The following is a 41,987-nucleotide window of genomic DNA, read 5'->3' on the forward strand; positions in this document are numbered from 1 at the left end:
GGAAACCGTTATGTCGGTCGAGAAAATTCGTATGCTCCCTGAAAGCAATGAGCCGAACTATTTGATCGTATCTGCAATCGATGTAAGCAATGTGAAGTCGAATGCATGGAAAACAGAGAGCTTCCTAGGCAACAGCGGTCAACTGTATATGTCTGAAAATGCAATCTATATTGCGTCGATGAATCATTACGGGTTCTGGGCGGGAATCGAGCGCACATCTCTTGATGACACGGTTTCTAGTACAATGCCGGCGAGACAAAATAATGAAACGACAATTTACAAAATTTCAATTGATAAAACAGCGGTAAAGATGACGGCGCAAGGTAAAGTGCCTGGGTCAGTATTGAATCAATTTTCAATGGATGAGCATGATGGGCATGTACGGATAGCTACAACAGAAGGCAGTGCATGGGGAACAACGGCCAATTCGAAAAACCATCTATTCATTTTGGATGAAAATTTAAAACAAGTTGGTGCGGTCAATGATTTAGCGAAAGGAGAACGCATATACTCAGCTCGCTTTATGGGAGATAAAGCGTATTTAGTGACATTTAAAGAAACAGACCCGCTTTTTGTCATTGATACGAAAAATCCAACTGCGCCGAAAGTGTTAGGGGAGCTTAAAATTCCGGGCTTCAGCAATTACTTGCATCCAATTGGCGAAAATCACCTCCTTGGTATTGGCTATGATACGGAAGTGAAGATGGAGGAAGGTTCAAAAGAGCCGGTTGTCTATACAAATGGCATGAAATTGAGCCTGTTTGATGTAACTGATTTCAATAACCCGAAAGAACAGCAGGCGGTTGTAATTGGTGGTCGCGGAACCAACTCTCCTGTGCAATATGACCATAAAGCTCTATTCATAGATCCACGCCAAAATTATTATGGCTTCCCTGTTACAATTTACTCGCCAACAGATGAGGAAGAGCAGCTAAAATATGAAGGAACAGGTGCTCATATTTACAAGGTAACACCAAAAGGGATTGAGCTTGTAGCCGACATGATCGAAAAGGCGCGTCCTGGTGAACAATATGAAGATTCGTATAATGTCGTACAGCGTCTACTCTATATTGATGATGAGCTGTTTACTGTATCTCGTTCCAAAGTGACGAGCTACAACGGAAAAACATTTGAAAAGCAACAGATGGCAGGTTTCTAATTTAGACTCAACCACAAGCACAGGTGGAATTGTGCTTGTGGTTTTTTCATGTCCGGAAAAAAAGTTAAAGGGGTATTCATGATTTCTTAAGAATTTCTTCATATTTAGCCTTTCTTAATATTAAGATTTGCCCTTTACACTAAAGTTAAGTGAAAAGGAGTGAGCGATGATGATTAAAGTAAAGAACTTACAACATACATTTTCTATCGGTAAACGCGGAAAGGAAAGACAGGTTCCGGTACTTAAAGATGTATCATTTGATGTGGAAAAGGGGGAAATCGTAGCGGTCGTCGGGAAAAGCGGATCAGGTAAATCTACACTGCTTCAGATTTTGGCGGGTTTTATGAAACCCGAACACGGTTCAATTGTAGTAAATGCACAGGAAATTGCAGGATTTAATGAGATTCAGAGTGCAAAATTTCGTTTGGAAAACTTCGGCTTCATCTTTCAAAACTTTCAGCTGATGCCGAGTTTGACGGCATTTGAGAACATTGAATTGCCACTAAAGCTGCAAGGGATGAACGTTTCAGAACGCAGAAAACGAGTTGAAGTAATTATGAAAAAGGTTGGTTTAACTGAAGTGACCGACCATTACCCGAACGAGCTATCGGGCGGGCAGCAACAGCGGGTAAGTATTGCCCGTGCTCTTGTGACGAACGCGCCGATTTTGTTGGCGGATGAACCGACAGGAAGCCTTGATTCAGAGACAGAGCAAGATATTTTAATGCTCATCCAGCAGCTGAACCGCGAATTGGATTTGACATTTATTATTATTACACATGATGAGGAAGTGGCAATGATTGCGGACAAGCGCTTTCGTATGCATGACGGTCAATTGGTGAAAGAAGGTGAACACAATGTTATTTAAAGATCAGGTGGATTTTGTGATGCAGCATATTAGAAAAAATAAGCTGCGTGTTTTTATGACGGTATTGGCCGCAACAATGGGCTGTGCGTTTTTAATTGTGCTAGCCTCGATTGGATTTGGATTACAAGATTCGATTGAAGATGAAATTCTATCAAGTGAGACGGTGACACAAATAGAAGTGCTCGGTAGTCAAGCGCTGTTTACAGCAGAGGAAGTAGCGGATATACAAGCAGTGGAAAATGTGCAGACAGTGTTAAAAACTACGAGTGTGGATGCTAATGTAGAGGGCTATATGGGAGACCGCGATACATTTACATCATTGCGTCTAGTGGACTTTACTGATTATGCATCGATAGCAAAACCGTTAGCGGAAGGGAAATATCCGGAAAACGAGAATGAGATTGTTGTTGGATATCATTTTGGACAAACTTTATTAAATGAAGCAGACCGCAAATTAATTGAGGAAAAATCAAAGGCAGCAGAAGCAGAAGGTACTTATTACGACGGTGCTGATGAAGGGTACAAGGAATCGCTGATCGGTAAGGAAGTGGAAATTGCTTTAAGTACAAATGAACAACCGGATGTACTGTCGGAACGTATGACGTATAAAATTGTCGGTGTTATGCCAAAGCCGGCATATGAATGGGCAGTCGAAAACCGAATTTATATGATGGACGAGCAACGTGAAGCGATTGAAAACACTTATAACCAAGTAGTTGCAGAAGAAGAGGGAGCAAGCGATTTTCAACTGTTTTCAGAGCGTTTTGATATTTATGCGGAAAGCTTGGAGTATGTGAAGCCGATTTTAGAAGAGTTACTTGAAAAAGGCTACGGCGTATATTCAGTTACAGAACAGCTAGACGAGTTGAATGTCTTTTTCCTAGTATTAAAAGCAGGGCTCGTTTTCGTTGGAACAATTGCTGTGCTGATCGCATCGATCGGTATCTTTAATACGATGACAATGGCGGTTACGGAACGTACACGTGAGATTGGGGTATTAAAAGCAATTGGTGCAAGTCCGAAACTGATTCAACGACTATTTCTAATGGAGAGTACCTTTATTGGAGTCATTGGAACAGTTCTGGCCATTGCAATTTCTTATGTTGTAAGCTTTGCAGCGAATGCACTATTGCCGCTCATTTTAAAAGCAGCAACAGGTGAAGATGGCTTCAATAATGTACAGTTTTCAGCTATTCCATGGCAGCTTGTAGTCATTGCTGGAGCGATTAGTATCGGAGTAGCGATGATTTCCGGATTACGCCCGGCACGTAAAGCAACGAAAATTGAAGTAATGCAGGCGTTAAGACAGGAATTGTAAAATGGAAATGCATGTTATTGGAAATAATTTTATGTGGATTAAATTAGAAAATAATTAAATGAAGTTAAGGACCAAACATATTTTTATATGGTTTGGTCCTTTTTAACCTTCAATGAGAAGTTGGATATTTATATTATTTACCTTCATTTTTAGATATTACAGGAAATTTTATCTTTAAAACTCTTCAAATTTCTTCTTTGCTTTCTGTTTTAATTTAAAACCAAACCGACCTGTATGCTCATCGTTTTTAACCAATAACTGATATGCGGAAAGAATTGTAAGACCACGAACCGATATATATAGACCAACAGCTATTAAAAACACAAAAACCGGATAATAAGGAACCAAAATTCCCATCTCTAATTTGTTCTCTAACGCAAAAGCTAAGAATCCCACCGCCAGTAAACAAGCACCAATCACCATTATTCCGGAATTTTTCCTTTTAAAGCCCTCGTATCTCCCTGATAGCTCTTTGAAATAATTGGAATCAAATAATAAAACTTCTTTTTTGAGAATCGAATATTGCCCTTGATCAAAACCTAATGTCGCAAAAGAAATGATCCCTAAAGCCGCAATGGCAATAATTAAAAGAACCCCAAGCATTGAATTTGTCCCCATAATTAAGTACGGCTCAAACGCCAATGCAAAAAGTCCAAAACCCAACGCAATATGTTTAGCGGTTTTTTGAGTGCTTAACAAAAAACCTTCTGCCATCTCTTTGCTTACATAATAACCTGCTTCATTTCCTTCATTGTTCTCAACAGAATCTTTCAATAAGTAATCAATCGATACTTCAAAGATATTTCCAATCATTAAGATCTTTTCTGTCTCGGGAAATCCTTGGCCATTTTCCCATTTGCTAATTGCCTGTCTTGAAGTGTTTAGTTTTTCAGCTAAAGCTTCTTGAGAATATCCTTTTTCTTTTCTTAGCTTAAATAGTTTTTCACCAAATTCCATTTATTTCAACTCCATTCATTTTGTTAGTTATAATGTATAAAAACATGGTCGCTCTTTCTATCACGTGGTGAATGCAAATTGTCAACTTGAGGTTGCATTGTTGTTATAACGGGCTTTTAAAGCCTTTTCTCTACATATCTTTAGAAAGCGTTTTACAACAAAAGATGATTAATTAATGATCCTTTCATTTTTCATAACAGGGCATATTGAGGAATGAATTTAAAGTAAAATGGATATTTTTGTTATAAATAATTTGAACAAATTAATGATTTCTCTTTGAATTAACAGAGCAGAGCATTTATACACTTTTTAGCAAGACCGCAAATTAATGTTTTTAATTAAGTGCTAAATCAGGTGCAAATAAATTAACCAGTCATGATAATAAAACCTCTAATAGTGACAATTAATAAACTTAGTATTAAGAGTGAAGATAAAAGTACTGTAATTGTTTTTAAACGACCCTTAACACTAAATATTGCAGTGAAAAATGAAACGATTAACATTGATATTAGTATCAATATATCCCAAGAATCAGGTAATGGATGTAAGGCTTGTGGGATAATAAAACCAAAAACAATAAATGCGATGATCATCAACAATGAAATCATACTTAAATATTTTCTCAACTATTCATCACCCCTTCGTAATGTATAATTCTACCATATTGTTTAGGTGCTATTTCTACAAATATTCATAAAACCTTTTAAAGGTTTTTATCTCCATCAACAGAACTAAGAGTTGTAGTAAAAGGATTCCATTTTACTGGGGATAGGATGGAATTATTCCGTTAAGTAAAAAGAGATTACAACCTGAAATCTTTTTATTTTCACAGACCAAAATAATTATCCATTGCTCAAAAATTAAAATCAGGAGGTTAAAGGATTGAAAATAGATTGACTACTAATATAAATTAAAGGGGAATTATAACTTCAACAATCGGGCTGGAGTGTTAAATAGTATTCTATTTAAACTATGGTAAATTAACTATAGAGCAGGTGACATTAAATTTAACAGGACTACATAAGAGGAGATAGTTATGATTGTTTATACTGTACAAAAACTAACAACCTATAAATTAATGCGAGAACAGGGATACTTAACAGGAAATTTTAAATACGCTATGTTCCCAGAAGCCTATAAGTGGATGATGGATCAAATAGAAAAGCGGCTTCCTAATTATAAAAGTGAGGTACCGCCAATCTGGGTATGGGAACGAAGGGTTAATCGCAATGAACAGGGACTTTTTAAAAAGGGAACAAAAGGAGTCATTTTAAAGTTAGATATTCCGAAAGAGAACATTCTTTGGTCTCCGTTTGAAGAGTGGCATTCTATATTAAATGAAGGTCCAATTACTTTTGATGAATTAGAATATAATGAGTTTGATAAACGTGGATACTTATTACATGAGATAAAAGAAACATGGGAGAGGTTATTTGATATGGATTGGCTTGAGAGTCGTCCTAAAGAATGGGCAGGCAATTTTGATGATGAGTGGATGCAGGGTGTTACACCAAAAATTACAATGAATCAGATTGTCAAAGTGGAACGATTTATAGCTAAGTAATAGGTTCTTTATATTGATGCGTTAATAAGTATCAACAATCGGGTGCAATTGTTGAATAGAACGATCTATACTAATTGATTTCACGGATTGGGGGGATTGTTAAGTAAAGTAAGAACAAAGTAAAAGCGGCCCTCCCCAAATTGAGGAGGGCCGCTTTAATGCTTACATCTAATTCACTTAATCGTATAAAGATAAATTAAAAGATGTATGAAGCTTACGAAGCTCTACGCATTGATTTCATAATAAAGCTTACAACGAACACAAGTATAATGGCACCTATGATAGCAGGGAAGATATAGAAATCAGAAACTTTAGGTCCCCAACTTCCTAGAAGCATACCGCCAATCCATGCACCAATAATACCTGCAATAATATTACCAATAATTCCACCTGGGATATCTTTACCCAAAATGACTCCTGCAAGCCAACCGATAACTCCACCAATTATTAAAAACCAAAGAAAACTCATACTGTCCATCTCCTATTTCTTATTTTAATTATTTCGCGATAGTGGTTTATAACCTTTATTAGCTTTCTTCAAACATTTCAGAGGAAAAAATTTTCGGAAATTTTAAAGGAGCTAGCGTTTGTACCAATGAACAGTTGAGAAATGTCTAGTTTTGCAAAAGGGTTTCCAACAAGCGCAGCTGCTGCTCCAGCTGAAAATAGCCTGCTCCGCCTGGATTTACTTTTATATGGTTTGGCATCAAGTAAATTAACTACTGCCGGTGAAAAAATTGGGCTTACTTACAGTACATGAAGTGTTTGCGGACCGTACATATCAGGCGGATGGTACATTAACAACCCGCACTATGCTAAATGCACCATTACTGATGAATCAAAAGCGATTATATAAATTATCGAAATGGTGAAAGAGGGGACAGTGACTTCTGTCCAGCAAACGAAAGTAGCGCTCCAGGCACATAGTATTTGTGTGCATGGAGACGGAGCGCATGCAGTGCAATTCGCAAAACACGCACGTCAGGAATTTTAACAGCAGGGGGTAACGGTTCAGGCATTTCGTTCATTTAAGTGAGGACTTGCTTGTTCAAATGTTGGATTGAGGAATATTAGGTGAAATGTGAGGATTATCTTGATGGAAATGAGGGTTAGTTGCCCTCAAGTGAGGATTAAATGCGGGCATCTGAGGATTTTCCCGAAATAGTGAGGATTAACGCAAAAAAGAGTGGCGAATATAAACCACCACTCTTCTTAAAATTCACTTTCAATTAATGATATGGCAAAATTTCAGAAACCGATAAAAACTCATAACCTTCTTTTTGCAAGTAGGCAAGGACTGGCTCCAGTCCATCTGCTGTCGATTGGTGGATATCATGCATTAACACAATCGCGTTATTATGCAATGCTTCTTTTACCATCGGGAACAACTTTTCAGAATCTCGATATTTCCAGTCAAGAGTATCAATCGTCCAGTTGACAGATTTACATGGGATTGCATTACGAACATCATCGTTAATGGCACCGTAAGGAGGACGGAATACTGTAGAATTTTCACCGATCGCATGAATAATTGCTTCCTCTGTGGAATTGTACTCCTTTTCAATATCAGTAATAGACATTTTCGTTAAAACGGGATGTGTCCACGTATGATTGCCGATTTCATGACCGCTATCACGCACTTGCCGTACTAAGCCAGGATAATATTGTGCTCGGCTGCCAAGCATAAAGAATGTTGCTTTTGCATTGTACTTTTCCAGAAGCGCTAAAATCTGTTTTGTTACTTCCGGGTGTGGACCATCATCAAATGTAAGGGCGATCCGTTTCTTAGATGAGCCCTTATCACTTTTAGGAATAATCGTATTTTCGGATTGCATTGCTATTTGGAAATCAGATGCTAAAAGCGGGTTGATGAATGATAAAGGAATTTCAACTACTGGTATACCTGCTTCCGGTTTTGTCACTTCCCCTTCATTAAAATAAATGATTAGAGAGTCATTTTTCAATGCAAAATGTTTAAATAAACGCCATTTCGGCTCTGTCGCGAATGCAAGCTCTTTTTCTAATACATACTCTTTGTAAGCCGGATTTTTAAGCATTTCCGATTGGATGTGTGCTGCAAATGTTTTTAGACTTTCTAAATCCTTATTTAATAGAGCGCGAATATCAATCAGCCCACCTGTTTCATAATCAATTAAAAATGTTTCAACCGTTGTTTGCTTCTCGTCGGCATTTAAAATCATATTATTCGTTAAAACAAAGGAGTAATAATGATCGTGCTCGAATGTTTCAACAGTAATCGTCAGATCGCCTGTTAACTTCTTAGTTTCTTGCTGCAGGCGCATCATGTTTATGTAGTATTGTTTTGATCGTTCTATATAAGTCGTAATCTCTTTATTAAAAGCTTCATATTCCGTTAATGGATATTGAACGGTATAAGGCATTTTTTTGTTGTCTGAACGATCTGTGACAATTTTTATTCCCGGGAATTTTGATGCTTCCTCCGTAATGGTATGCTCTTTAGCGGATGTTTTGTCACTGTGCGGAAAAATCGGATCATCGCTTAAAAAAGTTAAAAAAACGATAATGGCACCTAAAAAACCGATAGCACCAATAAGAGTTAAATCAATCCAAGGACCACGCCGTTTTCTGTAAGGGTTTGTCATGATGCATCGGGTTCCTTTCTAAATGGGGTAATCTATATCATATTGACCAAAACGATGGACATTGTAAATATTAAGGAAATACGCTGTTCTGTCAGCATAAATTGCATGAAAAAAGACTGTTATTTTCCGAGTGCTTCAAGTAATATGAGCTAAGAAGTGGAAGGGGGTCCCTTAAATGAATGCTGAAAATACTGAACTGGCGCTTGACTGCTTTTTGCTTGCAGGTCGTATTATGATTGAAAGCGGTGCTGAAACATATCGAGTGGAAGACACGATGCTACGAATGGCCCGTTCTCAAAATATGATGAATGCACAAAGCTATGTTACGCCAACAGGTATTATTTTCTCTCTAGGTAAAACACAGCCAACTCAAATTACATCGATTCCAACACGAATTACGGATTTACATCGAATTGTGCTTGTAAACAATGTTTCACGTAAGCTTACATCTCAAATGATAACACTAGAGCAGGCGTATGACGAGTTAAAGAAGATCGAAAAAACAAATTATTTCCTCCCTATTTCCATTCAAGTTTTGGCTGCATGTTTAGCAAGCAGTGCTTTTTTATTGCTCTTTAAAGGAACATTATCGGATATCCCAGCTGCCTTTGTTGCAGGGGGCGTCGGTTTATATATTGTGACGATTCTTCATAATATGACCCGTGTGAAATTTTTCTCCGAGTTTTTAGCATCGGTAGGGGTAGGTGTTATTGCATCCCTCGCAGTGCATTTTAATGTCGGTACGGAAATCGACAAGATTATAATCGGATCGGTCATGCCTCTTGTGCCTGGTCTGCTCATTACGAATGCAGTCCGTGATTTAATGGCAGGACATTTCACTGCAGGAATGGCAAAGGGTGCCGAAGCCTTTTTAACAGCTTTTGCGATTGGTTCAGGTGTTGCACTTGTGCTTTCTCTCTAGTTAGTGAATCAATTTCGGAGTGCGATCATTCCAAGGTATGATCGAATGGAAGGAGCGTTCGTTGGTGGAGCATGTTTTAGCTCAAATCGTTATCAGTTTTATAGCGACCGCCTGTTTTGGTGTCATTTTTAATGCCCCGATCAAAACGATCCCGGCATGTGGCTTCGTTGGTGCTGTAGGCTGGGCAGTATATTATGTTCTGTTTGAAGGCGGACTGGATGATGTTCGAGCATCCTTTGTTGGGGCATTTGTCGTCTCATTAGTAGCATATTTCTTTGCACGCAAGTTTAGGATGCCGATGATCATATTTAGTGTGTCTGGTATTATTCCGCTTGTCCCTGGTGGCATTGCATACAGCACGATGCGAAATGTGATGGAGCTCGACTATATTGCAGGTTTGGAAAATGGAATGCGTGCATTTATGATTTCCGGAGCGATTGCGATGGGACTTGTATTTGCTGAGGTAATAATGCAGATCATTTTGCGTTTAATGAGAAAAGGAAGGACTTCGATTCAATCCTTTACTAAAATAAAAAAGAAAAGCTCGTAAAGCACTGATCGTCAGTTGCCTTACGAGCTTTTTGATTACAGTAATAACGAAGAAATTTCTTCTGTAGAGCTTGGTTTGCTTACAAAGTAACCTTGGATGAAATCACAGCCGATGCTTGTCAGGAATTGCATTTGCTCTTCTGTTTCCACACCTTCAGCAACGACCGTCAGATTCATTGATTTTCCTAGTTGTACCATACCGTTTACGAGCTGCTGGTTTTTTTTCGATTTCAGCGAGTGGATAAATGTCTGGTCGATTTTTAAAATGGAAATAGGTAAAAGCTGCATGTAACGGAATGAGCCATAACCTGTTCCAAAGTCATCAAGCACAAAGACGATGCCTTCTTTTTCAAGTGCACGCATTTGCTTAATAATTCCTGTTTCGGCTTCAGCTTCCAATGCAAACTTTTCGGTAATTTCGATTTGCAGTAAATTTGCCGGACAGCCAGTACGGTCAAGTGTTTCCAAAATTGACTTGGCCATATTTTTATCACGGAATTCGCGTACAGAAGAGTTGATGCTCACTTTAATTGCATGGCCCGCATTCTTCCATAGGACCGCCTGTTCACATGCTTTTTCCAGCATAAACGAACCGATATTATTTATTAGACCTGTCTCTTCCGCGATAGGGATCAGTTCATCAGGTGATACTGCGCCGATTTCCTCATCATCCCAACGCACTAATGCCTCAACAGCTGTAATATTACCACTTTTTAAATCAACTTGAGGCTGGTATAGAACATGAAGATTTTTCTGATCTAATGCAAGCAGTAATCGCTTTTCAACAATCGATCTGCGGTTTAATGCAGCATGTGAAGATTTTGATAAAGAGACGATGCTGTCACCGCCCGCACTGCGTACAGAAGCTATCGTAGCCAATGATGCCTTCATTAATTGAGAGAAAGTCATTTGATCTTCCGGGAAGCGTGTAATCCCGCCGCTTAATGATAGGGGAACTGCCACATTTCCGCTGTAGATTGGATTTTGCTGTAAATAATTCAGGAAACCTTGTGTAAACCATTCTGGCAATGGTGTAATTACGACAAATTCACTTTCATTAATACGAGCCATCGTACTATCTTGGAAATACATTTTCATGCGTTTCGTAAAATCTACGATAAGGGAATTTCCGGCTACACCATCATGCAAATCCTTAATTGTGTAAAACTTATCAATACTTAAGTAAACAAATGAAAAATGCCGGTCTTCTTCAATCATTTCCCCGATAATTTGTTCCAGACGATGAACATTCATCATTCCTGTTTCTGTATCAATATATGCGATTTTCTCCAGCTGAAACTGAATTTTTTTCTCTTTTGTAATATTTCGCTCAATCAGCATATACTCGTTCTTTTCAGATGTTTGACCCATCATTGGAATGGCCGTTAAATGTACCCAGTAAAGTTGCTCATCTTTTGTCAATTGCTCGACTTCACCTTGCCAAACTTGTCCGTTTTGCAATGTTTTCCAAATTTCTAAAACAACTTTTTCTGATTCGGGATTTTGCGGGAACAATTGCCACAATGTTTTACCGATGACCCGTTTTGGTGTCCAGTGGCTTGCTGTTAAAAATTGCTGATTTGTTTGAGTGATAAAGCCGTCCTGGTCAAGTGTAACAGTCATGAATGATTGGTGGATCCCATTTTTAAGGTCCACTAAATGTTGCTGTTCTTCATCCATTAAACGAACTTCTTCATTTGGAATACAAAGAACAGAAATCGCTTGTTCATTTAAGAAAACTGTCGGCTTCGTATAAAGGGTACATATTTTGGAAGATTGTCCTTTTAATGAAAGAGGGATGTTGTGCAAACATAACGCTACCGAACCGGTTAAAATGGTTTCAATGACATCGTCACCTACTTCTGAAAAAAGCGTGTCGTGTATGGACTTACCTATTAGTCCTTTTGTCTCTTTTGATATATAGTCAAAATGACTGATATTTTCATGGACGAGTGTGCCATTAGGTGATAATACAAAAGAAGGGAAAGGGGTATCTAGTAGTGGCTCAGTACTAGTAGAATAGATTTGTTCTTTTGTCATAAGTTAAGTCTCCTTAATTAATTAATTCATATTGCAATTATAATTAAATAACATAGTTTAGTCATTTAAGATGAATTTTTATTTGTAAAAAATTAATTATGTATAGGATTATTATACCTTATTATTGGGTAATAAGTAGTTAAATTTATGCGTCTTTACTAGAATAATTGTATCATGAAGTTTTTTTGTTTTTAATGAAAAGAATATTTGTGAAAAGATAAATTTGAAGGGATTCATACGTGAGTATTGCGTTACTTCGATAGCTTTACTAAAATAAAGAAATTATAGTAGTTAGAATTGGAGTAGAAAGAATGAATTTGTCGGCAATAACAGTGTCGTTTCCGTTAGATGAAGAAACATATGAAGAATTACAGAAATTATGTAAAACAGCGGCCGTCTGTGATGGCGTAGTATTAAATCAAGTAATGAATTTACCGATAGCGAAAAACTATGAAATACGGGGATTTTATGTTCTTGTATATGATGATGAAAAGAATTTATTGGTCGGAGCAGGTACTGCTGTCGATATGATGGGATTAAATACGTATGAATGGTCAATGCTCGTTGCACCAATGTACCGTCACCTTGGAATTGGAACGGCAATTTTGAATGTGCTGAAAGATGGCATGGCGATGCGTGAAAGTGAAGGAGAACTTGCATTAATCATGGAAGGTTCTCATTACGGGAAAGAATTTCTTCAAAAGAATGGGTATTTATACAGCTTTTCTGAAGCGACATTGGAAGCCCGTGCAGAAGTTCTTCAAAAAGAGGGAGCTGTTACCTTACGCCCATTTATGCAAAAGGATACCGAAGCACTTGTCACGATTTTCAGTGATGCGTTTGGCGACATGCGTGAGGAGTCATTGGAATTAATCGAGTTTAATACAACGACTGAAGGCCTAGTCATGTGGACAGCCGAAATTGATGGTGAAGTTGTGGGAACAGTGACGACTCGTAAAGAAGGCGAAGTACAATGGATTACGGCATTTGCTGTCTCCCCTAAAAGACAGCGCCAAGGAATCGGTACACAAATTTTAAACTTCGTGAAAGATTATGCGCTTCGGTCAGGTGACAAGACAATTTTACTCGATGTGGAAGTCGAAAACATGGCAGCCCTTCATGTATATGAAAAAGCCGGTTTTATGAAGTCATCCCAGCTTGATTACTATATTTATATTGGATTGTAAGCCAGTAGATTTAAGTGCTTACGAAGCAAACGTTCATGATTATATGAACGTTTTTTTTATGCGAAAAAAGAACGGTAATGATTGGTTTCTTGGTTTTGAAGATCCTTTAAACATTAATCAGACAAACAAAATTATAGTGAAATCAGGCAATTACCAAAGGGGGGATATTTTGAAAGTATTGATTGTTTCAATGTCTACGTTGTTTATCGAAGCATTACAAATAGCGATTCGTGATAAGCGCCCGGCTTGGCAAGTAGATACTTATGCCATTCAAGCTCCTCTTTTTAATCAGACATTACGGAAAAAGATTAAAGAACAGTGTATTGATGTAGTGGTAATTGAAACAACAAACCAGCATTTTGCGCTGATTATTGAAAGTTTAAAAAAAGTGAAGGGCCCCGAAGTAGACATTATGCTTCTTGTAGATTCAAGAATGGGGGAGGTTTACCATCTATTAAAAGATGAAGAACGCTGGGCAAGTGTGACAAAAAATACAAGGTTGGACGAATTTGTACTACTAATGGAATCGTTTAAGAGTAATATATCAAATTTACTTGAGGTTTCATTAAAAGAGTTGGATAAAAAAATCCTAAGAGATTTAGCGGTTGGTCATACATTTGAGTTCATCCAGCATAAACGGGGGATGTCAGCAGAAGAAATTGATCAGTCACTTTATCGGATTAATACCTATTTTAAAGTACCGAATTATATCGAGTCGATCAGTAAGGCATTTGAACAGAAAATCATTACGTAGTTAAACATAAAAGGAGGCAATAAAATGAAAAATATTTTAAGAACTGTAGTTGGAGTTGGTATTGGAGTCGTCGTTATTTCTATTATTAAAATGTTCAGCTAAGGGAGTAACCGTGCAAATGACCTTTCAAATTAAAAATTTAAATAAAAGCTTTGGCAATAAAAAAGCAGTGAACAATATTTCCATTCAATTAGAAGAAGGACAAATCCTTGGTATGCTAGGCAGAAATGGTGCAGGAAAAACAACAACCATACGTATGATGCTAGAGCTGATTCCTAAGGATAGTGGTCAAATCTTATGGAAAGGAAAGCCTTTCTCAAAGAAAAACTTGAAAATAGGTTATTTACCTGAGGAACGTGGACTTTACGCTAAAATGAATGTTTTAGATCAAATTATTTACTTTGGTATGTTGGAAGGTATGAGCAAAAAAGAGGCGAAAAGCGAGGCACTAAAGTGGTTGGAAAAGCTTGAAATCTCTTATGCGGCGAAAAAGCGTACCGAACAATTGTCGAAAGGGAACCAGCAAAAAGTACAATTAATTACTGCGATAATACATGACCCGAATTTTATCATTTTAGATGAGCCGTTTAGCGGGTTAGATCCCGTTAATGCAGATATGTTAAAAAGAGTCGTAAAAGAATTAATCGCTAAAAAGAAAACAATCATTTTTTGCAGCCACCAAATGGAACAAGTTGAATCATTCTGCAGCCAAATCTGTATTTTAAAGGATGGGAATATGATTGTTTCTGACAAGTTGGCAAATGTAAAGAGCTCCTATGACTACCGCTACTTGGAGCTGGAAACTTCAGCTGCCGACTTGAAGGACTATCTTACGCTTAAACAATATGATTTCACCGAGGAAAACAACCGTTATAAGTTACGAATTCCAAGAAGTGAAAAAATATATCAGCTCATTCAGGAGTTTGGCGAGAAATTCGAACTTCAGGGGATTTCGTTAAAAGATCCAAGCTTGCATGAAATCTTTATTGAACGGACGGGAGGCGATGTCATTGCGTAATTTCAATATTGTATTCAGCACCGTTTTCAAAGAAGCTGTGAAGACAAAAGCATATATATATATTACGCTCGGCATGCTCGTATTAAGTGTATTGCTATTTGCCTCCCCGTCGATTCTTAAAAGCTTCACGAAGGACGGTTCAGAAGAAACATATAAACTTGTGAATCGAACATCTTTAAATTTATCCGAACAAGAGCTATCTGGGGTGGTTGGGAACTGGCAGATTGTAAACGATGGAAGGGTAGAGAGCCTAAAAGAAGAGATTAAAACAGAAGAACTCGCCGGCTTTTTTGTATTGGAAGATCGATTGGACTTAATGCAGCTAAATATTTTTATGCCAAAAGTGAACAATGAACTACTGCTCGCGTTAGAATCTTATATTGAACAAAAGAGAGTGGCGTCTATTGTGGAAGCTCAATCCATTCATCCGACAGTTGTTCAGGCATTAAACGCACCATTGCAGACTAACTTTGAATCATTATATGAAACAGAGCCAAATGCCTTACTTATTGTCTATGGATTGATTGCGATTATGTTTTTAGCCATTTCCACATACGGGAATAATGTCGCAACAGCAATTGCCTCTGAAAAATCTTCCCGAGTGATGGAGGTCATGATTACAAAGGTAGCGCCAGTACCGATGATGTACGGCAAAATTTTAGGTATTGGACTAGCAAGCTTAGCTCAATTATTTATCTTTATCGGAGGCCTTCTGTTATGGGCAAACTTAGGGGTTTTTAATATTCCTGAAGGTTCATTTGTCCAGGCTGTAATAGAGACAATTACTTGGGAAACAGCAGCATATATTCTCATTTTCTTCATCATTGGATATTTCATCTATGCGACTTTGTTTGCAATTGTAGGATCGATGGTAAGCCGTCCGGATGATTTATCGAGTGCAACAATGCCAATCGTGATTTTATTAATGGCCAGTTTGACAGTAGAAATATTGTTTGTCATGGATTATCCGGAAGGGACGTTGACAAAAGTAACCTCGTACATTCCATTTACAGCACCAATGAGCGTATTGATTCGTATTGTCTATAATACAATTGCTCCGGTTGAAATTATCGTTTCATTGATGATCATGATTTTATTTATTGCCTTATTTGCCGGTGTAGCTGCAAAAATTTATCCAAAAGGCGTTCTGAAATCCGATAGTTTAACAATAAAACAATTATTTTAATTTAAATAATAGGTATTCGGTTTTCCTTTATCACAGAAGGTTATAAGAGTTTTTTCAAGAGCTAAAGCAGCTTTTGGAAAAACTTTTTAATTTTTTTAATTAGTATATAATGGATATAAAGTGAAATTATAACGGAGTGGTAATGAGTGGATGGACTTACAATTGAATTCATTTTATTGTTCATTATTCAATATATAATGTTACTATTTTTTAGCACATATGTATTGGACCTGTCATGGTCAAAAAAACAATTACTAACGATTTTACTAATTATATTTTTACCAACTTTTATATTGTTTCAATTTTTTGATGCAATCTCGATTTTATATTATTTAGCTATATTGGCAATAATGATTTATCGCAAAACCCGTGTCGTTATTCATATTTTCCATGTATTTATGGCCCTTATTTTTTTAGTTATTTCGGATAATATTTCAAGTATAGTGATTTTCTATTTGCTTGGTGGAATCAACAATGAACAACTAACATTTTTCAGCTTTACGATATTGTTCATTTTATTGGGCTTACTTTTTGCTTTTTGTTATAAACGCATTGCTAAATATTTGATTAATCGATGGGTATTACATCATTACGTATCCTATATACTAGTGTTTCTCAGTGTAATTACAGTAGTGTTTATGTATATCAACATCATGAATATTGACCATGAAAATTTTAATGAGAGCGTCCAGAATAATTTGGCAATGTTTTTGATTTATCTAGCGTTACTGACAATCAGTATTTTTGTCATTGTCTTTTTAGCAATTAAACAATTTAAAATGGAACAACGGGAACAAGAAATAAATAACTTCGAATCCTATGTTGCCTCACTTGAACAAATTAATCAGGATATGCGTAAGTTTAAACATGATTACGTTAATATCTTATCTTCTTTACGTACATTTATTGATGATAAAAATTATGAGGGTCTCCATACATACTTTTATGACCATATATTAGAAACGAATCATCAGGAACAATTAAATCAGCAATCGATGATGGTGTTGAATAATCTAAAAATAAATAGTTTGAAAGGGTTATTAACGACAAAAATCTTACAGGCACAATCCCATCACGTTCCCTTTCATATTGAAATTGTGGAAGAAATCAATGATATACCGGTAGATCCGATTATTTTAAATCGTATGGTAGGTATTGTGCTGGACAATGCAATTGAAGCAGCACGGGAAATCGAGAATGGCCAAGTACGCGTTGCCTTTATTCAAATAAATGAAGCCATTTTATTAGTCGTAACTAACAAATTTGATGAATCTACAAATATAAAAGTACATGAAATTTACCAAGAGGGTTTTTCAACTAAGGGAGAGAGTCGAGGTATAGGCTTAGCTAATTTACGTCAAATGAAAAATAAATTACAAAATGTTAGTTTAAATACAAAAATTAGCCCTCCTTATTTTATTCAGGAAATGGAGTTTAAAAAGGGGTAGATTATATGAATATTGTTATTTGTGAAGATGATCGAGTTCAATTGGAGAAAACGAAAGAAATAATCGAGAACTACGCTATGATGGAAGATAACGGAATAAAAGTAGTACTTGCTACAGCTAACCCTCATGATGTTTTATCATTTTTACAAGAAGACAAGGCGGACTGTTATTTTTTAGATATCGATTTAAAAGACGAAATTACAGGTATTACATTAGGAAGCAAAATTCGGGAAGAGGATCCTATTGCCAGCTTAGTGTATATTACAACACATGCAGAAATGAGCTTTCTTACGTTTATTTATAAATTGGCTGCACTAGATTTTATTATTAAAGATAATCCAGATTCGTTAAAGGAAAAGTTATTGTCAACTTTAAAAGAAGCTCACCGACGTTATTTAAAGTTGGGTGAACAAGACAATATTCAAAAACTGCAAATCAAAACAACGGGACGTACGCATAATATCGATTTTCAAAACATTTATTTTTTTGAAGCTTCACCAGACTCCCATAAAATTATCTTACATTTGGAAAATGAACATATTGAATTTTACGGACGGTTAAAAAATTATGAAGGGTTACATCCTGATTTTTACCGCTGTCATAAATCTTTTATAGTGAATAAAAGTAAGATAAAAAACATTGATTCAAAAGAAAGATCTATTAATTTAGATAATGGTGAACTTTGCTATGCATCAGCAAGGCTTATTAAAGGTTTGTTAAAGGAAACTACTTTTACATGAAGGGTGAAGGGGATTGGATACAGCGCTTTCCACTGTAAGCCCGCCTCTATAGCGTAACGGTATAAAGGCGGGCACAAAGAACAGCGGAATTAACTAAAGAGCTATATGAGAACACTCTATAACTTGTTAGGTTAATAAACGCATACCTGCGTTCACTTCATTAAAAAAGCCTCTTTCGAAGGGCCAATCAAATAAAGCTCGTGCATGGCGCGGGTTAAGGCTACATACAGCAGTTTCCGGTCAAGAGGGTTGTCATCATATGGTGTGTCAAATGACGTGAGAATGACCGCATCAAACTCTAACCCTTTTGCCAAGTGACTTGGGATGACGAGAAGTTTTTGCTGATCAATTGCTGAATTCTCATCAAGTAACTGAGCAGGGACAGCGGAGTTTTCAAGCTGTCCGATTAACTGAACGGCTTCATGTGTCGTCTTGCAAATAAGCGCAATGGATTGATGCTGATTGTCGCGGATTTTTACAAGCACGTCTTGAATAATAGCGGGATCAAACCCTTCCGCAACGATAAATTCAGGTTCTTTTCCATGACGGACAACAGGTTCAACTAGAGGTAAATCCTCATCCATCTGCATCAGGATTTCATTGGCAACATCCATAATTTCAATTGTTGTTCGGTAGCTTTTTTGAAGTGTTGCATACGTTGCGCGCGGGAAAAGAGAAAGTACAGGCTGCCACTCTGTCAGGGACCGGTAGCTATGGATTCCTTGCGCGAGATCGCCAACCATTGTAAACATATCCGTTTCAAGGCCTGCCTTTAAGGCAGCAAGCTGAAAATAGCTGTAATCCTGTACTTCATCGATAAACACGACGCGCATTTTCCACTTATCATCAATACCTTTGATCTTTGCCTGCAAAAAGTAAAGGGCAGCCAAATCTTCCAGCACCCACCGTTCTTTCTGGTGAGCCTTTATAAAATGAGCAACATCTTCCAAGGGCCATTCTGGAGCCACTTCACCCAATAATTCACGGTTCGTCAAAAGCTCTCGGTATAGCTGCTTCACTTTCACTTTTTGGAACTTCTTCATATAAACTGTTGCAACGGATTTTGCTTCCTGTTTAATTTTTGGAACGCGGGCATCCCGTTCATCAATCAGTTTTGTTACTGTACGACGGCGTTTCTCTGCGTCTCGCATGCCATTTAGCGCACGGCCGATTGCATCTTCATAGCGCGTATTCAATGTCGCGAGCACTGCTGCGGTTTTCCGCTTTACCTCTGTTTGAATAACCTTTTTAATACGTTCAAGCCGTTTTTCCACAGGCATATAATGAAATTCTACCAAAAACAGCTTTCGTAAATGTTCGCCTTTCATAATGCGGTATTTTTCAATGAATACATCTTCAAACAATGCTGCAAGCTGTTGTTCATAGTGCTCGATATAGCGGTTCATCATGAGCTCGTAAAATGGACTGCCTTTTGTTTTCGAAATCATGGCATACTCTTGCTGTACGGATGGGTTTGCGATGAGCTGCTCGAGTTGTTCATTCGGATTTTGAAGTTTTAATTTTAGGTTCAGTGCATCAAGCACATATTGCGCATATGTTGTCTGGCAAATTTTATCGACGCCAAGCTCCGGTAATACATCGGCAATATAATCGATAAATAACCGGTTCGGTGCGAGAATCATTAACTGTTCGGGATTGAAATACTCGCCCATCGTATAAAGGAAATACGAAATCCGGTGGAGGGCAATTGTTGTTTTACCTGAACCTGCCGCACCTTGTACAAGAATCGGCTGGCGTAGATGTGCACGAATAATTTCATTTTGTTCTTTTTGGATAGTGGAGACGATTTCCGTTAACCGGACATCGGCTTTTCCTTCGAGCGCTTCCTGGAGGAGCTCATCATTTGTTGTTAAATCGACATCACGGTAATTGATCAGCTCGCCATTTTCAATTTTATATTGGCGCTTGGCAAACAAATGACCGGAATGTGTTTCATCCCGGACATCGTATGTAATATCGCCAAGCCGGCCATCGTAGTAGACGTTTGCGACAGGGGAGCGCCAATCAACAATGATTGGTTCATGTGTTTCGCTGTGGAAAAGCGAGGTTTTTCCGATATAAAGAAATTCCTCATCTTCGTTTTCACGCTGAAAATGGATTCGTGCAAAATACGGTTTTTGACGTATCGCTTCCAACCCTTCTTTTTGATTACGGGCAAGCTCGAAAAAGCGGGTATTCATTAAAATGTTCAGGAAGCTGTCACTGGAATCCAAATATTCCACATTGGCCATCGCAGTACGAATATTTTCCTGTGCCGTCTCAATATCTCTTTTTGAGCTATTTAATATCCGGTCCATATAATGGATCGTTTCGTGCAGGCGCTGTTGTTCCTGTTTAAAATCTTGAGCTGTCATTAAATTTCCCCCTCACGCGTTACCACTTTGCAACATGTTCTTCAATGCAGCCAAGCATTTGCTGGATATGCAGTGTTTTGCCATCATCAAGCTGAATAAATCCATCATAATAACCGACCATTTGGTGGACAGAGGAAACGATGAGTTTAGCATTCGTTTCTGCTACACGTTCAAAAAATGGTGTGAAAGTTAAGTTGACGCGTCCGCTGAATTTCGTTTTGATCGTCCACGGATGCATGAAATTGGTACGATCATAGTGAAACAGAACATCTTCATGAATTTTCGTCATATGCCCGTCGATAAAAATGGCATTTTCGGTCATGCCTGTTCCATCCGTCCATTTACCGCCAAAGTTCAAACCAATCCGCTGACCACGAACTCTCTGTGATGCCATGCCCCAATTCCATGTTGCTTCACGAGGCCAAACACCGCGGCCATAATCGAGTACAGCAAAGCTTTCTTCCGGTGTAAACGTAAAGGTGCGGTTCCCGATTTTTACAGAACCCGAAGTTGGTAACGTGTGATGTTTCGCCGTAAATTGGAATGTACGGCGATTCCATGGAATGACCACATTGAGGGAGTCATCGCCTTTCGGATGTGCAATTGTGAGCTCTGCATGCAAAGGGTCACCATCAAAATCAGGCGCGGTCACTGTTAAATGGGTCTCGCGATTGAAGTATGTAAGTTGGATGGACATTTCCGTATTTTTATATTGAATTGTTTCCAGCACTTGCGTCGGCATTTTTACTTTTGCCCCAAGTGGAATTAAGATTGTTTTTTCAAAGTAACGTTGTGTCTCGTATTCGAGGAAATAAACAAAGCATACAGCCGCATAATCCATATGACTGATTGTCGCGGAAAATAAAATTTCCTCACCATATACACACCAGTAATTCCATTTTTTCTTGCGCATAAAATGCCCTGACAAATTACTGTCGATAATAGGTCTACGTGCAAAACCGATTGCTTCCGGATTTAAATTCCCTTTTTTATCGCAAAGGGTTATAGGAAGAAAAATTTCCCTTTCTGCATGTTGTGTCATCATAATTCCCCCTAACCGTTTCATAATTTCGATAAAATAATTGTATCAAAGATTTACAAAAACAGGGGATTTTTGCTCTACATTCACAACACTTTCATAATTAGAAAGTACTCGACATACGCTGTGAAAAAAGGAGAAGATTGTTGCCTACTTATAATCGGATGGCTGCTGTGGCTTATGCAAATAGATGGTGGGACAGCTTTAATCCTGAATATCCGGTATTTCGGGATGACTGTACGAACTTTATCTCTCAATGTTTACGTGCTGGAGGGGCTCCAATGCGGGGGGCACCGAATCGTGGGCAAGGCTGGTGGATGATCGGACAACCGGAGCGCTGGAGTTATAGCTGGTCTGTTGCACACTCCCTTCGCTGGTATTTGGAAACGTCGACGCAAGGCTTACGCGAGACAAGGGTAAGCTCTGCAAGTGAACTGCAGCTTGGGGATGTCATTTTTTATGATTTTACGGGGGATGGTCGGATAGATCATAGTACAATTGTGACGCGAATTGAGCAGGGGGTTCCGTATGTAAATGCCCATACATCCAACAGCAGCGACCGCATCTATACGTATGAAGATTCATCTGCCTATACTCCAAACATGCAGTACTACTATTACCACATTGAAGATGAGTTTTGAAGGGCTATAGGGAGGGGAAAGGAATAAGCGGAATTTCCCCGCCTGTTTAATACGTTCGAATTGTGGAAACCTGCCTTATAATGAACCTTTTTAATAGAATTCCCTCAATGTAATATGTTAAATAGAGATCATTCATGCTAATGTAAGAGTAGTAATTGAAGGAGGATTTGGCGATGACTTTATCAGTAAGAGACGCAGTATTACAACGCCGTTCGATTAAACTGTTTAACGGACAGCAAGTTGACAAAAAGGCAGTAATGGAAATTTTGGATGATGCAAAATGGGCACCGAATCACGGCAACCGTCAGCCATGGCGCATTGTAGTAGGTGCAGAGGAGCAGTTACCAAAAGTACATGAACTGCTTCGAGACCTTGCAGTTCCGAAATGGCAGGAGCTTTCAGAAGATGCGCTTGCTATTCAAATGAAGAAATTCACATTGGCCGGTGCGTACGCTTTTGTGCTAGTAACAGAAGATGTTCGTCAAAAAGAACGGTTGGAAGACTATGCGGCAGCCGCTTGCTATTTACAAAATGTGCAACTGCTGGCGTGGGAAAAAGGCATCGGCACATGCTGGAAAACTCCGGGCTTTTTAGACAATCCGAAATTCCGTGAAGCATTAAATGCACAGCCACATGAGCGTGTCATTTCGATGTTCCAGTTCGGATATTACGATAATGTGCCAAATGTAAGAACACGAAAAGACCTTTCTGAATTCGTAACGGAGTTTGGCCAATAATGGATTGAATGCATGAGGAAGCGGTGACTTCCTTATGCTTTTTTTATGGAACCTACTCAAATACTTAAATATTATATTTATGCAACAATATTTACTTATACTTAATTGGGAATCGAGATACTTACATTATAAAATTGAATGTTGTATATAAAAATAATAGATGAGAAATTCATTCGGGGATACGGAGAGATTTCACCAAAGGAGTTACTATGCAATTTAAAAGTTTAAAGACCCGGCTAATGATAATCTTGTTGTTAGTTGGAATTATTCCTGTGTTTACAACGGTTACGTACAATTATTTTGCAACATCAAACAGCTTCGAAGACATTCAATTTGATAAGCAAAATGAAATAGAACAAGGTGTTTCACATTATTTTGAGAAAACCGCAGCCGACTTGCAATATTTAGCAGAGCTGTATGCCAAAGATCCGGAAATTCAGCAATTGCTCATGAATACTGATCGTGCTGCTGTTCAATCTGCTGGTGAAACACTATTTAATAAATTAAATGCGCAACATAAACTGGCCGTCATGGAAATTGGCGATGAAAAAGGGAAGGTATATTTAAGAGGTCATAATCCTACCAAATTCGGTGATGACAAGTCAGATATTCCCGCAATTCAAGGCGCACTTGAAGGAAATGCTTATAGCGGATTTGAATATGGTTCAAGCGGATTGGCTGTACGAGCATTTGCCCCGATTGAGGTGAATGAGCAAATTGTCGGGACATTGCAAATAGGCCTTGGCAATGAGTTTATTGCAGAAGTACAAAATTTATTCCCGGGTATGTCACTTCAACTTCTTAATGGAGAGGGCGAAATTGTTGAATCATCCGAACAAGCAAATATTGGCACCAAGCTAAACGGTCAGGCAGTTTCGGATGTTCTTGCCGGAAAATCAAGTCAATATAAAGATGATGGCGACCATATAATCGAAAGCTTTTTACCAATGGAAGACCCGGCTGCAGTTTCGGTAATCGGCGGCATTCATCTCATACAAAATATAGAAGAAACGCAATCCGCAATGGCCAGCATGATCAACATGAGTGCTGCGATTTTAATCATCACAATCATTCTTGCTGTCCTTGTTGCATTTTTCTTTAGTCGCTCAATAACAAAGCCAATCATTCATACCTCACAACTGATGCATGTACTAAGTAGAGGCGAATTGACACAGCATATGGATGATCATAATCGTCACGATGAAATTGGCCGGTTAATGACGGATATGAAAGTGATGCAAGAACAGTTGCATGGGACAATTTCGGAAGTTTCTTTTGCATCAAGTAGTGTCAAAGCGCAAAGTACAATGCTTGCTCAATCGACAAATGAAGTATCTACTGGTGCACTGGCGATTGCCGAAACGATGGAAGCACTGTCGCGCGGGATTGAGACTCAAACGAATGAAATCACCGAAGTATATGAAGCGGTAACAGATTTTTCTCAAACATTGAAGGAAACTACCGAGCAAGGAACAAAGCTTGAAACGCTATCGCATAACGTTCTTTCCCTTTCATCGGAAGGTACAAAAATGATGGAAACTTCAAATGGACAGATGGAACAAATTCATGAAATAATGCAGACGGCCATTGAAAAAATGGGGGATTTAAGACAACGTGTTGGACAGATTTCATCATTTGTGAAAATTATTGAAGATGTCGCAAACCAGACGAATCTGCTTGCATTAAATGCGTCAATCGAGGCAGCTCGTGCCGGTGAATATGGTAAAGGGTTTGCCGTTGTTGCCGAAGAAGTGCGCAAACTTGCCGAGCAGGTAGCCAAATCGGTAACGGAAATTACAACGATTGTCGGTACAGTTCAGTACGGAACGAAAGAATTGAGCAATTCATTACAGCAAGGCTTTATGACAGTTGAAGCAGGTTCATCGCAGCTTGCAGATACGGCCGAAACTTTCAGGGAAATCGAACACTCTGTACTTCAAATGGATCAGTTTATGAAGCAAGTGCTTGTTCAGCTACAAGCGATGAACAAGGAAGGGCAGAATATCAATGATTCCATGCAGGAAATTTCAGCGATTACAGAAGAAACTACAGCTAGCGTAGAAGAAACAACGGCTACAATTGTTCAAACAAGTGCCACGATGGGAAATGTTGCGTCAACGACAGAGCAACTCGCTGAACTGGCCGAGAAGTTGGATGCTATCTTGAAAGAATATAAAGTGTAAATTCTAAAAAGCAAAAGGAGTTGCCGTTTCGTGCTGGCAGCTCCTTTAATTATTCTCTTCCGAATAATTTGGAAGATTTGATGGTAACGTAGTATACAATTCTTTTAAGAAAGGGTGGGATATAAATGAAAAAAGTATTATTTCTGCTCGGGCTTCTATTATTGGCAGGGTGTTCGGAAGAAATAGTCGCGTATGAAGGAATGCCGTTAAAAATTGCCGTTTTAGGGGAGTTCAACGACAGTTACAATACAAATATAGATATTGTAGAAATTACATTTGAAACACTTGAAGAAGCGGTTACGAATCCGGCTTTGGAATATGATGCACTTTTTATTACGCCTACTGTTTTTGAACAAGCTTCCCAGGATGAATATATTAAGATATATAAGGATGCACTGATTCCAATCATCTATTATGGTGCAGCGAAAGGGCATTTTGCTTTTACGAAAGAAAACATAACTTACGATACACTGCACTTTCAAAATCTGATAAATGGTTCACATTCAACGCTTTATTTACATAATGAAATACTAGTAGGAGAGGAATTGTCAGAAATCAAATGTGATGTCGACGTATTCAATTTTTACTTAAACGGAGACCGTTATGATATTATGCTGAAAGAAATTTATGAAAAAATTGAAACGCTAACTTGAATTGATTGGAGCAAAAATCCTTTATGCATTTTTTTGAAAAGGTTTTGTATGAGGGAGATGGGGAAAAGGTACTTACGAATAATTTAATGGAGGGATGCAAATGTTTTTTGATGAGCCGAAACAGAAGATTGATGTTGCCTATACGAAACAGGAATTGCTAGAAAAACTCCAGGAATTACGTAGACCGGACAATGAATTGGAAGGTACACATATTTACGTTTTAACAAAAGATGTGGACGAATTTCACTCCATCGCACGCGATCAGCAAGTGTCACTTATTACAACAAATGGTGTCCGCAGTATAGTGAAAACAGCATTGACGAAGGAATCGCCAATTGAAGAGAAAATTCGCCGCCTCGGTTTACCGGAAAACAAGCGGCTTGAATACGAAAAAATAATTGAAGAAGGCGGGAAACTGCTCATAACAGGTACCGACCCATTTGATGAAGAAGATTGGACAGGCCATACACTCGATGACTGGATTACAAACCGTTCTAATCCATCGAACCTCATTAACAAAGAGGTAATGGATGAACGTCCTGTACCATTTGAGCCTGAGAAAAAATATGAAGCATTACCGAATACAAGTGTTGCAGGAGATTTTGGTCGCAGCGGTGATGTGGATGATCCGGATATTATTCCGTTACAAGACGATCAGCGCATTGTTCGCGACCCGAATACAAAAGAAATTGGAATTTATCAGGCACCGCATGAAAAACAAAATTAAAATGGAGAGTCAGACTGTTCGTTAGGGCGGTTTGGCTTTTTTGTGTGGGAGCAGGAGCAGGAGCAGGAGCAGGAATTTATTAGAACAATTGAAGGGGTTATTAGAAAGTTGGGGGGAGAGTATTAGAAAATGAGTCAGCGTAGACTGTATTTTTAATTGGGAAAGGTGCTCAGGAAGGCTGGGACTGATTTTATTAGAACAAGGGGGCGGGATATTAGAAGAAGTGGGAGTGTTATTAGAAAGTCCCGGGAGGTTATTAGAAGATTGGTTGTATTCGTGGCAGTGTAGACTGTATTTATTCGGAAAAGGTGCTAGGGGGAGTCGGGAGCTGATTTTATTAGAACAATGCTACGGGTTATTAGAACAACGGTGGGGGATATTCCAAAATGCAGCGAGGATTTTAGAATAAAGCGCGGACTTATTAGAACATCTCGGGAATATATTTGAAAATCGGCAGTTTATTAGAACAAATAAAAATATATTAGAACATTTCGAAGTTTATTAGAACATGCACGCCAGAAATACCACCCAATAGAAAAACAGATTTTTAGAGGGAATCCAGTCTTTTTGTAGAATATTTTGTATGGATGTGAAAGGGGATAAAGACATGGACAAAGTAGTAGCTTCTGTACAACAGGCGATTCAGGCAATAGAAGATGGAGCTGTATTATTAGTGGGGGGCTTCGGGTTATGCGGTATTCCGGAAAATCTAATTCAGGCGGTAAAAGATAAAGGAACAAAAAATCTGACGGTTGTCAGCAATAACTGCGGTGTCGATGATTTCGGGCTCGGCATTCTGTTACAAGACAAGCAGATTAAGAAAATCATTGCTTCTTATGTAGGGGAAAATAAAACATTTGAACAACAGTATTTAAACGGTGAGCTAGAAGTGGAATTAACTCCACAAGGTACATTGGCGGAACGCATTCGTGCTGGTGGTGCAGGCATACCGGGATTTTATACGGCAACAGGTGTTGGTACGCCAATCGCAGAGGGGAAAGAGACGAAGGAATTCGACGGCAAAACATACTTGTTAGAACGCGCAATTACAGGAGATTTTGCGCTTGTGAAAGCATGGAAAGCCGATCGCTCTGGGAATCTTGTGTTCCGTAAAACATCGCGTAACTTTAATCCGCTTTGTGCGACAGCGGGTAAAGTGACGATTGTCGAAGTCGAGCAACTTGTCGAAACAGGCGAACTGGATCCGGACGAAATTCATCTGCCGGGCATTTATGTGCAGCATATTGTCCATAGCGAGTCATTTGAAAAACGCATTGAACGCCGAACTGTAAGGGAGGAAGCATAATGGATGCACGCATGAAAATTATCCGACGCGCGGTGAAGGAAATACAGGACGGAACATATGTAAATTTAGGCATCGGCATGCCAACTTTGATCGCAAATGAAATCCCGGAGCATTATAATGTAATGCTGCAGTCGGAAAACGGACTGCTCGGAATAGGGCCATACCCGACTGAAACAGAAGTCGATGCCGACCTGATCAATGCCGGGAAGGAAACGGTCACAGCAAAAGTAGGCGCGACGTTTTTTGATAGCGCGGAAAGCTTTGCGATGATTCGTGGCGGGCATATTGATTTAGCTATTCTCGGCGGAATGGAAGTGTCGGAAGAGGGAGACCTGGCTAACTGGATGATTCCAGGAAAGGTAGTAAAAGGGATGGGCGGAGCGATGGACTTAGTTGTCGGCGCGAAAAAGGTCATCGTCATTATGGAACATACGAACAAATACGGTGAGTCGAAAGTGAAACGTGAATGCTCATTGCCATTGACAGGAAAAGGCGTTGTTCACCAGTTAATTACTGAACTGGCGGTATTTAATTTTCAAGATGGCAAGATGCAGCTAGTGGAGCTTCAGGATGGTGTGACATTAGAGGAAGTGGAAGAAAAAACAGAGGCTATGTTTGAAGTGAAACTGTAAAATCATGCGCAAAAAGCAGCTCAGCTTTTTGCGCATTTTTAATTTCCATACAACAGGGTTTAGTGACTTTTACTCTATAAAAACTTGAAAAGAACAGCGAAATAGTGAGTAAAATAATATACACCATTATTGGTAAATTAAAACAAATGCTCTATGTTTGATGCAATTAAATTGATAGATTCCCTCTATATACGATTATCGAATTGGTGGATATTCTTATAGTATGAATTATTATTTTAATAATTTTGAAAATTAAAGTAATGGAGGGGTCTTATGAAAAAGAAAGCGTTAGCACTATCCTTAACCAGTATTTTGGCACTGGGAGCTGTTACACCAGCTTCATTAACTGCCTATGCTGTAGGTGAAGGACCGAACTATGGTGGAAATGAATCGATTCAAACGTCAATCCTATATACGTACGATGAAATGGTTAATTATCTTAAAAAGCAAGATGCGAAACAAGATGCTATGCAACTTGAGGTGATTGGTCAAACGGTAAAAAAACGAGATATTTACATGGCTAAATATATTAAAAATCCAAATAACCCGACAATCCTATTTTTGACACAACAGCATGGTAATGAACAATTAACGACAGAAGGTGCACTAGAATTTATCAAGCATCTTGGAACAGGTAAAACAAAAGGCGTACTGGATAATGTCAATATACTTATTGTGCCAATGTTAAATGCAGATGGTGCGATGGGAGATGTCGATTTTTCTCTTGATGATTACATCGCTGATGGTGGACGAAATTTAACACGCTACAATGCAGTAGGGGCAGACTTAAATCGTGATCATGTTGATAAAGTGCACCCGGAAACTCAGGCTCTTCATAAAAATGTTTTACAAAAGTATAAAATTGATTACATGATTGACCTGCATCACCAAGGCACTCAAGCGAGACGAGACGGGAAATTAGTATCAGGTTCTATGCTTTATCCTACAAATGATAAAGTAAAACCGGAAGTACTAGAGAAGTCGAAAAAATTGGGAGCTGTTGTATTTAATGCCGTTGATTCTACTGGATGGGGACATTTAGCTAAATATAATGGTGGCAATGGTGAGAATATCGGCCGTAATGGTGCCGCAGTTCAATATGATATTGCTACACTGCTATTTGAAATGCGCGGAATGTCCGATCACTTTAATGAATCGGCAGTTATCGGTCAAAAAAGTAATGGTTACTTAATCAAACAAACGATTACAACACTTGATGCTGCGGTTCAAGCAATAGCAGATCGTTCAATTGAAAATGCAGATATCAGTTTCTGGGACACATTGGATACTCAAAGATAACGGGAAAATGAGTCCAAAAGCCGTAACCGCTTTTACGGTACTTGTATCCTTATGAACTTAAAAAGGAGCAAGAGAGTCTTGTTTTGGACATCTTTTGCTCCTTTTCTCTATTCACTGTTAATCTGCGTTGTTCATTAATTTAGCATCTAGTGATAATGGAGAACGATCTGCGAACATGAAATAAATGCCTAGAGCTACGTAAACAACCTCTAATTCATATCCAGCGTAAGTACCGTCACCAAATAATCCAAGTGATAATTTAGCTGTGAAGATTGCACCAATCATAATCACTGCAAATACTGCGCCGATTACACGAGTACCAAGTCCAAGAATTAATAATAAACCACCGACTAATTCAACAATTGCCACTACAAATGCAAGACCACTCATTAAACCAAGTGATTCGAAGTAACCTGCTGTATTCTCGATGCCTCCTTGAAACTTAACAAATCCATGGTAAAAGAACATAAAACCAAACACCACTCGTACAAATAATGATACCCATTGTTGTCTTGTCATAAAAAAATCCCCCTGATAACTTTTTGTAAATTACTTATTAAAAGTAAGTTTAAAGGTGTAAAATAAAGTGATCTACAATAATGTAGGTCACACCTAATTGATTACTTTTCGTAACTTAGTGTAATAAAGTAATCTAATTGTTTCAATGATATCAGCGTAACTAAAAGAAAAATAGGTATTTTCGACCGAAGATAGCGGTTAAGGACGAAATTCTGAGATATTGTTTAGATTTGTAAGGGGGGCAATGATATGTGTAAAGGGTTAGTTATAAAAATTTATTTATCGACCCCCTAAAAAAGTAAATGCTATCCGAATAACTGGTATGTCCACAATTGGGGCAAAAAAATATTGAGGTGATTGACAATGCGAAAATGGAAACAAACAAGTGTAGCATTACTTATTGCAGGGTTAGCGGTAACTGGGACAAGCTATGCGTTAGCTGATGAAAAAGAGAATGAAGCTATTGAAATGACTCAACAAGAAAATGAATTGACTTCGGATTTAGTGAAAGAGCCAATTGAAACTGTTCAATTGCCAGTTGTTGAAAAGGTTGAAACAGACAAAGCAACAGAAGAAAAGGCAACAGATGAAAAAGTAACTGAAGATAAAGCGACAGAAGATAAGGAAGTAGAAGAAAATGTGCTTCCAGAAGCTCCGGAAGGGTATACAGCTGGAAATCTGGATGCGCTTGGAAAAGCCTATGAAAAGGTTCAAAATCCAACTGCTAAAGCAGCAATTAAACGGAATATGGAACGTTCCATTGAAAAATGGGAGAATAAACAGTCAGAAACTAATGAACAGCCAAAAGTGGAAGCTCCTGAACAACCGGAAACAATAGTTCCTGAGCAAACAGAGGTAAAACAAGAAACAGTGAAGCAAGAAGTGCCGTCAAAACAAGAACAGCCTGCTAAAGTGAAACAGGAGAAAGCTGAAAAAACTGAAAAGGCTCCTGCTCCTCAAGCACAATTAAATGCACAACAAAGAGAACAAAGACAAGAGCTGAGAGCAACTCAAAAAGCAGAGCGTGAAGCTTTAAAAGAAGAAAGTAAAGCGAATAAAGAATAATAAAAGAACTGGAAAAATGAAAAGAAAAGCAGATTTTTAATATAAAATTACTTTTCAATTTAAGTTATACCCATTAAAATCAGGGCAATCGATACTAATGGGAACGGAGGGAAATCTATGTTTTTGTCATTCATGCAAGAAGTATTCAATAAAAAATCATATGCATCATTGAATGAGCTTGTATTGAAGGCAAAGAATGGGGATGAGAGGGTCATGAATGACCTTCTCATTGAATTTACTCCGTTTATGAAAAAAACGGCTTCTTTCGTATGCAAACGATCCATTGATGAGCATGATGACGAATTCAGTATTGCGATGAGTGGATTTCATGAAGCAGTATTACAATTCAATCCAGCAGAGGATTCATCGTTAACGACATTTTCACATTTGATCATAAAGCGGAGGCTTATCGATTATTTTCGAAAAGAAGCAACGAGAAACGATGTCATTCATTTATTGAAAGATGAAGATAAAACAACTGGCTTAGATGTCCAACAGTATGTATTCGATCGATCGTCAATCGTCTCCTATTCAAAAGAACAACAGGCGGAAGAACGTCGTGAAGAAATCATAGAATATACCAAACTTTTAAAGAATTATGGTCTATCATTTCAAGAGCTGGCCATGTCATCTCCAAAACATACAGACTCAAGGAAGACGGCTATTCATATTGCGCAAATCATCGCAGAAACACCTGAATTCTATCATTACCTTATTGCAAATAAAAAATTGCCGGTAAAAGAACTTGAATCGACTGTGGAGGTTTCAAGAAAGACGATCGAACGACAGCGGAAATATATAATCGCAGTTGTATTACTGCTTAATAGTCACTTTGTGTACATAAAGGAATATATAAAAGGGGAATTTATATGATGCGGACATACAGGGGTGTTGTTTTCGAAATAGAAAAAAAATATACTGTATTTCTAACGGAAAAAGGCGAATTTTTACGTGGAATTCCAATTGGTGGACCGCCGAATATTGGAGATGAAGTCGATTTTCATCTAATAAATACGCCTTCTCTTTTTAGTGGAAGAGTGAAGCCGCGATTATTTGGAACAGTTTTGATAGCGGCAGTCCTTCTTCTTTCTATCGTAGCATCTTTAATTCCTATGGGTGATGAAGTGATGGCCTACGTTCAATTGGAATCAGACACGGCAATGGAACTTGGTATTAATGAATTAGGAGAGGTCATTGTTTTACGATATTTGAATGGTACATCTGTTGAGACTAAAAAGAGCCCTGATCATTGGATAGGTGACTCAATCAGTAAAGTGCTGGACAGAGCTTTGAAGACATACACGGCAAAAGGTATCAGTGAGCAAGTAAATATTACAATTATCTATGAAAATAGCAAAAACCAACAGAAGGTACAAAAAATCGTTGGAAATGCAGTTCGTGATGTACAAAGCGCAAATAAAGAATTGACTATGAAAATTGGCGAAAGCACAGCGGAAGAAAGAGCGATGGCCAATATGCAGGAAATGTCGGTTTATAAATTCAAGGAAAGCCAACAAGTTAATCCGGCGAAGGAAATAAAGCCGTCTTCGGAAATTGATGAGGATATAAAAAACAATCCAGCAAATGAGCAAAGAGAAATGGAGACTCCTATCAATAAGGAACCAATCCCTTCAGTGCCGGCTAATGAGAAGGTTAACGGGAATGAAAATGCGAAGGAATCAAGCGGAAATAAAGTTCAGAAATCGAACGGAACTGTTGAAAAGCCAATTAGGGAACAAAAGGAAAAAACCAAGGAGACTCCTGGAGAGAAGGGGAAATCAAGTCACCCTGAACCGGGAAATGGAAATTCCGATAAAGGTAACCAAAGCCCTGCATCACAGCAACCTAAAGAAAATAAAAATGAACAGAAGCAATCGGGAAACGATAATTCAGCAAATGCTGCTTCAAAAAACAAAGACCAACCTAATTCACCTTAAGTGTGCTTTAGTTTAATAAATAGATTGGCAATATAGAAATGCTGAAATGGCTCTTATCCTTGAACAGGATAGGGGCTCATTTTCCATTTTATAGGCATTTAGTGTAATGAGGAGACTAAAAATAAAAGGAGTTTTATTTAGAATGCCGAATAATTAATGAGCCCAAAATTGAAAAGGCAGGTGTTTTATGAATAATCCTATCTTAAAACAAGTTGGAACAGTCTTTATCCCGGTAAGCAATATTGAAAACGCACGCGATTGGTATTGTGATATTTTAGGGGTGACAGCAGATGGAGAAATTCAGTTCGGTCATCTTTATGTTCTACCAATGGAAGGTACAGGAATTGTGTTAGATAGCAAAATTTATTCAGTAGACAGGGTATTTAAAACTCCAGCGTTCCACTTAAATACGAAAAACATCGAACAGGCATTTCACTTTATGAGGAACAAAGGCATTGAATTGATTACAGAAATTGAACATAACCACTATTTTAATTTCAAAGACCCGGATGGGAATATCTTAATGGTTTCCCAATGCTAATGGGGGATAACTGGTGAAAAAACTCCACTACTTACGAATGTAAGTAGTGGAGTAATTTTTAATTTAACAATTTAATCCTCATTTGCAATAACATAATCCTCAATGAGTTCCAAATAATCCTCAACTTACACTTCATAATCCTCACCTATGTCACTAGGGCGAGGAAAGCTAAAAACTTACTTCGGATAAGTCTGACACACACGTCCAATTTGTCCATCAGCCAACCGCACTTTAATGCCGTGGGGATGGGAGCTGCTGTTTGTCAGTAAATCCTTTACGATACCGCGTGTTGTTTTGCCTGTACGCTGGTCTTTTTTTAGTACGATATCAACTTCCAAGCCAGGATAGACATCGCTTCGATTTTTGCCGTTCATAGTAAAACGTCCTCTCATTCATAAGTTTCTTTAGTATAGCATGAAATGATAGAGGACCCGATACTACACACTACTTCGGCAAATGCTTCAAAAAATTCGCAGCTGCAAACCCGCGTACTTCCTGTTCACTATAATGCTTTAACAGCTCATTAATGAGATTTTGATGCATCCCGGCATGTTCGAGATGGGGGATTTTCACATCAATACCGTCAAAATCTGAGCCAAGGCCAATCAAATGCTTCCCGCCAAGTGAGCAAATATAGTCAATATGACGAATCAAGTCCGTCATGCTCGCTCTGTTTGTGCCGTTTATAAATTCAGGATAATACACAACATGAATCGGTGCGTTTTTTTCAATCATTGCGCTTATTTGTGCATCGTTCAAATTGCGCTCATGATTGCAAATAGCCATTGCGTTTGAATGAGAAGCAATTACATAATCGGCATGCTCGATGACATCCCAAAAGCTTCGTTCATGTAGATGGGTAACATCGGTGAACAGCCTGTGCTCGTTATTCAGCTTGATGATTTCTTTGCCAAACGGTGTAACGCCAATCTGTGATGTACTATGTAAGCCGTCAGCTGCTTCATTGGAGTAATTCCATGTAAGCCCGATCGACAATACGCCAAGCTCACGGAACTGATGCCAAAAATCAATGTCGCCACCGAAAAAGTCAACGCCTTCAATTGTTAAAAAAGCGCCAGTTTGTCCTGGACGGAGCTTATCAAAATCCGTCCATTTCTTAATATGCACAACGTGTTCACTTAGCACTTCCTGCTGAAAATGCGCAATCTGTTTGAAAGCAGCAGCCCGTTTTTCCTCCAAAGTTAAAGTAGGGTAAACATAAACCGCAAACGCCTGTGCCATCACATTTCCTGCGCGAAGTTTATCGGCATTTACATCAAGAAGGCCATCGTCAAACCGGTGACCATCCTGCTGCATGCGCCATAATGCATCACAATGTAAGTCAATAACTGGAATATTCATCAAAAAACCCCCTTCATTATGGTGAAAAAAAGGTGAATGACCGCAATCATCCACCTCATCTTAATACTAATCTTTATGCATGATGGAGCCCTGCAAAGATACCGCCTTTTGCGACAAGCTCTTCATATGTCCCTTGCTCTTCAATGCCATTTGGTGTAACAACGAAAATATAGTCCGCATCGCGAATGGTCGCTAAACGGTGCGCAATGATCAATGTCGTCCGGTTTTTCGCCAAATCATTCAACGACTGCTGGATAATCCGCTCAGTCGCCGTATCTAAGGCAGATGTTGCCTCATCCAAAATTAAAATTGGAGGGTTTTTCAGGAACATGCGCGCAATCGCAAGACGCTGTTTTTGTCCGCCTGATAATTTCAGACCACGCTCACCGATTTCCGTCTCAAAGCCATCTGGTAAATTCTCGATAAATTCTAGCAAGTTTGCCTGCTCGGCCGCTGCTTTAATGTCCTCGAAGCTTGCGCCTAATTTACCATATTCGATATTTTCACGAATAGTACCTGTAAATAAAAATACATCTTGCTGTACTGTACCGATTTGCTTGCGGAGCGAATGCTGTGTTAAATCTCGGATATCATATCCGTCAATCGTAATCGCACCGTCCGTAATATCGTAAAAGCGGGGGATCAGTGCACTGATCGTCGTTTTCCCTGAACCGGATGGACCGACAAAGGCAACCGTTTTTCCTGCTTTCACCTTGAACGATAGATTGTTCAGCACTTGCTTGCTGTCCGCATATTTGAAGTCCACGTTTTTAAACTCGATATCGCCGTTTAATTGGTCAACATCAATTGCATTTGGGCGGTCGACAATCGTCGGCTCCTGGTCAAGCAGATCGCAGAAGCGTTTAAAGCCAGCCATTCCTTTTGGATACATTTCAAGTAATGCACTGATCTTATCGATTGGCTTGATCAGGACATTTGTGAATAAAATAAAGCTCGCGAACTCCCCGTATGAAAGATCACCATTGTTTGAAAGCCATGCCCCTACAACAAGCACGAGTAATGTCAGTAAACGAGTTAAAATATAAATGCTTGAATGTGTGCCTGCCATTACTTTGTACGCGTAAATTTTCGCTTTACGGAAAAGAGCATTTTGGTTTTTGAAGCGGTTCGTTTCGAATTCTTCATTTGTAAATGATTTCACGACGCGAATACCGGAGAAGCTGTCTTCCACACGGCCATTGACGTTCGCGATTTCACTATACATAACGGCCCAGCCTTTTTTCATCCGTCTGTTGCTCCAATACATGACCGCAATTAAAAACGGAACGAAAATCAGAATAATTGTCGCAAGGGTCGCGTTAATATTGAACATAATTGTAAACGCTCCGATAAATGTCATCATTGCGATGAACAAATCTTCCGGACCATGATGTGCAAACTCCCCGATATCGAATAAGTCATTCGTTATACGACTCATTAAATGACCTGTTTTCATATTATCGAAAAACGTATACGGCTGGCGCTGTACATGATTGAACAGCTGCTGGCGCATATCCGTTTCGATATTGACCCCGAGTTTATGCCCCAAATAGTTCACGACATAGTTCATGCCTGTACTTAAAATATACGTCAGTAAAAGAAGCGCACTGATTTTTGTAATCATGCCCCAATCGTTCGTCGGGAGCAAATCATCGATAAACCATTGCACAGCCATCGGGAAAAGCAATTCCAAAACGGCCACAAATACCGCACACGAGAAGTCGATAATGAACAATCGCTTATGCGGCTTATAATACGTAAAAAATCTTGCTAGCATTGTAGTTCCTTTCTGTTAAACAACTCAAAACTGAGTGCAACCGGTTGTATTAGTTAATGAAAATGATTCTTACTCGGATTATAACATTTTTTAGGAGTTTTTCGAGGGGCGAAATAGTGTGAAATGGAAAAAATTGAAATTATATCTTGAGTGATACTTGGGTAGAGAATATATAAACGTTAAATTTATTTTTAAGCATGTTAGTTATGGTAAGAAAAAAGAAGTGGTAAACTTAAAAAAAGCAAAGAAGTGAAGGTGTATGTATGAATTTTTATATAGTAATGCAAGGGCGTACATACGATGAGGCGAAGGAAAAGCAGGTCGTATGGTGCTCAATTTTAGATAGTAGTGGACAAACACCCCATTCTTGGGAGCGGATGAGGGAAGTAAAGAAGGGCGATGCAATTTTTCACTGTGTGAAAGGGGAAATCGTCGCGATTAGTACCGCTCAGGAAGATTGCGGGGAAGGTGTGAATCCTCTTGATCATTCGGGAGTAGTTGGGTACAAATTCCCGGCAGTATACGAGGAATTAGATTTTCCGGTTTCAATAAAAGAACATTTTGATGAAATTCAGCCACTGCTTCCAGTAAAATATTCACCGTTTCAACATAATGGTGACGGCAACCAAGGATTTTTATATCCATGTAATGAAATGCTCGCGATCAAGCTACTGGAGCTAATGAGTGATGCCAATATTTATGAGGAAAATGAAGAGCAGCTGGAATTTGCCATTGGTCTCATTGCCCAAAAGGATCGCAATACGCTAGCGCCTGTTTTAATCGAAACAGAAGCAGAAGCAAAGGTGAAAATCCGTAAAGGGCAACAAAAATTTAGAAAGCAACTGATGCCATTATGGGACAATGAATGTGCATTATGTGGCATCTCGTTACCTGGATTATTACGTGCAAGCCATTCAAAACCATGGAAAGATGCAACGAATGACGAGCGACTTGATCCATATAACGGTATTCTACTTTGCCATAATCATGATGCGTTATACGACCAAGGCTATATCGCGTTTGATGGAACCGGGAAAATCCACATTTCCTCTGAAATTGACCAGATGGATTACGTGAAATACGGGATTCATGAGAAAATGCGCGTTGCGAGAGTAGAAGAGAATAAGAAATATTTTAAGTGGCATAAGCGGGAGATATTTAGAGGTAATGAATAGTTAATAAAAAAGCAAGGTGTTTGCCAAAAGTTAAATGGTAGCACCTTGCTTTATTTTATTCCTCTACTAAATAGTGATAGATATCGTATTGGATCGGTTGTTCGAGTACCATTTCCATTGTAACGACGGGGTAATATTTTCCTTTATCCAAAATTCTTTCGGGCTTTGCAGAGCCTGGATTTACAGCACACCGACCAAGGTAATAGAAATCTTTACCTTCACCATTGTCTTTTTTTACAAACAGGTACACGTTTGTCCCATTTTCAACAGAGTGGATAAGAATTTGCATTTCCTTTGATTTATCAATATATCGATTTTTTGTTGAGCACCATTTAAATGTATCTTCTGATAAAAATTCATCCATATAATTTGTTTCAAGATTGTTTTCATCATTTTTATGATAATTTACGAAAATAGGGAAATCGCCATTTTTCGGTCGACCACCATTTAATGTACCTTCCTCGTTCTTTTCCCAGTCTAGTAAGCGGCATACTTCGCGGCGTGAGTATTTTTCATATAGTTTAAATGGCTCGTAATTATTAAATTGTTTGTTTTTAATAAAGGCACATTCAAGTAAATCAACAAAGTATTGTTTGAAATTTATGTCTCGTAGTGAAAGTTGCAATTCCTCATTAAACATATAGTATGAATTTGATTTAATAATTAACGGTTTATTTCCGAATTTTTTATTGTCAGCCTCTACGAAAAAGTTTAAAGAAAACACATTTTCAATGCCTTCAATTGTCCCTTTATGAATATAAGCATTATGAGCTTGCAATGCTGCAAGATAGCTTTTTTCTGAAATAGATTCTTCTTCTAAAAGAAGTTGCAACAATAAAATTTCATGAATTCTTTTCCCTGATAAAAAGTCCTTCCCTATTAATGCGAGGACAGATTTTTCATAATCGGTAATTGAGGAGATATTTTCTTTCATTTTCAATAAAAACTCATAATAGGTAGGAGTGTAGCTAATAATGACTTCGGGATCTAACGAATTTTGTTCAATAAAATCCTTAAGCATCGGAATACGTCCAATCCGATTTTTAAGCTCAGAATAGCTATCCTTTAACATTTTTAATGTCGATAAATTAGCGTTATTTATCGCTTCAAAAATTTGCTTCTTCGCGATTTCCTCAAAATTAATTGTTGAAACCCCTTGAATATAATCCGTGTTTACTGTGTTGCGGCGAACATTATCTTTGTTCATCGACTTATCACCAGATAGGGCAATCGGAATTAAATAGTTATTTTTGTAGTTGCCGATAAAATCAATGATCGTTACATATTCCTTCACATTATGTTTCCGTAATCCTCGACCAAGCTGCTGAATGAAAATGATGCTAGATTGTGTTTGGCGAAGCATTACAATTTGGTTAATGAAAGGAATATCGATACCTTCGTTAAAAATATCTACTGTTAAAATATATTCCAGCTCACCATTTTCTAATTTAGCAATGGCTTCTTCGCGTTCTTCTTGAGAGTGATCTCCGGTCAATGCAGTCGTTTTATATCCGCGCATAGTCAGGAGGTTGGATAGAGTACGGGCTTCTTCCTTCGTACTGCAAAACATTAATCCACGAACGCGATCCCCAGAAAATCCGTAATAAGAAATTTTTTCAATAATATGGTCAATTCGTTCACGATGAACTAACTTTTGTAAATCTGCTGTTTCATCGATGAGCTCACCATCAAGCTCATAATCCGTCACACCAAAATAGTGGAAGGGGCAGAGCATTTCTTCTTCTAATGCTGCTTGAAGACGTATTTCATACGCCACATTATAGTCAAATAGTTCATAGATATTGAAATTATCTGTACGTTCCGGTGTAGCCGTCATCCCTAATAGGAATTGGGGTTTAAAGTAATTCATAATTTTTAAATACGATTCCGCACCTGCTCGGTGAACTTCATCAATTAAAATGTAGTCAAAATGATCTTTAGCAAACTGTTGTAAATAAGGGTCACGTGAAATAGTCTGGACCGTTGCAAATAAATAACGTGCATTTAGATCCTTTGAATTTCCTGATAAAATCCCATAATCTTGAGGGTCACCTAATAAAATATTGCGGAAATCATGCATCGCTTTCTTCAAAATTTGTTCGCGGTGCACGATGAAGAGCATACGTTTTGGTGCAGCATTTCGAACGTCAAACGCAGATAAATAGGTTTTACCTGTCCCAGTTGCTGAAATAATGAGACCACGGTTTGCACCACTTTGACGAAGGAGCTTTAACTGTTCAAGCGCGGCTGTTTGCATTTTATTAGGCTGTATTTTTAAACTTTCTTTTAATGGATTCGTTATATATAAAGGAGGAGAGGCTACTTTATTATTAAATTCTGGCTTCTCATAATTGATTTGATATTGCGCAATCCATTCGTCATTTAATGGCATCGCACTGTTCCATTGCTGTTCAAATTGATTTTTGAAATGGTGAATAACTTCACCATTTTCAAGAGATGTTAAATAAACATTCCATTCAAAATTTGCCTTCAATGCACTATCCGTTAAGTTAGAGCTCCCAACTATTAATGAATAATGTTGGTCATGCTCGAAAATATAGCCTTTTGAATGAAAGCCTTTTACATCAGTAACGCGAACTTCTACATTCGTTAATTTGAGTAGCTCTCTAAACATTTTTGGTTGGTTAAAGCTTAAAAATGTAGAGGTCAAAATGCGTCCGCGAATGCCTTTTCTCTCAAGGTCATATAGCATTGTTTTGATTGTCGCCAATCCGCCTTCAGTAATAAATGCCACAGAAAAGGTGAATGTTTTACATGTTTTCATTTCTTGTAAAAGTGATGAAAGGACATTTTCATGTGCTTTATTGGATAATAATTTCGGTTTAAATTGTGATGAGGCGGCCTTTGATTGATTGATAAAACCTTTATGTAAAGAGGCTTCAAGTTTTTTTATTAACTGTTCCATAAAAGCACCACCTTTAATTATTTCAATAATTTTTCAACTGCGGGAATATCTGCTGGGGCAAAGTCTAGTTCATTGAGTGATGTACGTTTTACCCACTTCGTATTAGAGTGCTCTAAAGCAACTGGTATTCCATTCACAATTTTCGCCATATATGTTTCAAGACGAACGATAAACGTACCGTAATCATATGTTGTATCTTCCACTTTTTCACCTACAGCAATTTCACAAGTGAATTCTTCTAAAATTTCACGTTTTAACGCTTGTTGCGGTGTCTCATCTTTTTCAATCTTTCCACCTGGAAACTCCCAATAGTTTGGTAATGACATTTGAGGGCTACGTTGTGCACAGTAAATTTCCTGTTTATCGTTTTCGATAATAGCTCCAACTACATGTACTTGTTTTTTCATATTACATCCATCCTATCTAATTATCCTCTCTATAATATAGCCGATCAGGGAAGAATTTGCCGCCAATTAAATTTTTCATCTCAAATGAATCCCTAATCCTCCTTTTCCTTTTTTGATTTATTACTTTCCCTTCAACCAAGTGCTGTATTCAAAATGATAGAATTCACTTTCCTCCTTATGATGAATTAGAGCTAAGAACTTATTTATTAACTAAAATTAGCTGATGAAGAAACGGATTAAGTGAGTTTCAACAGATGTTTTCAAATTATTTTATGGAGACATATAATAGGAAGAAAATAGAGGTAAATAAAAAAGATGAAAAAAGTTTTTTAAAACTGTTGACGTTTAATAG

The 41,987-nt window shown here is 38.2% G+C and carries 40 protein-coding genes (1 of these 40 only partly in view); 27 read left to right on the forward strand and 13 right to left on the reverse strand.

Going from position 1 to position 41,987, the window contains the following annotated elements:
• The 3 genes from MHB58_RS02040 to MHB58_RS02050 all read left to right on the forward strand — a co-directional run.
• Positions 1-1,159, forward strand: the 3' portion of a protein-coding gene (locus MHB58_RS02040; protein ID WP_340734576.1) for a beta-propeller domain-containing protein. The gene continues 974 nt to the left of window position 1, outside the view; the window shows 1,159 of its 2,133 coding nt (coding positions 975-2,133); its start codon lies off the left edge, out of view; the stop codon is at positions 1,157-1,159.
• A gap of 169 nt (positions 1,160-1,328) precedes the next feature.
• Positions 1,329-2,027 carry an ABC transporter ATP-binding protein gene (locus MHB58_RS02045; protein WP_014824854.1) on the forward strand — a complete coding sequence of 233 codons (699 nt, stop codon included), beginning with the start codon at positions 1,329-1,331 and terminating at the stop codon, positions 2,025-2,027.
• Entirely contained in the window at positions 2,017-3,345 is a 1,329-nt protein-coding gene (locus tag MHB58_RS02050) for an ABC transporter permease (protein ID WP_340734577.1), read from the forward strand. The genes MHB58_RS02045 and MHB58_RS02050 overlap by 11 nt, the downstream gene beginning before the upstream one ends.
• A 174-nt stretch (positions 3,346-3,519) precedes the next feature.
• Here MHB58_RS02050 and MHB58_RS02055 read toward each other — a convergent pair whose 3' ends face one another.
• Together MHB58_RS02055 and MHB58_RS02060 are read right to left on the reverse strand one after the other, a co-directional pair.
• Entirely contained in the window at positions 3,520-4,302 is a 783-nt protein-coding gene (locus tag MHB58_RS02055; protein WP_065217460.1) for a helix-turn-helix domain-containing protein, read from the reverse strand.
• Between the two features lie 365 nt (positions 4,303-4,667).
• A complete protein-coding gene (locus MHB58_RS02060) occupies positions 4,668-4,928 on the reverse strand; it encodes a hypothetical protein (RefSeq protein WP_014824851.1) in 261 nt (86 codons plus the stop codon).
• A 410-nt stretch (positions 4,929-5,338) separates the two neighbouring features.
• Between MHB58_RS02060 and MHB58_RS02065 the strand changes: the two genes are divergently transcribed.
• A complete protein-coding gene (locus MHB58_RS02065; RefSeq protein WP_340734578.1) occupies positions 5,339-5,866 on the forward strand; it encodes a DUF3841 domain-containing protein in 528 nt (175 codons plus the stop codon).
• A 214-nt stretch (positions 5,867-6,080) separates the two neighbouring features.
• Here MHB58_RS02065 and MHB58_RS02070 read toward each other — a convergent pair whose 3' ends face one another.
• Positions 6,081-6,335 (reverse strand): GlsB/YeaQ/YmgE family stress response membrane protein, encoded by a 255-nt coding sequence (locus MHB58_RS02070; RefSeq protein ID WP_008406295.1) that lies wholly within the window; start codon positions 6,333-6,335, stop codon positions 6,081-6,083.
• Between the two features lie 268 nt (positions 6,336-6,603).
• Here MHB58_RS02070 and MHB58_RS02075 point away from each other — a divergent pair, with 268 nt between their 5' ends.
• Entirely contained in the window at positions 6,604-6,738 is a 135-nt protein-coding gene (locus MHB58_RS02075) for a LamB/YcsF family protein (RefSeq protein ID WP_340734579.1), read from the forward strand.
• A gap of 11 nt (positions 6,739-6,749) precedes the next feature.
• Positions 6,750-6,860 carry a LamB/YcsF family protein gene (locus MHB58_RS02080; RefSeq protein WP_340734580.1) on the forward strand — a complete coding sequence of 37 codons (111 nt, stop codon included), beginning with the start codon at positions 6,750-6,752 and terminating at the stop codon, positions 6,858-6,860.
• Positions 6,861-7,095: 235 nt separating this feature from the next.
• On the opposite strand, the gene MHB58_RS02085 is transcribed toward MHB58_RS02080, so the two are convergent.
• A complete protein-coding gene (locus MHB58_RS02085; RefSeq protein WP_014824848.1) occupies positions 7,096-8,490 on the reverse strand; it encodes a polysaccharide deacetylase family protein in 1,395 nt (464 codons plus the stop codon).
• A 175-nt stretch (positions 8,491-8,665) separates the two neighbouring features.
• On the opposite strand from MHB58_RS02085, the gene MHB58_RS02090 reads away from it, so the two are divergent.
• Both MHB58_RS02090 and MHB58_RS02095 read left to right on the forward strand, forming a co-directional pair.
• Positions 8,666-9,412, forward strand: a complete 747-nt coding sequence (locus MHB58_RS02090) for a threonine/serine exporter family protein (protein ID WP_008406301.1) — start codon at positions 8,666-8,668, stop codon at positions 9,410-9,412.
• 64 nt (positions 9,413-9,476) lie between these two features.
• On the forward strand, positions 9,477-9,962 hold the full coding sequence (locus MHB58_RS02095) for a threonine/serine exporter family protein (protein WP_008406303.1): 486 nt from the start codon (positions 9,477-9,479) through the stop codon (positions 9,960-9,962).
• Positions 9,963-9,997: 35 nt separating this feature from the next.
• On the opposite strand, the gene MHB58_RS02100 is transcribed toward MHB58_RS02095, so the two are convergent.
• Positions 9,998-12,001, reverse strand: a complete 2,004-nt coding sequence (locus MHB58_RS02100; RefSeq protein ID WP_340734581.1) for a sensor domain-containing protein — start codon at positions 11,999-12,001, stop codon at positions 9,998-10,000.
• Positions 12,002-12,312: 311 nt separating this feature from the next.
• On the opposite strand from MHB58_RS02100, the gene MHB58_RS02105 reads away from it, so the two are divergent.
• The 6 genes from MHB58_RS02105 (at position 12,313) to MHB58_RS02130 (ending at position 18,334) form a co-directional block, all read left to right on the forward strand.
• Entirely contained in the window at positions 12,313-13,188 is an 876-nt protein-coding gene (locus tag MHB58_RS02105) for a GNAT family N-acetyltransferase (RefSeq protein WP_014824846.1), read from the forward strand.
• A 169-nt stretch (positions 13,189-13,357) separates the two neighbouring features.
• Positions 13,358-13,942, forward strand: a complete 585-nt coding sequence (locus tag MHB58_RS02110) for a glycosidase (protein WP_340734582.1) — start codon at positions 13,358-13,360, stop codon at positions 13,940-13,942.
• Between the two features lie 118 nt (positions 13,943-14,060).
• The gene (locus tag MHB58_RS02115) at positions 14,061-14,960 is read left to right on the forward strand and encodes an ABC transporter ATP-binding protein (RefSeq protein WP_008406307.1); all 900 of its coding nucleotides are present in this window, start codon (positions 14,061-14,063) and stop codon (positions 14,958-14,960) included.
• Complete coding sequence (locus tag MHB58_RS02120) at positions 14,953-16,146, forward strand: ABC transporter permease (protein ID WP_340734583.1); 1,194 nt, start codon at positions 14,953-14,955, stop codon at positions 16,144-16,146. The genes MHB58_RS02115 and MHB58_RS02120 overlap by 8 nt, the downstream gene beginning before the upstream one ends.
• Before the next feature lie 146 nt (positions 16,147-16,292).
• The gene (locus MHB58_RS02125; protein ID WP_014824843.1) at positions 16,293-17,594 is read left to right on the forward strand and encodes a sensor histidine kinase; all 1,302 of its coding nucleotides are present in this window, start codon (positions 16,293-16,295) and stop codon (positions 17,592-17,594) included.
• Between the two features lie 5 nt (positions 17,595-17,599).
• Positions 17,600-18,334, forward strand: coding sequence for a LytR/AlgR family response regulator transcription factor (locus MHB58_RS02130; protein WP_014824842.1), 735 nt, complete (start codon positions 17,600-17,602; stop codon positions 18,332-18,334).
• A 152-nt stretch (positions 18,335-18,486) separates the two neighbouring features.
• Here MHB58_RS02130 and helD read toward each other — a convergent pair whose 3' ends face one another.
• Positions 18,487-20,709, reverse strand: a complete 2,223-nt coding sequence (gene helD / locus MHB58_RS02135) for an RNA polymerase recycling motor HelD (protein ID WP_340734584.1) — start codon at positions 20,707-20,709, stop codon at positions 18,487-18,489.
• A gap of 19 nt (positions 20,710-20,728) precedes the next feature.
• Positions 20,729-21,751 (reverse strand): DUF2804 domain-containing protein, encoded by a 1,023-nt coding sequence (locus MHB58_RS02140; RefSeq protein WP_008406312.1) that lies wholly within the window; start codon positions 21,749-21,751, stop codon positions 20,729-20,731.
• Between the two features lie 140 nt (positions 21,752-21,891).
• Here MHB58_RS02140 and MHB58_RS02145 point away from each other — a divergent pair, with 140 nt between their 5' ends.
• The 8 genes from MHB58_RS02145 (at position 21,892) to MHB58_RS02180 (ending at position 29,926) form a co-directional block, all read left to right on the forward strand.
• Positions 21,892-22,389: an amidase domain-containing protein gene (locus tag MHB58_RS02145; RefSeq protein WP_340734585.1), complete on the forward strand. Its 498-nt coding sequence runs from the start codon at positions 21,892-21,894 to the stop codon at positions 22,387-22,389.
• Positions 22,390-22,562: 173 nt separating this feature from the next.
• Positions 22,563-23,126 carry a nitroreductase family protein gene (locus MHB58_RS02150; protein WP_014824839.1) on the forward strand — a complete coding sequence of 188 codons (564 nt, stop codon included), beginning with the start codon at positions 22,563-22,565 and terminating at the stop codon, positions 23,124-23,126.
• Between the two features lie 209 nt (positions 23,127-23,335).
• A complete protein-coding gene (locus tag MHB58_RS02155; protein ID WP_340734586.1) occupies positions 23,336-25,309 on the forward strand; it encodes a methyl-accepting chemotaxis protein in 1,974 nt (657 codons plus the stop codon).
• Between the two features lie 125 nt (positions 25,310-25,434).
• Complete coding sequence (locus tag MHB58_RS02160; RefSeq protein ID WP_065217449.1) at positions 25,435-25,962, forward strand: hypothetical protein; 528 nt, start codon at positions 25,435-25,437, stop codon at positions 25,960-25,962.
• Positions 25,963-26,062: 100 nt separating this feature from the next.
• Positions 26,063-26,689 (forward strand): general stress protein, encoded by a 627-nt coding sequence (locus MHB58_RS02165; RefSeq protein ID WP_065217448.1) that lies wholly within the window; start codon positions 26,063-26,065, stop codon positions 26,687-26,689.
• A gap of 607 nt (positions 26,690-27,296) precedes the next feature.
• Positions 27,297-27,995: a CoA transferase subunit A gene (locus MHB58_RS02170; protein WP_340734587.1), complete on the forward strand. Its 699-nt coding sequence runs from the start codon at positions 27,297-27,299 to the stop codon at positions 27,993-27,995.
• A complete protein-coding gene (locus tag MHB58_RS02175) occupies positions 27,995-28,627 on the forward strand; it encodes a 3-oxoacid CoA-transferase subunit B (RefSeq protein ID WP_445683143.1) in 633 nt (210 codons plus the stop codon). Before MHB58_RS02170 ends, MHB58_RS02175 begins: the two co-directional genes overlap by 1 nt.
• A 273-nt stretch (positions 28,628-28,900) precedes the next feature.
• Entirely contained in the window at positions 28,901-29,926 is a 1,026-nt protein-coding gene (locus MHB58_RS02180; RefSeq protein WP_008406327.1) for a M14 family zinc carboxypeptidase, read from the forward strand.
• Positions 29,927-30,043: 117 nt separating this feature from the next.
• Here MHB58_RS02180 and MHB58_RS02185 read toward each other — a convergent pair whose 3' ends face one another.
• Complete coding sequence (locus tag MHB58_RS02185) at positions 30,044-30,445, reverse strand: DoxX family protein (protein WP_340734588.1); 402 nt, start codon at positions 30,443-30,445, stop codon at positions 30,044-30,046.
• A gap of 363 nt (positions 30,446-30,808) precedes the next feature.
• Between MHB58_RS02185 and MHB58_RS02190 the strand changes: the two genes are divergently transcribed.
• From MHB58_RS02190 to MHB58_RS02205, 4 genes are all read left to right on the forward strand, one after another.
• Positions 30,809-31,510, forward strand: a complete 702-nt coding sequence (locus MHB58_RS02190; RefSeq protein ID WP_340734589.1) for a hypothetical protein — start codon at positions 30,809-30,811, stop codon at positions 31,508-31,510.
• A 117-nt stretch (positions 31,511-31,627) separates the two neighbouring features.
• Entirely contained in the window at positions 31,628-32,383 is a 756-nt protein-coding gene (sigI, locus tag MHB58_RS02195) for an RNA polymerase sigma-I factor (protein WP_340734590.1), read from the forward strand.
• Positions 32,383-33,447 carry an anti-sigma factor domain-containing protein gene (locus MHB58_RS02200; protein WP_340734591.1) on the forward strand — a complete coding sequence of 355 codons (1,065 nt, stop codon included), beginning with the start codon at positions 32,383-32,385 and terminating at the stop codon, positions 33,445-33,447. Before sigI ends, MHB58_RS02200 begins: the two co-directional genes overlap by 1 nt.
• A gap of 187 nt (positions 33,448-33,634) precedes the next feature.
• The gene (locus tag MHB58_RS02205; RefSeq protein ID WP_340734592.1) at positions 33,635-33,988 is read left to right on the forward strand and encodes a VOC family protein; all 354 of its coding nucleotides are present in this window, start codon (positions 33,635-33,637) and stop codon (positions 33,986-33,988) included.
• Positions 33,989-34,164: 176 nt separating this feature from the next.
• Here MHB58_RS02205 and MHB58_RS02210 read toward each other — a convergent pair whose 3' ends face one another.
• The 3 genes from MHB58_RS02210 to MHB58_RS02220 form a co-directional block, all read right to left on the reverse strand.
• On the reverse strand, positions 34,165-34,362 hold the full coding sequence (locus MHB58_RS02210) for a YwbE family protein (protein ID WP_014824828.1): 198 nt from the start codon (positions 34,360-34,362) through the stop codon (positions 34,165-34,167).
• A 70-nt stretch (positions 34,363-34,432) separates the two neighbouring features.
• The gene (locus MHB58_RS02215) at positions 34,433-35,350 is read right to left on the reverse strand and encodes a dipeptidase (RefSeq protein ID WP_340734593.1); all 918 of its coding nucleotides are present in this window, start codon (positions 35,348-35,350) and stop codon (positions 34,433-34,435) included.
• A gap of 73 nt (positions 35,351-35,423) precedes the next feature.
• Positions 35,424-37,127 carry an ABC transporter ATP-binding protein gene (locus MHB58_RS02220; RefSeq protein WP_340734594.1) on the reverse strand — a complete coding sequence of 568 codons (1,704 nt, stop codon included), beginning with the start codon at positions 37,125-37,127 and terminating at the stop codon, positions 35,424-35,426.
• A gap of 263 nt (positions 37,128-37,390) precedes the next feature.
• Between MHB58_RS02220 and MHB58_RS02225 the strand changes: the two genes are divergently transcribed.
• Positions 37,391-38,302: an HNH endonuclease gene (locus MHB58_RS02225; RefSeq protein ID WP_340734595.1), complete on the forward strand. Its 912-nt coding sequence runs from the start codon at positions 37,391-37,393 to the stop codon at positions 38,300-38,302.
• Positions 38,303-38,357: 55 nt separating this feature from the next.
• Here the strand turns inward: MHB58_RS02225 and MHB58_RS02230 are convergent, their stop codons facing one another.
• A complete protein-coding gene (locus MHB58_RS02230) occupies positions 38,358-41,228 on the reverse strand; it encodes a DEAD/DEAH box helicase (RefSeq protein WP_340734596.1) in 2,871 nt (956 codons plus the stop codon).
• 17 nt (positions 41,229-41,245) lie between these two features.
• Positions 41,246-41,635 carry a (deoxy)nucleoside triphosphate pyrophosphohydrolase gene (locus MHB58_RS02235; RefSeq protein WP_014824823.1) on the reverse strand — a complete coding sequence of 130 codons (390 nt, stop codon included), beginning with the start codon at positions 41,633-41,635 and terminating at the stop codon, positions 41,246-41,248.
• Positions 41,636-41,987: the final 352 nt, after the last annotated feature.

Origin of the sequence: Solibacillus sp. FSL K6-1554 (genome assembly GCF_038005185.1) — a bacterium.
Taxonomy (GTDB): domain Bacteria; phylum Bacillota; class Bacilli; order Bacillales_A; family Planococcaceae; genus Solibacillus; species Solibacillus silvestris.

What these genes read in the sequence shown, in the direction of transcription:
- MHB58_RS02235 (WP_014824823.1), bottom strand. Translation starts at nt 41,635, where the DNA reads ATGAAAAAACAAGTACATGTAGTTGGAGCTATTATCGAAAACGATAAA.
- MHB58_RS02085 (WP_014824848.1), bottom strand. Translation starts at nt 8,490, where the DNA reads ATGACAAACCCTTACAGAAAACGGCGTGGTCCTTGGATTGATTTAACT.
- MHB58_RS02185 (WP_340734588.1), bottom strand. Translation starts at nt 30,445, where the DNA reads ATGACAAGACAACAATGGGTATCATTATTTGTACGAGTGGTGTTTGGT.
- MHB58_RS02150 (WP_014824839.1), top strand. Translation starts at nt 22,563, where the DNA reads ATGACTTTATCAGTAAGAGACGCAGTATTACAACGCCGTTCGATTAAA.
- MHB58_RS02155 (WP_340734586.1), top strand. Translation starts at nt 23,336, where the DNA reads ATGCAATTTAAAAGTTTAAAGACCCGGCTAATGATAATCTTGTTGTTA.
- MHB58_RS02175 (WP_445683143.1), top strand. Translation starts at nt 27,995, where the DNA reads ATGGATGCACGCATGAAAATTATCCGACGCGCGGTGAAGGAAATACAG.
- MHB58_RS02170 (WP_340734587.1), top strand. Translation starts at nt 27,297, where the DNA reads ATGGACAAAGTAGTAGCTTCTGTACAACAGGCGATTCAGGCAATAGAA.
- MHB58_RS02105 (WP_014824846.1), top strand. Translation starts at nt 12,313, where the DNA reads ATGAATTTGTCGGCAATAACAGTGTCGTTTCCGTTAGATGAAGAAACA.
- MHB58_RS02065 (WP_340734578.1), top strand. Translation starts at nt 5,339, where the DNA reads ATGATTGTTTATACTGTACAAAAACTAACAACCTATAAATTAATGCGA.
- MHB58_RS02180 (WP_008406327.1), top strand. Translation starts at nt 28,901, where the DNA reads ATGAAAAAGAAAGCGTTAGCACTATCCTTAACCAGTATTTTGGCACTG.
- MHB58_RS02230 (WP_340734596.1), bottom strand. Translation starts at nt 41,228, where the DNA reads ATGGAACAGTTAATAAAAAAACTTGAAGCCTCTTTACATAAAGGTTTT.
- MHB58_RS02115 (WP_008406307.1), top strand. Translation starts at nt 14,061, where the DNA reads ATGACCTTTCAAATTAAAAATTTAAATAAAAGCTTTGGCAATAAAAAA.
- MHB58_RS02090 (WP_008406301.1), top strand. Translation starts at nt 8,666, where the DNA reads ATGAATGCTGAAAATACTGAACTGGCGCTTGACTGCTTTTTGCTTGCA.
- sigI (WP_340734590.1), top strand. Translation starts at nt 31,628, where the DNA reads ATGTTTTTGTCATTCATGCAAGAAGTATTCAATAAAAAATCATATGCA.
- MHB58_RS02190 (WP_340734589.1), top strand. Translation starts at nt 30,809, where the DNA reads ATGCGAAAATGGAAACAAACAAGTGTAGCATTACTTATTGCAGGGTTA.
- helD (WP_340734584.1), bottom strand. Translation starts at nt 20,709, where the DNA reads ATGACAGCTCAAGATTTTAAACAGGAACAACAGCGCCTGCACGAAACG.
- MHB58_RS02050 (WP_340734577.1), top strand. Translation starts at nt 2,017, where the DNA reads ATGTTATTTAAAGATCAGGTGGATTTTGTGATGCAGCATATTAGAAAA.
- MHB58_RS02200 (WP_340734591.1), top strand. Translation starts at nt 32,383, where the DNA reads ATGCGGACATACAGGGGTGTTGTTTTCGAAATAGAAAAAAAATATACT.
- MHB58_RS02210 (WP_014824828.1), bottom strand. Translation starts at nt 34,362, where the DNA reads ATGAACGGCAAAAATCGAAGCGATGTCTATCCTGGCTTGGAAGTTGAT.
- MHB58_RS02070 (WP_008406295.1), bottom strand. Translation starts at nt 6,335, where the DNA reads ATGAGTTTTCTTTGGTTTTTAATAATTGGTGGAGTTATCGGTTGGCTT.
- MHB58_RS02225 (WP_340734595.1), top strand. Translation starts at nt 37,391, where the DNA reads ATGAATTTTTATATAGTAATGCAAGGGCGTACATACGATGAGGCGAAG.
- MHB58_RS02140 (WP_008406312.1), bottom strand. Translation starts at nt 21,751, where the DNA reads ATGACACAACATGCAGAAAGGGAAATTTTTCTTCCTATAACCCTTTGC.
- MHB58_RS02205 (WP_340734592.1), top strand. Translation starts at nt 33,635, where the DNA reads ATGAATAATCCTATCTTAAAACAAGTTGGAACAGTCTTTATCCCGGTA.
- MHB58_RS02165 (WP_065217448.1), top strand. Translation starts at nt 26,063, where the DNA reads ATGTTTTTTGATGAGCCGAAACAGAAGATTGATGTTGCCTATACGAAA.
- MHB58_RS02220 (WP_340734594.1), bottom strand. Translation starts at nt 37,127, where the DNA reads ATGCTAGCAAGATTTTTTACGTATTATAAGCCGCATAAGCGATTGTTC.
- MHB58_RS02055 (WP_065217460.1), bottom strand. Translation starts at nt 4,302, where the DNA reads ATGGAATTTGGTGAAAAACTATTTAAGCTAAGAAAAGAAAAAGGATAT.
- MHB58_RS02215 (WP_340734593.1), bottom strand. Translation starts at nt 35,350, where the DNA reads ATGAATATTCCAGTTATTGACTTACATTGTGATGCATTATGGCGCATG.
- MHB58_RS02100 (WP_340734581.1), bottom strand. Translation starts at nt 12,001, where the DNA reads ATGACAAAAGAACAAATCTATTCTACTAGTACTGAGCCACTACTAGAT.
- MHB58_RS02045 (WP_014824854.1), top strand. Translation starts at nt 1,329, where the DNA reads ATGATTAAAGTAAAGAACTTACAACATACATTTTCTATCGGTAAACGC.
- MHB58_RS02160 (WP_065217449.1), top strand. Translation starts at nt 25,435, where the DNA reads ATGAAAAAAGTATTATTTCTGCTCGGGCTTCTATTATTGGCAGGGTGT.
- MHB58_RS02130 (WP_014824842.1), top strand. Translation starts at nt 17,600, where the DNA reads ATGAATATTGTTATTTGTGAAGATGATCGAGTTCAATTGGAGAAAACG.